This window comes from Fictibacillus sp. FJAT-27399 (assembly GCF_001510655.1).
GTDB lineage: Bacteria > Bacillota > Bacilli > Bacillales > Fictibacillaceae > Fictibacillus_C > Fictibacillus_C marinisediminis.
Map to the genome: position 1 here is coordinate 1 of NZ_LMVC01000007.1, position 57,671 is coordinate 57,671.

Below are 57,671 nucleotides of genomic sequence, written 5' to 3' on the forward strand. Positions count from 1 at the left end.
GCTCGACTTGCATGTATTAGGCACGCCGCCAGCGTTCATCCTGAGCCAGGATCAAACTCTCCAATAAAGTGTTTGATATAGCTCTTAAAGTTTAAAAATTGATGGGATTGTAAAATCCCTGACTTACCTGGCTTTTGTTTGGTTTTCAAAGAACTGTTATTCCGTCGCGTCCGATCAGCGACAAGGAATATCTTATCAAGTTTTGCTTGCTAAGTCAACAACTTTTTTCAAACGTTTTTTCGAAGAAAATTATGTATCAAAAGCAGCAACGTTTATTACTATACCAGCGATTCTTAGAGTGGTCAACCTTTTTTAGAATAAAAAAACCAACTTATTTAAACAGCAGAAACCAACCGCTCCTGCAAGAACCCGTAATAAGGTTGAATTCCAATTGGTCCTAGGCTCCCAGGCCGTTTCCAACTCAGTTAAACTGTAGAAATTAAAGCGATGCCGACAAATGAATATCGATTGAACTTTCTTCCCAATTTCCTTCTTCCTTCTATTCTTATGTTCGACTCTCATTGAGCCGGTCTCCCTCAAACACCTCTAAAACAAAAAAGAACCTGGCAGACTTCTATCGCCCAGGTTCTTCGCTCTAATTTTTTGCAGCTTGTTTCAATAGTTCCATTTTGGTGGACCACACTTTTTTGCTCAGATCGACGAAATAGGTTTGCGGATTCAGCTTTCGCATGTGCTGTGGCCAGAACATTTTGATCTGGCTTTTATAATAAGATTTAATCTCTTGTACGGTTGGAAGTTCGTAAATCAGCTCTCCATCTTGGAAGACCGGCTTCAAGAGCTCCTCCGCTTGAAAACGATGGATGGTCTTATCTTTATAGGTCTCCACAGGATCAAACAGGTAGATATCTTTTTCGGGAAGCTTCTCTCCTACCATTGCAATGTAGTCTGCTTCCGCTTTTCCGGTATCTTCGTTCACAATCCGGTAGACGGTTTTAAAGCCCGGAGTTGTTACTTTTTCGACGTTTCCGGAGACTTTAATGGATGGAACGTATTCCCCATTGTTTTCACGGGCAACCAATTTGTATACTCCGCCCAACGCCGGCTGATCGGCAGCTGTAATGAGCTGTGTGCCGACACCCCATGAGGTAATCATGGCTCCTTGTCCTTTTAATTCGGAGATGACATCTTCATCAAGATCATTTGAGGCAACGATCATAGTGTCGTTTAACCCTGCTTCGTCCAGCATCTTTCTCGCCTGTATGGAGAGGTAGGCCAAGTCGCCGCTATCGAGTCTTATTCCTTTTAAGGTTTTTCCTTTATCTTTTAATTCAAGACCGATTTTTATCGCGTTCGGTAGACCGCTTTTCAGTGAATCGTATGTATCTACGAGAAGTGTGCTCTGATCCGGAAGGGCCTCGGCAAATTTTCTGAACGCATCCTCTTCACTCGCAAAGCTTTGGACCCAGGAATGGGCATGTGTCCCTTTTGTAGGAATGCCGAAGTATTTACCGGCAAGAAGGTTGGATGTTGCATCAAATCCTGCGATATAAGCCGCTCTTGCTCCCCAGATTGCAGCGTCTGCTTCCTGCGCTCTGCGCGTTCCGAATTCCATGAGATAGTCTTCAGGCGCCACTTGCTTGACGCGGGCGGCTTTTGTTGCGATTAATGTCTGGTAGTTCATGAAATTCAAAAGAGCTGTTTCAATTAAATGGGCTTCGAAAATTCTGGCTTCCACCCTGATTAAAGGTTCTTTCGGAAAAATAATCGTTCCTTCTTTAACAGAAGCAAGATTGCCTGTGAACCTGAAATTCCTGAGTTCCTCCAAGAAACCTTCTTCATATTGCTCTTCCTGCTCTCTGAGGTAATTGATGTCCTCTTCTGAAAACTTCAGATTTTGCAGATAATATGCGATTCGTTCAAGCCCGGCAAATACAGCATAGCCATTGCCAAACGGGTTTTTGCGATAAAATGCTTCACACACGCATTTTTTGTTCTGTGTTCCGTTTTTCCAATGAGCATACATCATATTAATCTGGTACTTGTCCGTATGTAATGTTAGATCTTCATGCCGCATCATCATTCTTCACACCTTTCTCACCTTATTTTCCCTTAACTCACAATTCCTACTCTACTTCTTCTGCCCAAATAAAGAAAGCCCGGAGAAACGGTTTCTCTGGGCTTTTGATTAATATTCTATACCAGATTTGGTATGTGTTTTCTTGAATTCGGATGGGGCGGGATCAAAGTATTTCATCGTGAAGTTTCTGATGAACTCATTGTTCTGCAGATACCCTGAACCCCACGTCGGATCCATCGTCAGCCAGCGTCCATCCACTCTCGTCTCTATCCATGCATGATCCTGGCCTGCATACCCTGTAGCGATTCGTGCTTCCATCCCTCCTGCGCGTAAAAGCGCGATTCCGAGATAGGAAAAATCCTGGCAGACGCCTTTTTTCTCATGCAGTGTTTTGATCGCACTGTCATCGAAGGCGAATGACCGCTGATTCAGCTTTTGTACATCATAGCGGACATTCTTTGCTACATACTTATATACGGCCAGCGCTTTTTCTTTATCGTTTGCCTTGCCCTTCATCAGCTTTTCAAAAAGACGCCTGATCTCAGAATCATCAGACTGAATGCCTCTTGACGGAAGACGATAGCGCCCATCATTCGGATTCGTGTTCTCTACATTAAAATGAGCCACTCCTGTAAAATGCTGAACATTCGTGTTAGCCGACGTAATTTCTGGAGCGAAAACATTTACCTCATATCTTCCTGGCCCAAAACGAAGATAAAACTTTCCGTTAAATTTGTAATTCACTACAGGAATGGCATACATCGCTTCCAAACTTCCCTTTTTCGTCTGGACAAAGACGGTATCCGTATCCTTGGCATACTGGGCGTTAGGCTTGATCCTACCCTTGACCTCATAATCAAGATCTGTTTTTCCCCCGCTTACTGTCGGGGATTCCAGTGTATAGCCGCGTTCGCTGTATTCTTTAGAAAATTCGATCGGCTGAGATGTATGGCCTGACGTGTTATCCACCTGCAGTTCAGCGGCCTGGTTGTAATAATTGGCCATGTTCTCTGCCGGCGTCATGATCTTAAGTGTATGAACCCCTTTTCCAAAATACAGCGGAAGACTGCTTTTGAACCTGCCGTTTTCAAGTGGAACCATGACCTTGGTCACCTGGGGTCCTTTTGACACTTCAATCATGAGGTCTTTCGCTTTTTTATCACCGATCGATCCGCTCAAATCAACCTTTCCGTCCCTTTTCATATAGCCTTCTACTGTGGAATCCAATTTTAGGTCCTGCTTGTAAGCGTTTTGTGTATAGAGAACGTCTCTCTTCACTGCCGGATTGACATTGGTTACTTCCATTTCAGTAAGATCGTAATAATAATCCTTGCTCTCATCACTCGGCAGGCTGACCTTCACCTTGTAGGTTCCTTTTCCGTCGAAGAGCTGGACCTTTTGCTTGTATTTGCCTCCCTTGATCGGAGACAGATATTTAAAATCGGGGCTGCCGCCTTTTTCACTATGCACCGTGATCAGTGCATAATTCGATTTTAAGTGTATTGTATTTTTTATATTCCCTGAAACAATAAAGGCAGAGTTCACACTGAATTTTTTATACTTCGGGCTGGTAAGGGTTGCTCCAACCTTTCTGCTGTACCCGCTAAGCTGCACATGTTCCAAGTCTGTTTTCTCATTATTCTTCTCCGCCGCTGCCGAATACCGGTTCCCTGTTACACCCTCATCCAGCTTTGGATCAGCTGTGTTTAACAGGCTGCAGCCCGGCACAGTTATCAGCAAAAACGGAAGAATTAAAATGAGGAGTATTTCCCTCATCGTGTTCACTCCTTAATTACGCTCTTATTTTGCGATATTTTTATTTTACGCCATTCAACCAGCTATCCAAAGCGATTTTCCTTATCGGACTGCACAATTTTAAAAAAAGACAATCTTTCCTACTACTTTATCGCTGTAGTTCCTTGGATATGACACTATCATGATTGCCATCCGTTTCCAAAACTAATTCATGCCTTTACGTGAAACCCTCCAATGTACTATGACGTATACTTAGGAAAATACTATAATGGTTATATTAACCACTGATGAATTTGGGAGTGAGCATGATAGAAACACGGGATTATCTTACAAAAGAACTTACGATGGTTGAGAAGTGGGAAAAGGATCAAAAGGATCTCTGGTTCTGGGAGAAACTCGGGCGTATTCCGTTCATGCTCCTGGATAAGATCACACCGAAATTTCTGCAGGATAAAATGCTGCAGATTGTGGACGAGATCGGCAGCTATGTTCACAACGGAGGCAAATATTTAGTCAGTGAGAAGTCGATTCTGAAAAAAATGAAAGAATACGAGGAACTGCAAGAAGATTTTACAGCTGCAGAGATCGGCAAGCTGCCTCTTGCGTCAATGGACAAGACAGCTTCTTATTTTAAAAGCTCCCGCACCAGGATGGCGACCGTCCAAGGCGCAACAACTGGTATCGGCGGGCTGTTCACACTTGGAATTGACATCCCTCTTGTCCTTGGTTTGTCACTGAAAACTCTGCAGGAAATTGCCATCTCCTATGGGTATGATCCTAACGAAAAAGAAGAGCGGATCTTCATCATTAAATGCCTGCAGTTCGCCTCTTCTGACTATGTAGGGAAACGTGCCATTCTTGAAGAACTCTCTATGACCGATGCGGAGCGTGACCGCCAGGCGATCTCTCAGCTGCAAGGCTGGCGTGAAGTGATCGCTACTTACCGCGACAATTTCGGATGGAAGAAACTTTTTCAAATGGTGCCTGTTGCGGGAATTATCTTTGGGGCCTTCATCAATAAGTCCACCATAGATGAGGTTGCGGAAACTGGAATGATGCTTTATCGGAAGCGGAGGATTTTAGAGCGGCTTCACCTGCTGGATGAGGAACCCTTAAATGAGTAAGGGGGAGCTTTTATCGATTATCCCCTGCCACCGCAGACATGAACGCAGCTTAAAAATAAAAGGAAAACCGATGGCACTTTGCGCAAGGTGCACCGCAATCTATGGTTCCTATCTGCTGCTTCCTTTTCTTTACTTTGTTCCGCAAGTACATAATCTTTTATTCGCTCTGCTTCTTCAGCTTCCGATGCTGATTGACGGCTTCACCCAAAAATGGAAATGGCGCGAGAGCAACAATACGTTAAGAGTTATTACAGGTTTATTGAGCGGCATCGGCCAGTGCATGATGATTTGGTTTGCTGCGGATTTAATTATTAAGTTGTTGAGTTAGTATTCATAGATAAGCGCTTTTATTAAAATGATGTTATTGAAATACTTGTATGAAATAGGGAGCGATACATATGTTTATAGCGTTAACAATGTCTATTTTCAGCCAACTTATTGCAAGCTTTAATCTTTTAGCTGCAGGCAACCTAGTTGCAGGGACAACGCTGCTAGGGTCAAGTACAGCTTTTAGTGCAGGGACTGTGTACCTTTATCAGAAAAAAAATAAGAATAAAAAAGAATCACAGGGAAGTGGAAGTTCACGTATAAAAGATGATCTTTGCTTTCAACCCGATTGTGACTGTTGTTAAGGAAAACCAGCCATGAAAATCATGGCTGGTTATTTATTAATAGTCTTTTCACTGGTATCAGGGACTTTTTGTTTCCCTTTACTTTTTACAAATTCTACCCATGCTTGATTACAAGATGAACTTACATGAGGTATTACTTTACTTTCTAAGACCTCGATTACTACATCATCAGGTATCATATTGTATGTGGGTATATACGAATATTTTTTATTTTTTTGTTGTATGACCACTTCTTGAAAAACCATCCCCGTAAATCTTTTGTGATGCCATCCAAAGAAAATTTCTTCTATATCAGTAAACGGAATTACTTTTCCTTTCCTATCGATAATAGCTTCAGATTTTATTTCAAATAATATAGGGTTTTTGGATATTGTTAGGAAAAAAATTTTAATTAAACATCCTCCAAAAAACAAAATACCAATTATGGATGCCGCATATCCAAAAGCCATACTTAAGCCACTATCATTTGAAGTCAGCCACAACGCCAGAAAAGAACCTGCAAACATGATGATACCAGGAATAATTAAACAGCCTGCACTCATATTAGTAAATCTAACTTGAGTTCCTTGATCTGTCTCAGTTAAAAATTTCATTTAAGTTTCTCCTATTCGTTTCGCGAATATTCTTTAGACAGTTTCTTTAAAAATCTCTAGGCGTTCTTTAAAATAACTTTCTAACAACTTCTTATTACATTCACTAACGATGTATACATCCTCAGATTTATTAATAAACCAAGTTTTTTCAATTCCTGGAACAAAAAATAGGATGTGTTCTAATTGGGGCTCCTTTTTTTCATTAAATGCTAACAGCATGATACTGTTCATTTTACCTTTAGTTGCAATTAAATCTCTGGTGAAATCTTCAGTTAATGTAGGGTTGTATGCAAATTGTCTGAGGAATGACTGAAGTTGCATTGGGTTTTCTTCAGCGTAAGTTAACATATTTTCAAAAGCCGTTTGCTGTAAACTAATTTTAAGTTCAGATGTTTCATCTTGTTTCTTATCTTTTATATTCATGTAATCTGCAGCCACATTAGTAAGTTCTGAACCGCTTATCTCAGTTATTTGATGCACTTGTCCTTCATATAACATGTTGTGTTGATATACACCATTTTCAGAGATATGCAATGATATGGAATCTTGCTTTCCGTTTTCAATAAATTTTGAGATTTTAAGTGAATGATTAGAGTAATTTAAAGACTTAATAATTAAACTAATGTCAGATGTTAAAACATATCTATGGTTTTCCAATTTATAATTCAAGAAATTTTTGGCTAATAGTGACCTGCATGATGCCTGAAGGATTAATTCAAATTGTTCATCATCCATATCTGGAAAATAAGTCTGTTTAAGTCCCATTCCTTGTTCAAATAATCCTTCGCTATAAAAACAATAAATTAATTCTTCAATACTTAACGAAATTGATTTCATTTTTTCCTCCTACTTCTATTCACCATGAGAATGATAGTTTGCCAGACAAAAAGTCTTTCCCGCTTTTTAATAATGAGCCTGCTGTTTCTTCCACCTTATTTAACCCGCTGCCTGCTGCTTTTAATGCATCCCCGGCTGTGTTTATCACTGAATTAATGGGTTTTTTAAATGCTAAAGCTGCATCTTCTGCTATTCCCGCTGTAAAAGGAGCAATCTTTTCTCCTACTTTGGAACCTATATATCCACCTATCGCAGCCCCTGCAACAGTTCCAACAGGGCCAAATACACTTCCTACAGCCCCGCCTGCTATTCCTCCAAGAGCAGATGCACCGCCAACTACAATCGTATTATTTACTGCATTTCCTACCGCTTTTGCATTCTCACGTTCCAGAACTGCTTGATTATTACCGTATTTTTTATAATTATCCACTATATTAAAACCAAGCCCCACTGCCTCAGACCCCGCTGTTACAAGAACCGCTGTTACAGCATTAGCCTTTGCAAAACCTTTGCTGGCATGCAGTAAGTCTCCTGCACCATTCTTCACGGCACCCCATGCACCTTTTAAATCTTCAGCGCCAGCTACAGTATCTTTCATCTTTTTCACACCGTTAGTGAAATCGGTAATATCATCCGGGAAAAATTTCGTATACTTCTTATACAATAATTCTTTAAGGGATTTATCTTTATATTTCCATAAAGCATTTGGTTTGGTTAAAAGCATTCTCGCAGCATTTCTAAATTTTGAACGATCTAATGAATCCAGTAAATCTGCGACGAGAGGATTATATCTAACCACCCATTTTCCACCTTCTTTAACAAAACTGGTCAATCCTGCCAAATGAAAAAGAGCGGCATAAGCAGGACTTATTCTTGCTTGAGCTAAACCAGTCAATGTCGCGTGCCACGAGAACAGCTTGTTGAAAAGACTATCTTCCTCTTCAAACTTCTCAGCCGTATTTCTTGAATAGATTTCCGCTTCAGATATCTCATCTTTCAATTGTCCCACCAGATACTTGGACTGGGCATGATGCATGAATGCCCCCTGCATGGCAGTGTAGTACTCGGGTGAATAATGAGGTCCTTGAGACAAGGAATTTACCACATCAGACATTTTCTTATTCAAATCGTTCATGATCTTTTCCAGATTCATAATCTCTTTAACCATATCATCTGACATCTTATAGAGTTTGTCCGGCTGTATGGATATTTTCGTCATCTTGGGCCCCCTTTCTGAAGTTCCAGCAGTTTAAGCTGCTGTAAGCGTTCCTTTTCCAATAGATCATGCAGAATCTGTTCACAGCGCAGAGCCGCTTTGTTCAACTCGCTGCTCGTTTCCATAAATTCTGTGACCACCGAATTAAAAGCCTTGGTTGCATCCTGATACTTGCTGTTAAATTTTTCTTTTCGGTTTCCCGTCCACGTTCCCCCATTGAATTCCAGGGTTCCTTTCAATCTGGATTCACATTCTCTTACTAATCCTGCTGCCTGGCTATAGGCTTGAGCCATCTCACGAATTTTTCCAGAATCCATATATACTTCACCCGCCATTTCTTTTTATTCTAAAATCAGCAGGCAACTGCGCTGCCTGCTGATTAGGTTTTATACTTGTTCAGATGTCTCTGGCTCTCTTGTTTCTGTTTGAGGAGCTTCGGTTTGTGGTGTTTCAGCTTTCGGTGCTTCTTTTTGAACCTCATGATCCTCGGCTTGTGGCTTCGTTCCTTCTTTTTGAGGCTCAGTGTGCTTCTGCTGCTTTTCTTGTGGAGCGTCGTCTCGTTTAACTGCCGGAGCTGAATTCTTTTTCAGTTCATTGATGGCGTCTCTCGCTTCATCACGCGTGCCTTTGCTGACATGCTTAGTCACAAGCAACGTTTGGTAGTATCTGACTGCTATTTTAAGATCATCTTCATTACCATTAGCCTTCAAGTCATTGGCATGGTTTAGCAGGAGCTGGGCTTGGTATTGAAGTTCTGGATTAACTTTGTCAGACATCCATTCACTATCAGCAGCTTTATCAAGGTAATATACAGTTTTCTCACGGTCGCCATCTGCTTTTTCACGCATGCCTTTTTGGAAGTTATCGATCGCTTCCTGTCTTTCAATCGCCATAGCTGCTTCATTTTTCGGCATACCGGAAGCACTTGCAATCATTCGGTAGACTTTTAATAGATCATTATAGCGATCGTAATAATCTCCAGAAGTATGTTGGGCAAATAGAGCTCTTGCGGCGTCGCGGAGTGTATCCTCGTTTTGTCCTTTATTGTACATCTGGTTGGATTCACTCGCATAGAAGATCGCGTCATTGTAGTTTTTGCCTGATAGCAGGTCTGCCGCTTTTCTTGAATACGCAAAGGCTTTCTTTCGGTTGAAAGCCGTTGCTTTGTCGGCTTCATTCACTCTAGGCGTTGTGCTCAGCAATTCATAAACGCTTTCTTCTTTTTTCATATCTGCTAATTTATATTTTTCAGCAGAAGAAAGGAGTTGGCCGGCAATCTCGTTCAGTTTTCCGGTAGAAGCACTGTTTTCCCAGCTCTGAACAGATTCAGAAGCAAGGATGACTGCTTCATTTAAATCGTTAGTAGCCGCTTTAATCGCCTGGTGCATTAAGAAATAAGCGTCTAAATGGGCTGCTGCCTTCTGATCGACATCATCAGAAACCCCTGTTTCTTCGGTCAGGATCTGATAGTTGTTGATGATCTCTTGTTTGTTTGCTGTATAAGCATCCTGTGCACTTGCAAGTTCGTCTGTTTCTTTTAATAGCGCCTCGCTGGCTTTATCTACAACCAGCTTAAAGCCGCCGAGCGGGAGGTCTGTACCGACATAATCCCCGCCCTGTTCAACAACTTGAGCGTATTTTTTCTTATCCAATAGTTGTTTAAGAGCCTCAAGTTCATGGCCTGCTGGCAGCGGTTCATACTGCCCTGGCTCTCTTGTTCCAGCTTCTGCTCTTTCCTGCTCTACTTTGCTTGCTACAATTCCAGCTTTTAAGTCTTTAGCGCTTTGGCTGTATGTCGGAGAGTACTGAGCGAGCATCTGGTATTTATTTAGAGCCGCTGCGATGTTGGTCGCTTGCTCCTGATGTGCAGCTTCCATTAATACTTTGTCTGCTTCGCTGTATTCGTTCGGATTCAAATCTTCTTTCGGATGCTGATCATTGTATTTTCCAATGTAATAGATAACTTGCTGTGCCTTTTCGGCATCAAGCGTTTGAGGCTGATCTCCATTACCATCACCATGGTTTTCAGGATCAGCCGGCTTGCTGAGGTAAATAGCAATCTCCTGCTCTGCAAACTTGGAATAAAGATCGGCTCTGATTTCGTCCTGAAGTTTTTTCAGATCTTTATTTTCAAAACCAAGTGATGTGATCATCTGAAGGTTGGACAAGCTGTCAGACGTCATCATTTGCTCTTGATATGCTTTTGTTTTTGCATCTGTTGCAGCTTCCACAACCATCTTGATCAAGTCATCATATTTTTCACTGTCGGGTTTAATTTCTTTTTGCCCGTAGTACATGACATTGTAAAAATCATCGTTGCCGCTGTAGCTGTCTAAACGCTCGTATAAAGATTCCGGAACGACAAGCGCTACATCCGGGAACTGGCTGCCAGGGTCTTCTCCGCCCGGATCACCAGGGTTGTCTGGATCCCCTGGATTTCCTGGATCAGTACCTCCACCAGGGTTATCTGTTCCCGGGTCTGTTCCCGGGTCTGTCCCCGGGTCTGTACCTGGGTCCGTGCCTGGATCTGTACCTGGATCTGTGCCTGGATCATCCGTTCCAGGATCAATGACCGGTGGAAGAGTTCCATCATCAACCGGCGGGGTGATTACCGGATCGGTTGGAATTGCAGGCGGTATAGGTGTTTCAATGACCACTTTATCCGAGTCTACAATTAATTGAGCAATTGGATTTTTAGGATCAGATGCGTCTACGAGATACACTGGATTCTCGGTGTCGTCACTGAGTACAAAGCCATCACTGTTATTGCTGTTAGGAGACAGATCTTCGCCTTTACTATCTGGTTTGTTGTTCCGGTCATCTTTGACTTGGTTATCGTCCGTGTTTAGACGGATATCTTTACTTGCCTTGCTTGTATTACCTGGTTTTTTAGCTATTTCTGAACTTGCTGTCTCAGAAGTTTGGTCCGCTTGCCAATAATACGTTCCTGTACCGGCAAGTGCCACAAGCAATGCCGCAGATGATGTCAGCATTACCTTTTTGGCTTTGGGGCTGAAAAAACTTTCATTTTCCTTTTCTGCCATGGTTGTCCCTCCCTAAATCAAAACCTTTTTCACTTTCATTTCTTTAATACGTTCTTTTGCAAGATTCACATCAGTGGGGTCTTCATTGATCTGGATGACCTTTTTAAGCAGCGGTAAAGCCTTCTTGTAATTTTTTTCTTTAATCTGGAACATTCCATAAACGAAGTAGGCATGTCCGTAGACCGGGTTCTGCTTAATCACTTTTTTATACGTTGCTTCAGCTTTTGCCTTATCTCCAACTTTTTCATATAAAATCCCTGTATTCAGTATCGTGTTTCTCTCTTGAATTCCTAAATCAGTTACTTGATTGTAAGCATTTAATGCTTCTTTATATAAATTTTGGCTTTTCGCCTTTTGCTTTTTATCTTCAGCAAACAATCCATATTCATAGTAAAGCTGGCCGCTCAGATTTAAATAATCGATATTCGTGTAATCTTCACGCAGCAGACTGTTCGCTAACGATATGGCGTTCTCGTAAGTTTTGGTCTTTGTTGAGTCGTCGGTTTGATTGGTTTTATTGTTGTTGATATACGCCTCAATCAGTTTCTTAATATATTTTTTATTGGCTGGGTCAAGATCAACCGACTCCTCAAACGAATCAACAGCTTCCGTACCCTTACCTTGCCTCTTGTAAAGGTCCCCTTTTAAGTAGGCGACAAAGGCTTTCGATTTGTTATCCTTGCCTTGCAGCTGCTCTACCAGTGTATTGGCCTTTTTTAACTGGTTGATGGAAGCATAGCTGATGACAAGATCCCTGATTGCGTCCTGATGATACTTATTCTTTTTGTCTTTGTAGGCCGCTTCATAATAAGGAATGGCCTCATTGTAATTCGTCTCTATAAAATAAGCCCGGCCCATAAGATAATTGGCTTCTGTATTTTTGGGTGAAAGCTCTTTTTTCAATTTCAAATCACTGAGATACTGAATGGCCTGCTGATTTTGTCCCTGGCTGATATAAATCGTCGCCATCTTCGTATAAAGATCCTCGGTTGGCTTCTTATCGATCGCTTTTTGGATATACTGCTCGGCCTCGCTGTACCTTCTCTGTGAAAAAGCTTCGGTTCCTAGCTTTATGTAATCGTGCCACTTTTTCTCTTGAGAAGCCTGGTACATATAATAAAGTCCGATTCCGAGGCAAACGGCTGTTACCGTCCCCGCCATCCATTTCCAATTATTGAAAAAGAACTGCTGAACATTGAATTTCGGGCGCTCCGCCTGTCGCGTCTCAAGCGGCTCGGCAAGGGCTGCGGCTGTCGCCTTTTCTTGTTCTTCCGCGATCTGCTTCAGCTTTTCTGCTGTTGATTGCTGTTCCGCTTCCGCCCTGATCTGATTTTGAAGCTCCTCGATTATGATGGACAGCTCTTCTTTGGTTGTAAAATCCACCGAAGGAAGCTGGCTACATCGGGTATAAAAGATAAGTGCGGTATTCCAATCCTGGAGCTTTTCAAAATGCTGGGCAGCTTCGAGATAATGTGCGGGAATCAGCTCGGGACGACCGTTTTCTTCGTCCTCATTCAGCAGCATCTGCAGCTCTTCCACAACAGCCTTCTGTTCCGGAAACTGATTCATGATGAATTGATACTCACTGTGCGCGGCTCTTTTGTTGCCAAGCCCTTCGAAAGCCGCGGCAATCCGAAGCAGTGTATCAAGGCTCATCGTCCCAAGCGGAACAGATGGTTTCTTTGAGGCCATATACTTCTCATGGCTTATGATGACAAAGTTCCTGACATGTTCAGGGAAAAGTTCAAACCACTCAGAAAACGTCGGGCAGTCTTCAAGGCTGTTGCTTTTCCATGCCTGTTTAAATAGCTTGGCCGCTTGTTCACCAAGCGTTTCCTGAAGAGCATCAAGCAATTTTTTGTACCGTTCCGTTTCCTTCTGCATCTCATCGGTATCAAAATAACTGAAGTCATCCGCCTTAAGACTGCAAACTTCTTCCTGATGCCAGGACGCCATTTCTGCCAGGAGCACAGCTCCTGCAAAACGGTCCGCATCCTTTGACCAGACCCCGTCTTTTACATAGTTTGCTGCATAGCCTGGTGACCCGCCCGGCAGCGCTTTCGGTTCGCTCAGTTCCGGTGCGTAAAGCTCTTCTATATCGATCAGTTCAATGGCGGCAAAGTTAGGCCTTGCATTCTCTTGCAGAAATGGAAGGATGACATTGCTCGAAGATAGATCACAGTGGGCGATGCCCGCTTCTTCCAGCTCTTTCAGAAGGAATGCCAGCATACAGGAGATGCGGAGACAGGTTTCTTTTGAAAGTGTCTGCTCTCCCATCAAGATGTCCGCCCATGTAGGACCATCGATCCATGGCATGATCAGGGAATACTCCAGATCATCATACTGCCCTATGAGTCTCGCATGCTCACCTTCCTCAATGACAGAGCGCAGACAGGCAGACAGCCCATAAAACGAAGAATAGTTCTTCAACTGTTCGGAAAGATTGACCTGATTTTTGTTCTTGAACCTTTCCCTGAATACCTTCAGTGCGGCTTTATTTCTCGTGTTGTCCTCTTTAATCTGATAGACAGTCCCCTGCCGTCCCTCCTGCCCGTAAGGAATATCTATCCCCTGTACGGCAGGGTGCTTAGGAAACGTATATCTCCTTTTAAACAGGCGTATGCTTTCTCTGACTTCTGGCTGAAAACTCATAATGCTAAAACCCCTATCCATGCAACCATTAGGCTAAATAATTGCCAATATAATACATTCTCTTTTTTCGACAATATTAAACCATAAATCTAGTACTATATGTATTATTTTACAAAAAACGTTTACAAAAATATACAATACTTTCTTAACTTACTAGCTGGTTCTGCACAATGCAAATCCTAACAAAAGGAAAAAACAAAAGCTGTAATTAGCATAGCAAACCTTGCAAGCAAGCCGTTCCACTTATACACAAAAAATCGCAATAAACAATGATCGTAAAAACATTCTCGGCAGAGCTTTCAAACAATCGTTTAATTCCTGAGAAACTGAAGATAAAGAGTACGTTATATACCGAATTGGAAGCGAGTATAAGCACTAAAAAAAATAAAAGTCCAAACACATGACCATCTGCTGCCTGCCAAATTGGAATCACCCAAAACAAAAGACCAGCCAAAGGAATTGACTAGTCTTTCTTGTTTGCTTGAAATCAATAGATTCCTTATTGTGCGTCGACTGTGCGGAAACGAGTTGCGATTTGACGAAGCTCTTGGTCGATGTTGTCAAGTAACTGCACATAAGCCTCCATGTGGCGGCGGGATTGTTCGAATTGGTCGAAGAAGCGTTTTTTCGTTGCTCCATCCCATTTACCTTCAAGTGATTGAAGTGCTTGGTAAAGCTGTTGTGTTTGAGTGCGGCTGTTTTCAGATCCAGTTCTAAATTTCGATGCAATTCCTTCTAGTTCTTCTGGTGTTACGAGAATTCTTACTGACATTCATTTCATCTCCCTTTTTTCCATTATGAGGCAAATATACAATACATTTACCCAGTTAGATACATCTTAAATCCATTTTCATCCTTTTTTCCTAGCATAATTGGTAACAATTTACCTATATATAGTAAGCTACGCTTCAAAAACATGGTTCTTTTCACGGACTAAAGTCTCCCATTCATTTCGTTCTTCAAGCGTAATAAAAGGAAGAGCGGCTTTAATCTTCGTATGTTTTCCTTTGATGATGTAGCCGTCCCCTGCTGGAAGCTCTTTATCTGTTTCCGTATGAGGCAGGCGCATATTAAAGAAATAAAGATCATTGCTCAATGTAGAACCCAGCAGGAATCCGGCAAACTTTTTCTTGATGTTCATGAACCAGCCATCATGCATATAGCTGTTCATGCTTGTAATCGAACCTGCCAGCATAAAGTGGATGTTCTTCTGGCGTGCCTCTCTCGTCAGCTTCTCAAGCTGGTCTTTGATCTCAAAATCCATATTCATCTGCTGCATAAAGTTTTCCGCATCATCGATCATGATGACAACAGGAGGATAGGAATTTTCTTCTTGCCCGTTCCCCCATCCGAAGGAGAGGCTGTCGCTTTTTCTTTCCTCCATCTTGGCAGAAATCTCGCTGAACAGCTCTTTTGCCTGCATGAAATCTGCTGCATAGCCCTTCACATGAGGAAAGGCCGCCATGCTCATGATGCCTTTCGTCTGCGGCTCCATCTCGATTAAATAGAGATCAAGCTGATCGGCAGGGTTTTGGTACATCAGCGATAAGGCCAGCGTTTGGAGAAGCGACGTTTTCCCGGATTCCACACGGCCCGTGACAAACACATGGTCTGCATCATCCAGATCGAGCGACTGGATGTCCAAATCCTCTACATCAATACCATACGGCAGCAGTTTCGAAATTGCCGTCGGAAACTCGTCCAGCAGCTGGTTTAAGGAAATTTCGCGAGGAAGCATCTGAATTGGTTTTGCCCGTTCTCCTTTCGCCTCGTCCGCCATCTTTCCGGAAATCTCCCGGATAAAGGATACCTTTTCAAGCTCACTCCCTCCGTTATAAGGAAGCATCCCCTGAAAGATATGGGGCGGATTGTGTCCCTTCACAAACCCGCGGCCTTCCGGCAAGTTGGCCGCAGCAAAATTCGGCCGTCCAACAGCATAGTAGTAATCGGTATGGTCAGCCAGTTCAAAAGAGACCATGGAGGCGAAGTTGCTTCTATAGCGCTCGTACATGTCGTTCGTCTGGTTTGCCGTAGCGAACGTAAGGATGCCGTAAGTCGCCCCCTCACGAAGGATCGTTTCCAGCTTCTCATTCTCAAATTCAAACGTTGACCGGAACCGGTGATATCCGTCAATCACGAGCAGCAGGACAGGCAGGGATTTTTTTGTGATGCTGCGGTACGTTTCGAGCGAGCTTACCCCTTCATTGGAGAATAGCTCTTTCCGCTTCGCCAGTTCTTTCAGGAAATAACGGAACAGCCGCTGCAATTTTTCCGTATCTTCTTCATGTACGACCCCGCCAACTTGCGGAAAACGGGCAAAGTCTTTCAACTGCCGGCTAAAGTCCACGATGTACGTATGCAGATCGCGTGGACCATGCTGATAGAACAAGGAAAGAAGTGTGGACTGCAGGAACGTCGTTTTCCCGGATCCAGGCATCCCGAATGCCATCAGGTGTCCTTCCTTCAGATCCAGCTCCAATGGATACTGAGCTTGATTGCCCACATCATCAATGATGCCGACTTTCGGCTCCATCCACTTTTCCCTCGATTCCCAAGCACCGGAAGTCCAATTCTCGGTTTCTATCAAATCGGAGATCGGAAGACTTTCAGGCAGCGGCTGCAGCCAAGGACCCGGCAGCGGATGAACATTGTTCTTCTCCGCTTCTTCCTTCATATGCCGGATTAGCACTTGAATCTGCTTTTCTGCGGTCTTGCCTTCTGTCTTGATTCTTTTTTGCACTTCATCAGTTCCATCGAGCTTCACTTCGGAAATGGTGGCAATATTGGCCTCTTCCTCGTTCTCAGGATGATACCCTGCCCCGCTCCAAGCGGATTGGAAGTATTCCAGTACTTCGTTGTTGCCGACCTGGAAATAGGCCCGTCCAGGAACGTTGATGCTCGCAGCGTTTGGAATCTTGATCATTTCGCGGCTGTCGTTATCATCCTGTACCCGCAGACAGATGCGGAAACGGGAGTTACTCCAGATCTTCTCATCCACTACTCCGGCTGGTTTCTGTGTAGCGAGCAGAAGATGGACGCCAAGCGTACGCCCGATCGCGGCGATCGAAATCAGCTCATCCATGAATTCTGGCTGATCTTTTTTCAGCTGGGCAAACTCATCAATGATGATGAACAAGTGAGGCAGCGGTTCTTTTGTCTTCCACTCGGATCGGAAGTATTCATCAATATGCTGAATGTTGCCCGCCCGGTTAAACAGCTTCTGGCGCCTCTCCAGCTCAGCTCGCAGCGAGACCTTCGCCCGGTTGATCAGGTTAGGATCCTCCAAGTTTGTAATGGTTGCCACGACATGCGGCAGTCCTTGGAACGTATTGGACATTCCGCCGCCTTTATAATCGATGAGCATGAACGCCATATCATGCGGGTGGTAAGTGGCCGCAAGAGAAAGAATCATCGACTGGATGACTTCACTTTTTCCTGAACCGGTCGTGCCTGCCATCAGACCATGCGGACCATGGCCTTTCTTTTCAATCTTATCGTGGATGTTCAAATAGACCGGTTTGCGGCCTTCTCTTACTCCAATCGCGACAGGAAGCGTAGTCGGATAGCGGTTTTGGCTCCACTTGGACACAACATCCAGTTCTTCTACTTTTTTCACGCCGTACATATCCAAAAACGGCAGAACCTTGGGGATTACTCCTGCAGAGGACTGCTTCACCCTTAGCGGTGCAATCATACGTGACATCGTTTTTGCCTCGGTCAGCGTAAAGTGGTCGATCGCTATTTTTTCAGAGCCAGTAAAGTAAACCACTTCATCCTGGTCATTGGAGAACGTTTCATACAATTGAGCCACACCGTCTCTCACTTCAACGATCAGTTCGCACTCCATCGGCAGTGCTTCTTTCGTCGGAGCAAGCAGAATGGCGGATGCGCCGATCGAATCTCCCTGTTTTAAAATGAGCGGCAAGAGGGAATCATCCTCCAGCAGAGAAAGGCTTGGCAGGAAAAAGACATATTCAGGAATATGAACAACGTCATCATCTTTTCCATCATTTTCAAGCTTTCTGATGTTGAGGCTGCTGTACAGCCTTTCAAACAGTTTCTGTGTCATCAGCTTTCCTTCAGCTACATACCGCCTTTCCCGGTCCTCATCCCAAACGTGAGGCAGCCATTTCATCCAGCTCCACTGTTCGCTTTCGATTTCAGGATAGGCACTGACAAGCTTCACTTCTTCCGGAGATTGGTGGGTGACAAGCTGAAGAGCCAGTACGCGGGCCATCTCCAGGATATCCGCACGCTCCCCGACCAGTCCGACCACACGCTTTTCCTGAAGCGGGATCGAAACCGGGACATTCTGCAGCTCACGGTATTCGGTCTGCAATTTTTGCGCTTCCGCAATGAGCGGATTCACATCATAACCATCCTGTGCCGGTACTTCAATCTCCATTTTAAACGGACGAGAACCGAGGCCGAGGCGCAAGTCCATAAAGTCTTCAGAATTATAGGCTCGTTCCCATAACGAACTCTTTCGGTCTGCAATCCGGCGTACACAGTCCTGAGGATTCGGATCTTTTTCCCGAAGAAAACGGGACTGCCTGTTCTTCAGGTCTTCAATTTCTCCATGATGCTTCTTAATCTGTTCGTAATACTCATTGTGCAGCTGCTCCACTTCAAGCTTGTATGCTTTCTTCTTTTTGAAAAAAAGAATGATCGTCGCAATATAGGAGCCGAGCATCGGAATACTCATCGCCATCATAAAAATGGCATAGCTCGCACTGTTGTACATCGTTTTTGAAATATAGTACATGATTCCTACGGTTGCGAGCGTCAGAAAGATTGGAATGATCATGGACTCGAATGAAAATTTCGGCTCTGCCGGTTCACCTTTTGGACGGTGAACGACCATCCTTCCTGAAGGCATCACGAGCTTTAACCGCGGAGATCGTTTAAAATACGGCGACTTCCTCATCTCGTTCCCTCCTTAATCGATAATTTTCCATGCATAATCCATACTGGTCTGTTCCTCGGGCTGATCGTCTTCCGTGTAATCATCACTGGCCATAAAGTCATCTTCTTTTGGGAGTGATGACTGCGGCTCTTTGCTGAACCGTAAAAAAGAACCGTCCCAAACCCCAGCATCAGCCAGCGATTTCTTTTTCTCCAAACGGAACCAGTTTTTTTGATTAAAGGAATATTCAAGGTCATAGGGCTCTTCTCCCCATCCCATCGCATGCCCTGCCCATTCGTGAAGCGCTTCGGCAATTTTTTTGCTTTCGAGATGGTTGGGCAGGCGCAAATCTTTTTCACTGTCATTATGTATAAAGGAAACAATAATCTCTTCCATTGATTCTCTTCCTTTCTACCAGGCGATGTCTAAAAAAGACAAGTCATCACTTAGCGGAGATTGGAGCGATTTTTTCACAAGGATTTGCAGCTGATCCGTTGATGGCAGCTGCTTCAAGCCGTCAATCGCTGAAAACCCATCAGAATAAACCGCGATCCGGCGTACTTCGCCGAATGCTTGCCCCGTTACGGTATGAATGTCTCCGCCGATAAGCCCGTCCTTTGTTGACCATCGTTTTTTTGTTTCGGGTTGTATTTTGCCATCAGACGTTACTTCCCCTGAGGAGTTCCAGACTCTTAATCGTATATCTCCTGAAGACGCAAGAAACATGCCGGCTTGGCTGGTCATCTCATCTGCCATGTCGATCCGGCCGCAGATGAACATCGTTTCGCTGCCTTTTGTCCGTTTTTCCTCGAGCACTTCTCTTAAAATAGGCGGCATGAAATTCGGCAGACGATGTTTTCTGATCGTCTCTGTCCCTTCCACTGTCAGCTCTGTCAGATATGAGGCGAGTTTCTCTTTAACGCCGGCTTCATCCCTATACTCATCAGCTGGAAGCTCCCCTAGCCACTGAATAAGCTTTTCAGATAAAAAGCGAGCGGCAAGATCCCCGCAAAAGGACAGACTTACCCCATCGCAGACTGCAAAAACGAGGCTTCGATCTTTCACTTCAAACGCTAAAAAATCCTGTCCTGAATCATCAGCTTCCTGTGTCTCACTGGACCTTGCATAACCGTAACGGATAGAAAAAGGATCCCGGTAAACAGACGATACCGGAGTTTCTTTCTTTTGATCACTATAATACGTATACATGGATTCACCTCAGGGTTTATGGAAATTTTAAATGTATATTAACGGACCGGTGTGGAGGCAGACATCTGAAATCCGAGAGAAACCAGGTCAGCATTCGTGCCCGGCAGCATCATCAGCGCTCCGGGTTCAATTTTATAGCCAGTTTCAATCATCATTTCCCGATAGCTCTCCGGCAAAGGACTGGAAAGGCGTTTCAGCTTGTTGCCATAGTCTTCATCGAGCACCGTTTCATACATGATACCCGGCCACTTTTTGGAGTTCTCAATGGGCTTGGATAAAATTTCGTCGGAGATAAAAATATTCTCGACGAGCACTTTTCCGTCTGGCACTGATAGGTTCATGATTCTTTGGACGATTGGCTCAGGATCTTCCCCCGTATAAGCTCCGTCAGTCATGTGGCATATTAATGGAGCAGGACAGTCCTGCATCTTTTCCAATTCCTGCAGGAGAATTTTTTCTGCAGCAGCAAAAGCCTTGGCTGTGTTGGTCAGCCGCTGGGTTTGGATATTATCAAGCGGCTTCATTCTGGCAAGCTCATCAATGCCTTTTATTCCGCCCAATACATCAAAGACATTGTCACTGTAGGCTAAAATTGAAACCTTATAGCGCGGGCTAAGCCTGCTGCCTTTAGTTGAACGGAACACCATCTGCCGGATCGCGGAGTTCAGTGCGCTCGTTACCACATCGATCCTTCTTTTTTCCTGTCCGTTCCCGGCGTCCATCATCTGGTTCATGGACGCGCTGATATCGAGCAGGTACATGATGTACGCTGGTGTTTGCTGTGTTGCTTGAAGACGATAATCCATGTTTTATTCGACCCCTATAGTTTAATAGTTTCAATTAATTACCCTTATTGTAAGGAAAAATAATGGAAAAGTGTAGATAAGTTCGTGATTCTGTCATACTACGAGACTATTTCCCTATTTTTTACGTTTTTATACTATATATCCCAGATGATTTTTGAACAAGGGTCTTCAGTTCTGTTTAATCGAACATTTACTTGCGGATTTGCCGCTTTTACTTGCGGTTCGACACGCTTTACTTGCGAAAACGAATCAGTTACTTGCGATTCGACACGATTTACTTGCAGAAACAGGATCTTTACTTGCAAAACACATCATTTTCACACAAAAAAAAAAAACGCCCAGACAGGTACACTGTCTGAGCGCCTCGTTTATATTTCCTACTCCACCAAGAAAGCAAAGTAACAGATAAAGATCAAGAACAATACATACATGATCGGATGAATTTCTTTTCCTCGTCCTTTAACAAGCATCGTTACAGGATACATAACGAATCCTAGCGCGATCCCTGTGGCAATGCTGTACGTAAGCGGCATTGCGATAATCGTTAAGAATGCTGGAACCGCGATTTCAAGCTTGCTCCATTCAATCTTGCCAAGAACCCCAACCATGAGGACACCGACAACGATCAATGCCGGAGCGGTTACTGCAGGTGTTACAACCACCAATAACGGTGAGAAGAATAATGCCAGCAATAAGAACAAACCTGTAACAACCGATGTAAATCCTGTACGTCCGCCAGCAGCAACACCGGATGCTGATTCAATATATGCAGTTGTTGAAGATGTACCCAGAGTCGCACCGACAACAATCGCAGAAGAATCTGCCAATAAAGCTCGTCCTGCACGTGGAAGCTTGTTGTCTTTCATAATTCCAGCCTGGCTTGCAACCGCCATGATCGTACCGGCTGTATCAAAGAAATCAACGAAGAAGAACGTTAATACAACTACAATTAAATGCGGTGTAAATATTTTATCGAAATTAGTGAAAGCTTCGCCGAATGTTGGAGCAAGGCTTGGCACCTTACCAACGATTTGATGAGGGGCATCGATCAATCCAAAGATCATACCGACAACAGCGGTAATGACCATACCATAGAAGATTCCGCCTTTTACTCCGCGGACGACCATTAGAATGGTTACGATAAATCCGAAGATGGCAAGCAATGTATCAGGCTTCGTCAAGTGTCCCAATCCTACGAATGTTGCTTCATTGGCAACAACGATTCCTGCACTTTTTAATCCGATAAAGGCAATGAACAAACCGATTCCGCAGGCTGTTGCGTATTTCAGTTCTACCGGGATCGCGTTAATGATGGTTTCACGAATTTTAAAAACAGTAATCGCAATAAAGATAAGTCCAGATAACAAAACACCAGAAAGCGCCGTCTGCCAAGGAATTCCCATGCCAAGCACGACCGAGAATGTAAAGAACGCATTCAATCCCATCCCGGGTGCAAGAGCGATCGGGTATTTGGCTACAAGGCCCATAAACAGTGTACCATAAGCCGCTGCGAGCGCTGTTGCCGTAAACACGGCTCCTTTATCCATCCCCGTCTGACCAAGGATCGAAGGGTTAACGAAGAGGATGTAAGCCATGGCCAGGAACGTGGTCAGTCCGGCAATAAATTCTTTTCGGTAGGTTGTACCATGTTCATCAAAGTTAAAGTAGTTCTTCATCATAATCCCCCTGATTATCTAGTATGGAAAAACAAAAAAGCTCAAGGTCTCTCTACCTTGAGCTAACATACAAAGGGTATAGAAATCACATGACGGAATCAGTGTATAAACCTGAATTCATATGATATTCCATGTACCTTCGTAGTCAGGCCATTTACGGCAGCCTGGTAGAAACTTTCGGGCCATATCCCCGAATTTATACGAAAAGACGATTGTCTCAGCGCTAAAAGCAATACTGCTTTTAAAATCTGTGACTTTTATACTGTTTACATGGAAATTATACAAATTGCTACAGATTTCGTCAATCTATTTCCGAATATTTTTATTGGAAATTTATAAAACGTTCGTTTATTACTCCCATTCAATCGTTGCAGGCGGCTTGGACGTAATGTCATACACTACACGATTGATATGGTTGACTTCGTTTACAATGCGCGTAGATATTTTCTCCAGCACTTCATACGGAATCCGCGCCCAGTCGGATGTCATTCCGTCGATGGATGTAACCGCACGGATACCGATTGTGTAATCGTACGTTCTCATGTCTCCCATTACCCCTACACTGCGGATATCAGGAAGGACCGTGAAGTATTGCCATACATCCCGTTCAAGTCCTGCTTTACTGATTTCGTCCCGCAGGATGAAGTCAGATTCACGGACAATCTCAAGCTTCTCGTCTGTAATCTCGCCAAGGACACGGATTCCTAGTCCAGGACCCGGGAACGGCTGGCGCCAAACAATCGCATCAGGAATACCAAGCTCTGTACCAACCTTACGAACCTCATCTTTAAAGAGTGTGTTCAAAGGCTCAATCAAGGTAAACTTCATGTCTTCAGGAAGTCCGCCTACATTATGATGGGACTTGATCGTTTGAGCTGTAGCTGTTCCGCTTTCTACGATGTCCGTGTAAAGCGTACCTTGTGCAAGGTAATCCACGCCTTCAAGCTTGCTCGCTTCTTCGTCAAACACGTAGATGAATTCGTTGCCGATAATTTTACGTTTCATTTCAGGGTCAGAAACTCCCTTAAGCTTGCCAAGGAAACGGTCTTTCGCGTCCACTTTAATCACGTTCATGTGGAACCCTTCACTGAAGGTTTTCATAACACTGTCCGCTTCACCTTTGCGAAGAAGTCCATGGTCTACAAAAATACAAGTCAGCTGGTCGCCGATCGCTTTATGGATCAATACCGCAACAACGGAAGAATCGACGCCGCCTGATAGAGCACAAAGCACTCTTTTATCTCCGACTTGCTGGCGGATTTTCTCCAGTTCGTCCTCGATCCAGTTTTCCATCGTCCAGCTGCCTTCACATTCACAGATGGCAAAAATAAAATTCTTTAGCATCTCATTTCCATATTCGCTGTGGCGGACCTCAGGATGGAACTGAACGCCGTACAAGTGGCGGGAGATGTCGCTCATTCCCGCTACCGGACAGGAAATGCTCGTCACGTCGGTTACAAATCCTTGTGGAGGAGCAACAACAAGATCACTATGGCTCATCCATGTCACCTGATGTTTTGGAAGATCTTGATACAGCTTGCTTTCATTTGCAATCGTAATTTCTGCTTTCCCGTATTCACGGTGGTTGGCGCGCTCTACTTTTCCACCGAAGTGATGAGTCATGAGCTGCATACCGTAGCAGATTCCCAGTACAGGGATGCCAAGGTCAAAAATCGCTTCATCCGCTGAAGGCGAATTCGGTGCGTATACGCTGTTCGGTCCTCCAGAGAAGATGATTCCTTTTGGATTCAACTTCTTGATTTCTTCTGCAGTCGTTGTGTGCGGAAGCAGTTCACTGTATACCCCAAGATCACGAATACGCCTTGCGATCAGCTGGTTGTATTGGCCCCCAAAGTCTAGAACGACGATCATTTCACTGGCTAAATTCATTCTGTCACCCCATCTATTGATCTTTCCGTAGTATTTGCCAAATTTACCCTAACATATCCTTTTCATTAACAAAAAACCGGAATCCCAGCTCTGTTTTTTCAGCAAAAAAAACAAAGGCAGAATTCCGGTTGTGCATAAAGAACCCTGCCTTCATAGTCAGGCCATTTACGGCGGCCCGGTAGAGACTCTCGATCCTTATTATCGAGGATATACGAAGGAGAATAATATTGACGGCATTGTATCTTAAGCACATTCTAACAATGGCTTGTCAGACGGTCAACCCCGCAGCTTTTTAATTAAATTTTCCCACAATTTCTTGTTGGTATCTGTCCATTGATCAGCAGTCTTCCTATTGCCGTATTGCAGAGATTCATAAGCAGAAGTCAGCATTCTCATATCCCGAGTATCAAGTGAACGGTCAACATAGACCGCATATTCCCTGAGTGTATAGGAAGGATCCTTTTTCAACCCGTAAAGCTGGGCCAGCCAGAGCAAGCGGTCATACGCATCTGCAAATGTTCCTGTCCCTTTTCGCCTGCGGAATCTCCAGATGTAATACTGACGGAGCCATTTTTTCCGGAACACAAGAGCAAGGAGTGCTGCTGCAAAGATAAGCGGAATCGCGTACAGCAAGGATTTGCCCAGGATGGCTAAACTTCCATCTCCATTTTGTCCCTTGCTCGCCGATTGGTCCTTCTCGTCAGGCTGCACTTCCTGTTTGTTTTTCTTCTTTACAGGAGAAGCAACTGACGCCGCCGCGCTCTTCACTTCCTCTTCAATCTGGCTTGGGTTGGAAAACCCTCTTGTTGGTTCAAAAGGCACCCAGCCGACTCCTGAAAAATAAACCTCCGGCCAGGAGTGGGCATTGGCATTCGTAACTTTATACGTCTTATTCATGTTTTTCGTTTCCTGATACTCTCCGTATGTAAAGCCCTTCACCCAGCGGGCAGGAATGCCGACTGATCGAAGCAGCACGATCATGGATGTTGAAAAGTTATCGCAGTACCCCTTCTTCGCATCAAACAAAAACTTATCCACGTAATCTTCGTTTTTCTTTGGTGCTCTCACATCGACGGTATCGTATCCAAAGTTATTCAGCGAAAAGAAATTCTCTACCGCCTTGGCTTTATCATACGGATTTTCAGCATTCTTTACGATAGATGCCGCCAGTTTTTTGACTCGTAAAGGGAGCTCTTTTGGAAGCTGCAGATAGTATTCGGTCACATACTGCGGATAGGACTGGCTGCTTTCCCGCAATTTTTTCTCATCGTATTGCGGAAGCTCATATTCCATTTGGTATTTCTTTAGTCTCGTTGGATCGCCCCCGCTCATCGTATCAATCTTTCCGGTCAGCGGATCAAGCATAAAATCAACATTTTTTTTGGCTTGAATGGAAGTAATGACGCCTGGTGAAAGGACGAACGGATAGGTTTTCGCCATTTTGATGGTGGCTTTCTCTTTCATCATCTGAGCTCCCCCCGGTTCAATGAGACTGGAGATTGGAGCAGTATACTCCACCGATTGCGGGTTTAGCGCATGAAATTCCGGGGAGAAAGAGTTTTCCCACCCTTTTCCGGTATAGGCGTCCTTCGTTTCGACCCGCCAGTAATGCTTTTCTTTTACGGTCGCGGTAAAAACCTCTTTGTAATCAAATTCGAACGGCCCTCCAAGATGGCTGTCATTCGTGCCATAGCCGATTCGGGCAAACTTGCTGTTGATGCCTGAACCTTCTTCACCTTTATCCGACATGGACGCGATAAAAGGAACCGGGTCCGGCCATTGCGGAGATGCTTTAGGCGCAAGCAAGCCGAGCGTGGAAGACAGGGCGATGACCACGGTGATCGGCACCATCCACATGATGGGAAACCGTCCTTTCATGAGCGAAAACCCTTCGGTCTCCACGATTTTCATAATTCTTAAGATGCCGACAAGAACCAGCCCGATAAACACAGTGCGCACGATCGCCATCTTCGCATCATACGGGGTAAACGTATCAAGGACCGTGATATATAGAACGGTTATAAATAAGAACAAAAAAATTCGTTTCGCCTGAATGAGCCAGTAATGCATGAGATAGCTCACGAGCCAGAGCAGTACAAAGAACAAAAGAGATCTGCTCAGCGAAGACATTTCCGTCCATTCCTGATTCCAGATGAACATCAGATTACTTTCCAGGTCACCGATCAGGTGAGGAACCCATTGGAATGATAGAAAAACATCCGGATAATACAGGGCATGTACGGCATACAGCAGGGCGATTAACTTGATCGGGAATGAGAGCCACACCGGCAGTTTGAAGTACGTAATAATAAACAAAAACGCAGTAAACACAACAAAGACCTGCGTATCCTCAGTGGACGTAATCTGGGTCAGCGGCCTGAGCCACTCCCACAGGAGCATAAACCCGAGAGCATAAAGAACAAGAGAGTAAATTGGGGATGGCCGGTTATCTTTAAATGCTTGCACGGTTTGCACCTGCCTTTAATGCGTCACTGAACCTCGGCCCGTAAATGGAAACCGCAGGAATTAAACTATTGTTTAAACGATGGATGGACGTGAGTTCTTGAGAGTGGAGCCTGTCATTGGCCGACATATAAAAATACACTGCGTTAGCCTGCCGGGCTGTAACCATTTCCAGTGTCCTGATCATTACATCATCCAGCAGCGGCGAGATGATGACAACAGTTCTTCCCTCCAGCCTGCCATCGATAAATTCCTGTTTCAGCCATTCATAAAAAGGCTTTTTTATATCCGGCTGAACGCTCGCAAGTTCATGAAAGATCCGCCATTCGTGGTCGGTTCCGCTGTTCATCAAAAGCTGCCCTTTATTCCGGGAACTGTATAGACCTATTGAGGCCCCTTTTTGCACGGAGTAATGCGTGATGGTGGCCGCAAAGGAAACGGCCTTTTCAAAAAGCCAGTCTTGATTGCCGTAGCTTTCTGCGGATTGATCCAGTACGATGACATAATCGTCATTCCGCTGATGCTCAAAAACTTTTGTCAGCAGTTTGTTGGAACGCGCGCTTGCCTTCCAATGCAGCCAGGATAGCTTATCGCCGGGGGCATAATCCCTCACGCTTACCGTCGACGTATAGTCAGTCAGCGATTTTCTTCCGGCCCGCTGAATCCCGCTCTGAAGATGCTTGTCCATCTCCCAGCGCTCGATCTCCTGATACCTTGGATAGATGAAGACCTTATCAGACAGGTTTATTTTTATCTCTTTTTGCACGAAACCGAACACATCTCCTGTTTTCAGCGCGATGCTCTTCAGCTCATAAACGCCGCGCGGCACAGGCTTGATGCGGTATGTGTAGACAAGATTCTTTTTAAACAACGGAAAAAACAACACCCGGGAATGAATCTGATCTTCTTCCCCCCCGTGCAGCGCTTCTTTATATAAGGGAGCGGGAATCTCATCATGGATGACAAGATAAAAGAGAGGAAAAGGTGTTTTTCGTTTAAGGCGGATGGTCACGGTCAGTTCCTCACCGGCCATGAGTAGATCCTTGCTCAGTTCCCTCGTCATCTGTATTCTATGAAGCGGATAAAAGACCATCGTCACCGTATAGACGGTAAAAGGAAAAACGCTGTAAAACAAAAACCAGCTCACAAACCCACCCTGAAACATGGCGTACGAAAAGGTCAGTCCGAGAAGGAGTACGATGCCGGCAAGGCCAAGCGGGGTTTTATATTTGCTGTTCAGCTTCCACTTTAGCCGTTTCATCTGGCATGCTGCCCTTTCTGGATTGGAACAGGCACACGGTTCAGTAGATCACGGATGACGGTATCCGGCGTCTCTCCTTCAAATCTGGCTTCAGGTTTTAAAAGGATGCGGTGAGTAAGGACGTATGGCGCGAGATATTTTACATCGTCCGGCACCACAAAATCCCTGTCCATCATAAAAGCGTGTGCCTGGGCGGCCTTCATAAGCGCCAGCGATCCCCTCGGACTGGCTCCAAGATAGATGGAACGGTGATTGCGTGTGCGGTTTACAAGGTCAATGATGTATTTTTTTACGGTTTCATCGACATACACGGCTTTCACTTGCTCTTTCATTCCGTTCAGTTCCTCTGTGGTAACGACAGGCTTCAGGTTATCGATCGGATGGTCTTGCACGATCAAGCTTAAGATCGATAATTCTTCATCAGGCGTCGGATAGCCCATATTTAATTTCAGGAGAAAACGGTCAAGCTGAGCTTCAGGCAGGGGATAGGTTCCTTCGTATTCAATCGGATTTTGTGTGGCCATGACAAAGAAGGGATTCGGCAGGATGTGGGTGTGGCCGTCAACGGTGATACTTTTCTCTTCCATGGATTCCAAGAGGGCTGATTGTGTTTTCGGGGAGGTTCGGTTGATTTCATCGGCGAGTATAACATTTCCCATAAGCGGTCCAGCTCGAAATTCAAAGTTCATTTCCTTCTGATTAAAAATGGAAACCCCGGTTATGTCAGAAGGCAAAAGATCGGGAGTAAACTGGATCCGGTTGAACTGGAGTCCCAGCGACTTGGCGATGGCACGAACCATCATGGTCTTCCCGACCCCCGGAACGTCTTCAAGCAAAACATGCCCTCCGGCAAGCAGAGCCACAATGCTTAACTCTGAAACCTGCTTCTTTCCTACCATGACATGTTCTATATTTTTAATAACAGCTTCCAGTTCCGAACGGTAGCTGTCAAACTTAACTTTGTTTATACTCATGCGGTCATCCCCCTTTATAATAGGCGATTCGATGCAACATCTAAGAAAGATATTCCCCCGAATTATGCCAGATAACCCTAATCCCCCAAAAGCAGTCTAGGTTCTATTTCCTATTTTAATTACATTCGCAATCAGCGGCCTTAACTCCTTGTTTTCGACAGAAAATTAAAAAGCCGCCTAGATACGGCGGCCTCGCTTACTTCTATACTCATTACTTGTTGCCGGATGATTCTATGAAATACTTAACCCCCGCTACGGTTCCGATGCCGAGCAGCGCGTATTTCAGTCCCACTAACGTGCTATGCGGAGTGGCTCCTCCTGCTTCCCAGAATGAATACAGCACTCCCAGCACAATGGCCACAATTGGAATATACCGGTTCGAAACCTTCGACGTTTGGCGGATTGCATACAGAACGACAGCAAGCCCCACATATGGCGCAAAGTTATTGATCAAGTCCATCCTTCACCCTCCTTTGATTGAGAAGATTTTATTATATTAATTTATTGCATTTTTCTTTTGAAAAGAACAAAAAAATTCATATCCAGTAAGGAAAGAATACAATTTAAAAAGCCTACCTCCGAAGAGATAGACTTAACTTCCATTCAGATTTTAGAGCATTAGCTGTGACGACGCTTTTTCTTTTTTACTTTTTTGCATTTAAATACAAACTTTGATGATGAACTTGATGATGAACGTTTGCATTTTTGTTTACTTGATCGGTGAGATGAACGTTTACAGTGCTTGCTAAAAGATGACATGTGAGTCACCTCCTATTAAACGATCTGAGAGAAAGAGTAAATCTCTTAATCTCTCAATATACTATGTAAAAATATGGCGAATCGTGAAAGATTAACCGTAAAATGTGCGTTAATCTTGAATGGCTGTTTTAAACCTGCAAATAGCTTATGGGAGACAACTTGTCTAACTTTTTGCAAATGAGCTTGAATTCTATTAAAAAAAAGACAGCTTAAAAATAAGCTGTCTTACCATACATCTATTCTAATCCTGGTGCAGGACCGAGTTTTTTTACCCACTTATTATGATTCATTTTCCCCCAGCAAGGATCACATTCTATCCTCTTCTTGCAGCATTTAGAAGATGAGGATTCTTTTTTATTCTTATGTTGAGAAGAACTTTTTTTACTCTTTTGGTGTGAAGAACTTGAAGATTCTTTTTTACTCTTATGATGTGAAGAACTTGAGGGGTCTTTACTCTCATGATGAGAAGAGCTTGATGATTCTTTCTTGCACTCATGATGAGAAGAGCTCGATGATTCTTTTATGCACTGAGAGGAGCTTGAGGACTCTTTCTTGCACTCATGATGAGAGGAGCTTGAGGATTCACTCATAAACTCATGATGAAAAGAGCTTGAGGACTCTTTTTCGCAGCATGAAGAAGCTTTTTTTAGTATTAATTTTTTACACTTCAAGTGGACAAAGGAACGGGATTTTTTTTTGCAATCATGTGAAGATGTTGAAGACTCCTCACAATTCTTAAAAAACATAAACATAAAACTCCTTAAAGTTAATTTTTTTATTATATATTCTATTTTATGCTTGTATAAAGACATTGCTTGGACTTATTAAATAAAGAACTAAAACATGCTGTTATTGAATTCAATTATCTTTTGAATATTGTATAAATATATTTAGAGCAACAAACTGGGTACTTCAAAGGGTACAGGTAAAGAAGCCCACCTCACGTGTCCATTCAAACTTGATCTTTCCCCAATTTGGTGATAAAAATATTACCCTTTTCTCTGAAGAAGGCAAAGCCACCTTTCCAACCTTAAGATTAAGCATATTTTATTTAAGGTCCAGTGATTTGCAACATCTTCCGATTCCTGTTATGATAGATATAGAATTATTTTTGTTCGGTGTAAACGATAGTTAATCATCACTTTGGGCAGGGATAGTAATATATTGTGTGGTAACGCACTAGGAGGCAACAAATATGGAACATGGTACAGTTAAATGGTTTAATGCAGAAAAAGGTTTTGGATTTATCGAACGTGAAAATGGTGATGATGTATTCGTACATTTCTCTGCCATTCAATCTGATGGCTTCAAGTCTTTAGATGAAGGTCAAAAAGTATCATTTGACGTTGAGCAAGGTGCTCGTGGAGCTCAAGCTGCTAACGTTCAAAAAGCATAAACTTAAATTAGCATATACAAACAGGCTCTATATATAGAGCCTGTTTTTTATTGTTTATATTTATTACTCCATAAAAAAACCCCACTCAACATTCGAGCAGGGACGTGGTACAAGGTATTTGAAAAATGGTTTATCGCTACACAGGTTAATTAACAGTATAACATACTGTTTGAAAATATAAGAATGTATTTGTTGTTTCTTAAAATACAACTTCATACTATTCTTTACCTTCCCCCTTATTATCCAACTAACCCTCCAATTCAGATAACAAGAAAGCATTGCAGTTTACTCACAATAGCTGACAGTCAGAAGTGAAATCACTTAAGTTCAAATTACTTTTCTGCTTATAAATCTCTTTCTCCAATCAGCATGTGGCGAACGTGCAGATTCGTCCCTTGCCGCCAAAGAATTGTTCAGCGCAAACCCATTACAACTCTTTATCGCGGTAACCAGGCAACAGCAGGTAAAATTGTTTGGCAAGGAAGAGCGGCGTATACGGCATGTCGTTTCGAAGCCAGCCTGTCAAGGAAGCCTGAGAAACGCAGATGAACAAGACTACTCCCCCTTTGTATGAAGGATAAAGTTCCGCTTCAGCATCAGTTAGGTCCTTCCATCATCGGAAATCCTGACACAGTTAAGGAGAAGCTGCAGAAATTTTTAGACATGAGCCAAGCCGATGAATCATGGCGATCGCTCAAGTTTATGATCATCAAAAACGCCTGCGTTCCTATGAAATTTTGTCTGATATTACAAAATAACAGCCACAAAAACCCGGAATTCCTTAATTGGGACTCCGGGTTTTTCCATATGAGAAAAGCCCTGGGTCAGCTAAAAATAGCCGGCTCTATACAATATTAATTTACCCCGCTGCCAATACCGCGAGAATAATGAGAGCGATAAGAAGTAAAATCACATTACAAAAGCTTTCGGTAGCTTAGTATCGAAAAAAGAAAAATAATGATATAAGTTCCATATAGGTTGGCTTCTAATTTTGTCGATATCTACTTAGAATTTGTAGATATTTCTCGGGAAATTGTTGAAATTTGAAAAATGGTGAATCCGAATGGTGTTTGTTGATACATAAGTTCTTTACCTGTATCGTCTAGGGGCTTGTCCATATCGGGCAGCGCTATAAGCGCTCCGATGTCAGATTGACCAAAGAACATCAATCGCCATCTTTTAAAAACACATATCCATTCCGTTCTAAGATTTGGCCATACTTCCGAATAGTGGGTTTTGGTTCACCACTTCTTCTGTCCATTTCCTTGGGAGAGAATGCTCGTCTGTTCGTAACTTATATCGCCCTGCGATACGAAACAAAAAAAGAGCCGATCAACCTCTTTCTAAAGCAGCTCATTAAGGATGACTCTTATTTTAGATAAGGTTCTCAACCGCCTCAGTTGCATATCGCTTAAACAAATCTCCAATAAATTTCAATTGAGCCCTCGTTTTCTTGTACCACCTTATTTTAGGAATATGGCGAAAAGCCTCTCCCATTTTCCTTTTGGTTTTTGTACAGCTTCTTCTAAACGTTTATTAAAATCATTTTGTGAACGCCATTCTTGTTTCTGTTCATCCCGCATGTTTTGTATTTCTTTTTGTAAGAATTCACTTTTTTGTTTTTCTTGTTGCAGCAGCGTTTCGTAATGGAGATTTTGCTGTTCAGTTAATTTTTGAATTTTAGCGTTCGTTTTTTGTGCTGAATTTCCAATCGTAGAACTGATAATATGATGATCTTGCTGGAGCCGGGAAACGGTTGTTTTAAGCTGTGACATATCGTTTGTCAATTGGACATTCATTTCACGTGTGGCTGCGAGTTCATTAGCCAAAAACATTAAGATCTCTTTCAATTGTTTGGAATCGCGGGGTAAATTGTCATATGTATCGGGTATCGCAATTTCTGTTTCATCTGTTTCATTGGATCCTTCTACTCTTTCTTTTTGTTGATACACAAGGTCTTTAGCTGTATCGTCCAGGGGCTTGTCCGTATCGCGTAACGCTATAAGCGCTTCGATGTCGGATTGAACAAAGATACGCCGATCGCCATCTTTTAAAAACTCATATCCATTTCGCTCTAAGATTTGGCCATACTTTCGAACAGTGGGTGTTGCAATCGCCACTTCTTCTGCCACTTCCTTGGAAGAGAAAGCTCGTTCATTTGGTTGTATATCATTTCGCATATCGGACCTCCTTTTCTCCTAATTATGGGGTTTTTTGATGGATTCGTATATCGCCCAGTGATACAAAACATACAAAAAAGAGCCTATCCGCCCCTTTCTTGAGGAATTCTATTAAAGATGACGCTTGTTTTTGATCGAGGTTCTCAACCGCCTCAACTTCCATTTTATCAAGCATGCATTTTGTTTAAATAAAAAAGATCTTCAATGAATTTCACTTGGGTCTTTTGTTGGCTTTGGTACATCGTCCGATACATTGGATGTAAATGCCCTAACAGAAGTAATATCTAAAAGACCAGGATAGTCTTTTTTTACTTCAGCTCTTTTTGGAGCAATACATAACAATCAGCATTTTCTACTATAGTAAAACTACAGCTAAACGTTGAAGACAAGCAACTGCTTATCAAAAACGAAACAATCCTTTTAGGAGAAATTAAGCGTGCCATTAATGAAAGGGATACACATGTTCTCCCGCTACAAAAGACGAAACGAAAACTTATGTCTATTTAAACGAGGGCAGAGCATTTAACTTGTTATATTAATTTTTAAAGGCGTATTATTGCTTAGGTACGTATGTCAAGGAGGCACAACGATGAAACAACTTTCGCGAACACATACAGTCTTACTGCTTACATTTCTTGTGATTATGTGGGGTGTCAATTGGCCATTATCCAAGATCGCACTTAGCTATACTCCCCCATTATTATTTGCCGGAATTAGAACGATTTTGGGCGGCCTTATTTTACTTATTTTTGCCCTTCCAAGATATAAAAGGCTTCGATTTAAAGAAACATGGCATTTTTACTTTATTTCAGCTTTTTTTAACATCATCCTTTTTTATGGTCTTCAAACGGTAGGTCTTGGTTATGCACCAGCTGGATTGTTTTCTGCAATTGTATTCATCGAGCCGGTGCTGCTCGGGATTTTCTGTTGGATTTGGCTTGGGGAATCGATGTATAGATTAAAAATGATTGGATTACTCCTTGGCTTCACAGGTGTTGCAATTATAAGTGCAAGCGGATTTACAGGTGGTATTTCAGCTGTTGGTATTATCCTGGCTCTTGGCTCTGCAGTAGGCTGGGGATTGGGCACGGTTTATGTTAAAAAAACAGGTGATCGTGTTGATTCGATCTGGATGGTTACCGTACAGCTTATTATGGGTGGGCTCTTCTTATTAAGTGTAGGCTCCAAATTTGAGAGCTGGTCAAATATCCAGTGGGAAATACCATTTATAGCAAACTTATTATTCATCTCTACCTTTGTCATTGCCTTTGGCTGGCTGGCATTCTTTACACTCGTCGGTTCAGGCGAAGCGAGCAAAGTCGGATCATTCACTTTCCTGATCCCGCTCATCGCCATCCTTTGCAGTTCTTTCTTGTTACATGAAAATATTACCCTGAATTTAGTAGTCGGTCTTTTATTTATCGTTATTAGTATATTGTTTGTAAACATGAAGCTCAAATCCAAGACGGTACCCGACTCGAGTGTTTAAAGGTAAAGACATGTAAAAATACACAATCAGTTTAAAAGAGATGATCTCTGGATTTAACAGAGTTCATCTTTTTTTTTGGATTTTTATAATATTCCTTGTCGTCTTGGCTTTTGACTTTGTCGATATCTACTCAGAATTTGTAGATATTTCTCGGGAAATAGCTAATTTGTGAAAATCGTGAATTCTGAATGGTATTTTTTGATACACAAGGTCTCTAGCAAAATCAATCGCAATCTCATGTTATATCGCCCTGCGATATGAAACCTTTCTGCACCTTATTTTCCGAATATGGAGAAAAGCTTACCCCATTTCCCATTACGTTTTTGTATCGCTTCTTCTAAACGTTTATTAAAATCACTTTGTGAACTCCATTCTCTTTTCTGTTCGTCCCGCATGTTTTGTATTTCTTTTTGTAAGAGTTCACTTTTTTGTTTTTCTTGCTGCAGCAATGTTTTGTAATGGTGTTTTTGTTGTTCAGTTAATTTTTCAATTTTAGCATTAGTCTTTTGCGCTGAATTTCCAATACTAGAACTTATAACATGATGATCTTGCTGGAGTCGGGAAACTGTTGTTTTAAGCTGGGACATATCGTTGGTCAGTTGGACATTCATTTCACGGGTGGCTGCGAGTTCCTTGAATAAAATCATTAAGGCTTCTTTTAGTTGATTGGGGTCGTGGGGTAACTCTTCATATGTATCGGATACAGCAATCTCTGTTTCATTGGATTCTTTTAATCTCTCTTTTTGCAGATCTACTAGATCTTTAGCTGTATCATCCAGGGAGTTGGCCGTATCGCGAAGCGCTATAAGCGCTTGGATGTCAGATTTTACAAAGATACGCCGATCACCATCTTTCAAAAACTCATATCCATTTCGCTCTAAAATTTGTCCATACTTTCGAACAGTGGGGGTTGCAATCCCCACTGCCTCCGCGACTTCCTTGGAGGAGAAAGCTCGTTCATTCGGTTGTATATCACGTCGCATATCGGGCCTCCTTTTCTATTTAATAGTTTATTATGCAGGTTACATTCGCAAGTTATATCGCCCAGTGATACGAAAAACTTTAGCATTTTTATTATGATGAGATATACCTATCTAATTATATCATTTCGTTAAATATGAAGATTTTTTGACAAACTTGCATATCGCCCAGCGATACAAGATACATAAAAGAGCCACTTGTCCACTCCTCTGCAGAAAAACCCCATCACCCTTAACTCGCCTAAGTATAAACAATTTATGTTAAAATAAATGCTGCTTCATACTCAAGGTGGAGAGCCCTTTCTACCTTCAAATTTACAAATCAGGGCAACTTAGGAGTGTATTAAACTATGAACAAAAAAGATATCGCACAGCTGCGAAAACAATTTAAAAAAGAAAATGCTTCACTTAACATCTCCACCATCTTTAATGTGTATATAACGAAAGAATCGAGTGACATTTATCATCACCAGAGCCAGCCTTTTGAAATGCTAGATTCTGAACAACAAGAGCTGTTTCTGAACAATTTTAAAAAATTACTTGCCGGCAACCTGGATGAGAAGCTCTTTGAATTAAAGTTTCAACGTAATGCTGAGAACAGCAGCCAGCTCATCCTCCATCAAGGTTTGCTCAGCAGTGATACCGATGACTGGAAAGAGCGAATGCTCCAAATGGTAGGCAAAATGCTGCAGGATCGGCTATATGAGATGGATATCGTGATTACCTTCATTAAAGGAGAATACTTCAAACCGACGAAACGCCGTGGTGCCGATTCTGAGGAAAATGGACACGATGCCGTTTACTCTCATCCCTTTATTCTTTGCAGTATTAACAATACGCAAGACCCTAAAAAGGAACTGCTGTTTGACTATGTGGAAAAAGAGTTCAAATACAACTTTGTGCTTGATCCTATCATCAACCTGAATGCACCAATCGCCGGATTCCTGTTTCCTTGCTTTACTGATAATGCAGCCGATGTCAATCACATCCTGTATTCGACAGGGAAAGTCCATGAGCCTGATTATTCATTCATAGAGCAAGTGTTAAACGCTGAAGAAATGATGACAGCAAAGGATGATAAAGCCGTTTTTGAAGAAATTATTAAAAACGTAACCAGTGATCAATTAAATACATCCACTCTCTCCAATGTTTATGAAGAAATTCACCGAATGATTGAAGAAAATGAAGAGGAAGAACAACCAAAATTGGACACCAAGGACGTGGAACGGGTGCTCAAGATGAGCGGCCTTGAAAACATCAACACGGAAAAGGTAGAGTTAGCCTTCAAAAATGTGATCGATGATGACAAGTACGAGATCAAAGCTAGCAGCGTCGTTCCGAAGTATAATTCAAAATCCATTAAAATCAACACAAAAGTAGCTAACATCTCCATCAGCCCACAGGACCTGCGATACGTCAAACAAGTCCATCTCAGCGGCAAACGCTACCTCATGATTGAAGTGGAAGAAGACACCGTCATCGAAGGCTTTACGATGATTCCAGAGGCTTTTGCGGAGAAAGTGGAAAATTAATAGAAAAAAGCTTCTCCTTTTTAACCTGGGAGAAGCTTTTTATTATGTGTACGTTTCTCGTTTAATCAATCGGCATTGGGGCATCTGGAGACACAAGATTCTGTTCTTTTAACTCCTTCCAGAAGGCAGAAGGAATCTCTTCCTTGGAGGCAGCTACATCCTCTTTCACATGTTCCACCCGAGTAGAGCCGGGAATGACAGCAGCTACTGCGGGATGGGCCATGGAGAATTGAAGTGCGGCAGCTTTAATACTCACCTGATGCTTTTCAGCAATCTGTTTGATCTGGTTCGCTTTTGAAGCAATTTCATTGGGAACATCTCCATAATCGAAATGATTTCCTCCAACCAATACTCCCGAATTGAACGGAGCGCCGACAACAATGTTTACATTTTTCTCCGCAGCTCTTGGCATTAACTTAAGCAACGCATGCTCATGGTTCAATAGCGTATAATGGGTCGCTTGCAGGCTGATGTCCGGGCGTGTTTCTTCCAGTTCAATGGCAAGTTCGATTGGTTCTGTCCGATTGACTCCCAGACCCCATGATTTAATCACTCCTTCGTCACGAAGGCGGGACAGCACACGGAACGCTCCTTTTCGTGCAATATCAAACTGTGTTACCCATTCGTCACCGAGAAAATCGGGCGAAACATCGTGCACATATACAAAGTCCAGACGATCCGTTTTTAACCGCTCCAAGCTTTGCTCGACCGATCGCAGGGTCGCATCTTCACTGTAATCCGTGGTTATTTTATTTTTGCGGCCATGCTCAAACATCCCTTCCTTTTCCTCTGTTTCATCTTCAATCACCCTGCCCACTTTCGTTGATAAGAAATAGTCATCGCGATTGTATTTGGATAAAACTTCCCCCAGACGCAGTTCCGCTAATCCCGCTCCGTAAAACGGGGCCGTATCAAAATAACGGATTCCGAGATCCCAGGCGGTTTCAATCGTTTTCCGCGCTTCTTCCTCCGGAACCTCCCTGAACATATTTCCAAGCGGCGCCGTACCCAGACCCAATTTTCCTTTAATCAAGCTCATAGATATTGCCTCCTATCCGGCGATTAGTCTTTTTTTCACTGTTTATTTCCATTCCTTTTCTCTTTGCACTTAAAACACAGGATTCCGCAAGAAAAAACCGCCAAACAAATAGTTGCGGCTTTGAATCTGTTTTATTATCAAGCTGACACTGGCTAACAAAATGGTGGTATGCTCTGTGGAAAATGAAAGAAATTCTCGGGATCATATTTGGTCTTTACTTTTCGAAGCCTTTCAAAGTTTGAGCCCCAATAGGCTTTCCAAAGTTTCTAATATTTTCGTCTGGAACATTGACATAGGAACCTTCTACATAGGGTTTCATCATCAGACGGACTCTTTCAACAGATGCAAGATTCCTGGCTTCTTCTGATTTATTTACCCAACTAGAAGTCCATTCCGTATAAAACAATGGGCAGCGCCAGTAAAAGGCCGTTTTATGTTTAGGTACTCTGCTTAGCGCACCACCCCAATTGATAAAAAAGAAATTGGCTTCTGTTCCGGTGGCTTCTTCCAAAAACCGTCTCATGATTTTAATCGGTTGATCCGGCCAAAGGTGAAGTCCCCACGCGGACGAGGGATTTAACACTCTGATCGGATCGGCCAGGAATGGGTTCGTCCGGATCCAGGAAATCGATCGCATCTGGATAGTATAATGTTTCTATTACGCTTTGAGTTGGGGTACCTGCATTGGTTAGCGGTTCTAATACCGATAGTTGTTCTCTTCTCCCCTGGCTGAGGAAATATACCCTTCCTGTTTCCAGTAACGCAGTGTGGAATTCGCTACGCCTATTCTCCCGGCAACTTAACGATTTGCCGGAATGACCTCAATCTGGAAAGCAAAAAAGCCACCATCAAGAGAACACCCGCCCGCTCAAGCATTAAAGGCAGCAGCTGTAACAGCTTAACTCCCTCCTTCTGGAAAACCCTAAATATACTATCTTTAGTACTTGTTCATGTTATCAGGCTTAACGGTTATTGCATTTTACTATTTTCTTAAGCGTGAGAGGTGGCTATAATAGATGAATGGGAGATTTCACACCATAACGAATAAAAAAGCTGCTAGGCTGAAATATAAATGAAAGAGGTAATTATGTGAATACAACATCATCATCGATAGCATCCTCAAAAACAAGAGCATTAGTCATCAATGCCCTTTTCATCGGATTAACTTTTGTGGCAACGTACATTAACTTCAAACTTCCGATCATGGGTAACGGAGGATTAATTCATCTGGGTAACGTTCCTCTATTTGTAGCGGCATTTGTTTTCGGCAGAAAAACAGGTGCCATTGCAGGCGCAATCGGAATGGGTTTATTTGACCTCCTCTCCCCGTGGACGGTGTGGGCACCGTTTACCTTCGTTATCGCAGGAGCAATGGGATATGCAGCCGGCCTCATATCCGAAAAAGTACCCGGCAACAAAATGCTGGTTAACACCCTGGCCGTCGTCGCCGCCCTTGTAATCAAGATTATTGGATACTACTTTGCAGAAGTAATCCTTTATCATAACTGGGTTCAGCCTTTTGGGTCTATTCCGGGGAACTTCTTGCAGGTTGTTGTGGCTGGTATTATTGTCGTGCCGCTTGTTGCGCGCATTAAGAAAAGAATTATATAGATTGAGTATCCCGGAAGCTTTCTGGGAAAAAGCAACGAATGAATGAAAAAGCTTCTCATCCCTTTTCAACCGGATGAGAAGCTTTCTTATATTCACGTTTAATCGATTGGCAGAGGGGCATGTGACTTTTCGTGGGGGCTTAACATGGTTTCAGGCTTCATCCTGAAAGTAGAATTACAATTTAAATCCTGCTTTTCCAATCATCATAGAAATCCTTAATGGTTGAATGTATGGCATGTAAAACAACTAAAATTAAGTACAGCATCATAACTGTAGCAATTTCCCCTGTAAAAATTGCAAGAATAGCAATAGCAAATATCCAAAAAAACATAGATTTGTTCATTTAAAATAACCTCTTTCTTCTCCCTCTTTCTTCTCCCTCTTTCACATCCAAATTTTAGCATGAAACTAGAATTAATCCAGTAATTAACAGCATAATGTTATTCTTACCCTCGCTTTTTTCTGAACGGACCGATAGGAATCGGCACACTTCTAACCGCGTTATTGATCGAAATTATTTTAGCAGTCTTCCTCCCCTTTGCTAACCAAATGTATCAGCTAAGAAAGCAGGTTTGCCCAATCTAACTGGTTCTCATTTGGACTTGAAAAAGTAAAAAAAGAGCTGCCAGAAGGTCAATTTATTCTGACTTTCTGGACAGCCTCTTTTAGCATTTGTGTGTGTATCCAGTGGGACTTCAAACCATCACAATATTTCTATATACCCTTCTGTTCCATGCACGCGAATTCGCTGCCCGTCTCTTATCCGTTCGGTAGCATTTTCCACCCCGACAACTGCTGGTAAGCCATATTCACGTGCGATAACGGCTCCATGTGTCATCAGTCCGCCAACCTCGGTAACCAGACCTTTTATAGATACAAACAATGGTGTCCAGCTGGGATCAGTAAAGGAAGTGACCAATATATCTCCATCTTCCAGATCAGCATCTTCCATGTTTAAGATGACACGCGCCCGCCCTTCTATCACTCCAGAAGAAACAGGCAGGCCTGCAATCGCTTCGGCTGGGATATTTTCTCGTTTGTACTCACCCGCAATAATTTCACCATCAGACGTGATCACCCTTGGTGGAGTTAGTTTTTCATATAATTTGTACTCGTCTTTTCGTTTGCTGATGATCTCGTCATCCAGTTTATTTGTGCGGACGGCTTCGCGAAGTTCTTCAAATGTAAGATAGTAGATATCTTCTTTTTCGTGAATCACATTGGCTTGGACGAGTTGTTCGGCTTCTTTCAGCAATGCCTGTTTATAAACAAAGTAGCGGTTGACCATGCCGTATTTGGGATATTCACGATAACCGATGAAGTTCCGGAGGATTCGAATCTTTTGTTTCGTCTCTTCTGCTTTTTGTTGGCCATCCGGCAATTGCATCAACCGATCCAATAACTCTTGCTCCTTTTTTAAAGCTTCCTGCCGCCCTTGCTCAAATCTTTGATGACTGGCATTCGGTTCAAAGTTTTTGATGTTACTGAGAATCAAGGGGACAAGTGTTGTTGGTTTCTCGCTCCAACGGCTTCTCGTAATATCGATCTCTCCGGCACATCTCATTCCGTATTTGTTGAGATAATGATGGATGGCGTCCCGGGTTTGTTGTCCTCCTTCAAACTGGACGAGTTCATCCAAAAAGTGGTCCTCTTTTACCTGCTGCAGATACTCAACGACTTCTGGATAATTACGAATTACATCGGCGACATCCATTAATGCCAAACCCATTTCCGAAGTAATATTGTTTGGTACAGATTGAGATAGCGTGTCGGCTGCGTTCTTTTCACCTAACCACTTGTTCATGTTTTCATTGATCCATGCTGAAGCATCGAAAGCAGCCATAAATACAGCTGAACTTTGTGGATTAAATAAGATCTTCCTTAGTTCCTGGATATCTTCCAAAATAAAATCCATTAAATCCGATCCCGATTTGGCTTGGATGTTATTTTTTAACTCTTCGATCGATGCTTGGCTTTTCTGGATCAACTCCGTAACGATGGTCGGATCGTTTTCGTTTGGTGCTGGAACATCCGCAGGTTCACCATGTTTTCTTTGCCCTCGTGCATTTTCGTCATCTGATACCGATTTTATAAAATTTTCTCGCTCGATGACGGTCATTAGTGCATCCTTCATCAACGGATCGTGCTGGCCCATGGCCTGTAGCAGACCTTTCCGACTGCCAGGTGAAGCCAAGTGTTTTGTCGCATCAACAAATAATCTTCCTCCAGCTCTTCGCATCGGGGCTGGAGTGACTAACAGGAAAAACGACAATCCCAATGGTTTGATGGCATCGGTCATCATTTGCTGGTGGCCGACAGAGATATAGACGTGATTTTCATGATCATCCGCTTCTGGGATAGGGTATAGCGTCGTAATCGGCCGGCTTTGAACGATGTAGAATGTATCATCAACCAAACACCATTCGATATCTTGCGGGCTGCCAAAATAAGCCTCGATCTGTCTTCCCATGCGTTCCAGCTGCAGGATTTGCAGTTCAGTAAGTGTTTGAATCTTTTGCTGATCAGGATCGATCCGCTGAGTCTCCGTTCCGCCTTCTTTTCGTCCATAGATGGCCAATTTTTTGGCTGCTATCCTCTTATCGACGATTTCCCCATCCAGTACCTTATAACAATCGGGAGAGACTAAGCCCGAGACCAGTGCTTCTCCAAGCCCAAAACTGGCATCGATGGAAAGCAGCTTTCGGTTAGAGGTCATCGGATCAGCGGTAAATAGAACCCCTGAAGCTTTAGGGAAAACCATCCTTTGAACGATAACGGATAGATAAACTTGTCTGTGGTCAAATCCATTCTGCATACGGTAGATTACCGCCCGATCTGTAAATAGAGAAGCCCAGCATTTGCTGATATGCTGCAGGATTGCTTCTTTTCCGATGATATTTAAATAGGTGTCTTGTTGGCCAGCAAAAGAGGCATATGGCAGATCTTCGGCGGTCGCACTGGAACGCACGGCATAAGCATGTTCATAGCCAAACTGAGAGAGAGAATCAGCAACGGCATTCACAACATCGGAAGGAATTTCTGCTTCCATAATGATTTGTCGAATCTGTTTGCTGATTTCACCAATTTGATCCCGATCCTCTGCTTTTAGCCTTGTCAGTTCATCCAGCAAAGAATGGAACGTGTTGTTTTGTTCAATGGCTTTTTGGTACCCTTCTGTTGTCACACAAAATCCTTCGGGTACATGTATTCCTTGAATTTTTGATAATTCCCCTAAATTCAAACCTTTTCCGCCAACGAGCGAAAGCGGTGTTTTATCCATTTCCTGAAAACCCAGAACCAAAGGACTCATACTTGATCTCCCCTAACCATTGAATTTGGTTTCTTGGATATACTTATCCCTCTCAACAAAACAAATTAAAATTCTATTGTATTTTAGCAGTAGTAAATAACAATAAATAGTCTATTTTTACCATTTTTTATATGCTATAATTAACTTAGGGAGAGTTAGCAAAAATATTACCCTTCGAACCCTCCGCAGGGATTTTTCATTTCAAGATTTATAAGTCTTGATCATCAAATTTCAAAAAAAGACAGAAGACTACCTCCCTTGTTGTGGAGGACACATCCCTTCCAGTCATGGAACTAACGGATCTGTCTGTAAATCTGTCGGTCGACGGCATCTCCCTTTCAAAAGATGAACAGAAGCAGTTCATTGCCTTTGTTAGAGCAAAGCGGCAATTGGAAAATAAGACAACATAAAAACCACCTCCTTAAATTAGGAAGTGGTTTTTTGCAATTCATATCGTGTTAATTCTTCCTTTCAACTGGAATTATTAAGCCAGTAAGACAGACGAGAGAATATATCATAAAGACAAATGAGTAAGAACTCATACTAATCAATTGACCTGCAGCAGCAGAGCCAACCGATTGTCCAACACCTAACGCTAGAAATGCTAAGCTAACTCCAACATGTGGTACTAATTTAAATATGCGGGTGGCCCAAACAATCAACAGGCCAGTAACAAAGATATAGGAAATACCAAACAAAAAACCAGATGAGTATACACTGTATATCGATGGAATGGTAATACTAATAATGGATATGGACATCACTAAGAGAGCCAACCTGTAAGTTAAGGTTAATCCCGCCCTATTCATTACCCCACCAGATAAACCCCCGATCGCCCCAGTCACACCCATTACTACCCAAAAAATCACACCTGCATAATCACTCATGTTGAATTCAACTTTTAAAAAGCTTCTGGAAAATGTCCAATAGATAGACGAACCAAAACCCGCTATGAACGATGAAAGTAATAAAAACTTAGCTTTATTGAAGGTAGAAATACTTATTAGATTTTCATTTTGTAATTCAGATTTCTGATAGGGAATTCTTAATGAATTCCATACAAGTACAACTAAAGAAATCACTGCAAATAAAATAAAAGCGAATCTCCAATGATCAGTGAAAAGGATCGCTATCGGTCCGGATAGTATAAGACCAAAACTAGTACCCGTATTGATCCACGTATTTCCCCGGTCCTTGTCTTCCTCGTTCAAAGATGTGGATGCGACTTGGCTGTATGCAGGGGATGCCCACCCGCTGCCTAATCCTGCTATAAATGTACTCAGTGAAAGGGAAAAGAAATTCTGGGATAATCCTATTCCTAATAGGCCCATTACTGCACTTAGACCAGAAAGTTGAATGACTTTTAGCTGGCCAAACCTTTTTATAAAGTACGATGATGTTAACAAAGCTAAGGTATAAGCTATATAGGCGGTTGAGCCTACAATACCGGCATTACTTTCTGAAAGATTTATGGATTGCGTGATATTCGGTAAAAATAAGCCAAAGCTAAACCGCGCAAATGCATAAGTTACACCAATCATAGCAATACCAGGCAAGACGATTCTCCACATTTTCCTCTCTCCTTTATTTTGATAGAACGATCATTATATTTTGTTGAGAATAAAATAAGTAAGGAAAGATTAATCTTAGCTTACTCATGAAATAATTTTTCAACTGTATCCATTAAATCCTTAGAAACCTCCCCCGGTTCCAATACTTCAGACAGAGCGGTAGCTCCTTCAAACAGCATGGCTAGACGTGTAGCCTGATTACTATCAAGACCACCGTCCTGAAAAAATGAAATTAAGTTCCTCTTGTGCGCAATAACCGTGTCACTAATTTCTTTATTCATAGAAGCGTATTCTTCCTTCGCCCGCAGCATCATGCATCCATTGGATCCATTCTTGAGGATCCAGTCCATATGAGCTTCGGCTAATGATAACGCTTTGTTGATAGGCTTACTTTCTTTTAAGCTTGGTTCTAAAAAAGAAAAATACCTGTCCTCTCGCCTTTTTAACACTTCAAGTATTAAATCTTCCTTCGAATCAAAATGATTGTACATCGTCATTAAAGCAACCTCTGATTCAGAGATAATTCGTTTCATTCCTATGGCGTGAAAACCATTTTCATAAAACAACCTCTCAGCGTTTTCTAATAAACTCTCTCTTTTTTTGCTCAACTAAAACCACCTCCATAGGTAGAATGGTCATTCTACTTTAACACAAAAAAGAAGCTTCCCACAAGTTTGTTTAACTTATGAGAAACTTCTTTGATCTTTCTCAAAACCTCATATATCAAGGCTTTCAGGGGCGTCTTTACATCATGCCGCGCATAGATTGTGGAGTTATACATCACAACATCATACAATCTAACCCTTAATTAAAGCACATAACGAAACATTGGTTCTCCACTGGAATATCACTGAGCAATATAAAATAATCTCGATATCGGCACCCATTCGGTACCAATCCATTCCTTTGGTATGTTTTAAAATTAGATTGCATATAATTCGCCATTGTAGTGGAATATGTCAATTAGACTTTCTGTTCTAATATCTTTCCAGGCATCACAATACAAAAAAAGAATACTTTTTAAACATTGCATGTCTTCCATGTTCCAGAACATAATTTACGTTGAATCTCCTCGCCACTTGTTCTCTAAGCTAATTTGTGTAATTCCTTTAGAGCCGTTTCCTAGAGCTGTCTAAAGCAAAAAATTTGATTTTGGGTTTAAAGGAAAATAATATAGAGATATTGCAAATTACCAATATCCTTTTGTTCGATTAGTTTATACGGATTCCAAGCAAAATAGATTTTAATAAGATCAGGAAGGGGCGGGCACCGATGAATCGGGAATCAAATATGATAAATGACGAACAGGCAGTTGAAATTTTCAAGGCTCTGTCAAATCAAATAAGAGTAAATATTCTTCAAATGTTGAAAGAACCTGATAATAATTTTTCCCCGCAGACCCATGTCATCAAGGAAAAAGGCTTTGATGGCGGGGTTTGTGTCAGTGATATTCGCAGCAAAGTAGGACTATCACAGTCCACTACCTCCCAGTATTTGTCTATCCTATTGCAAAGCGGTCTGGTTGAAATGAAACGAATCGGACAATGGACTTATTATCGACGCAATGAGGAAACCGTTAAACAGTTTGAAAAGTATATAGGCTTAAAAATATAACCTTTTTGAGGAGGACCAAGAGTGAGTTTTCAAAATCATCGTGCCTATAACAGCATGTACCAGAAAGACAAAATGACACTTGGATTTGTCCTCCCGACTGCCAGGATGTCTAAAAATCCGATTATGGAGAATCAACTGGAGCTTGCCCGTAAAATTGAAGAATATGGCTTTGCTTCATTATGGCTCCGTGATATTACGATGCAGAATTTGAATATTGATGATAACGGCCAAAAGTACGATTTATGGATTTATTTGACGTATCTTGCGGCCTATACGAAGCACATTGCGTTAGTGACAGGAAGTGTAGTTCTCCCTTTGCGCCACCCCGTCAGGGTAGCCAAGGAAGCTGCATCAATCGATCAATTGTTTCCAAGTCGATTGATTATGGGGGTGGCATCAGGGGACAGGGAAAAAGACTTTACAGCTTTAGGGATATCTAAGCAAGAAAGCGGTCCGTTATTTAAAGAAAATTTCGAAATTCTCGACCGGCTGTTAAAAGAGGATCAGCCGACAATCCACAGCCACGCCGGGCTGATCGATGGTACAGATATGAGGTTAATCCCAAAGCCTGTATCTTCGATTCCGACCATGGTGACTGGATTTAGCAATCAGTCTATCAATTGGATAGCCAGGAATGGGGATGGGTGGCTTCAATACCCTAGAAGCATTATTCAACAGGCGAAGCTTATCCAGGATTATCGTGCTTTAACTGAAGGAGATTTTAAACCCTTTTCTCAAAGCTTGTTCATCGATTTATCGGAAAATCCCGATGAAATGCCTGTCCCAATACCCTTAGGCTATTCCGTGGGAAGAAACCGTTTAGTTGATCTGCTTCATCAATTTCAAGCGATTGGGGTCAACCATTTGGCGTTTGTTCTGTATTTTTCCAAGCGCCCTCCAGAGGAAGTAATCCAGGAACTTGGAGAATTTGTTTTACCCTACTTTCCAACCCATAAAGGTACAGGCCAGCTTTAAAAAATTAAATTGTATATAAAGGAGGATGAATTATGACAAAGAAAATAGAACTTTCAGTACTAGATCCCTCCCCAATTGTCGAGGGAGGATCAGCCGAACTTTCCCTTCAAAACACGCTTGATCTAGCAAAGAAAACAGAGCAGTGGGGATATAAACGGTTTTGGCTTGCTGAACATCATAATTGGGCAGGAATGGCGAGTTCAGCATCCCCGATCGTAATTGGACGAGTAGCCTCTGTCACGGAAAAAATGCGTATTGGATCAGGCGCAATGCTGCTTTCCCATTATTCTCCTCTTTCCGTGGCTGAGCAATTTGGTACATTAGAAACCTTCTTCCCTGGCCGGATCGACCTTGGATTGGGGCGGGCACCTGGCACCGACCAATATACAGCAAATGTATTGCGGCAGCGGGTTGCCGGTGAACCTGAATTTGATGCCCGGCTTGAGGAGCTTATCGCATATCTTTATGGTACAGGAACAGCCACTAAGAAGGGTTCATTTAGCTTTCACGCCATTCCCGGCGAAAAAACAAATGTGCCAATTTGGCTGTTAGGTTCAGGGTTATATAGTGCACAATTGGCTGGAATACTTGGGTTACCATTCTCTTTCGCGGGACATTTTGCTCCAGGTAACATGATGGAGGCCGTAAAAATGTACCGGGATTATTTTCGTCCGTCTCAATTTTTGGAGGAGCCTTATGTACTGTTAGCCGTTCAAGTGGTGGCTGCTGATGAGAAACAGGAGGCACAAAGGCTTGCCACTTCGATGTATCAAAAATTTCTTTTGTTAACCCGCGGACAGCCTTCGCCAATTTTGCCTCCTGTTGATAATATGGACGAGCTTTGGAACGATAATGAACGCAGGGCGGTTGAAGAACAGCTTTTCACTTCCATCATCGGGGACCCTGCAGGTGTGAAGCAGCAGCTCCATGAGTTAATAGAAAAGACTGATGCTGATGAAATTATGGCTCATACAGAGATTTTTGATCATAAGGCACGGCTGCGCTCTTATGAAATTTTGGCTCAGCTGCAGTAAATTAAACAGTGCCTAGTCTAATAAAGGATGTATTTTCTGCAGATATTAAATCAGTTAAATTATTGTGATTTAGATTGAAACAGTAAAAGAAGACAAAGAAAAACAACCTGTAAATTCTTTTATAGGTTTGAACCGAAATTTTTAAAGAAAGAAGATGAGCATATGCCTGAAAATGATATAAAACAAATTACGGATATTCCATTCTCGGTCCTGGATCTCTCTCCAATTGCAGATGGAAGTACGCCGGCTGATTCTTTTCGCAATACTTTGGAGCTGGCCCAGCTCGCTGAAAAGCTGGGGTATAACCGATATTGGCTCGCTGAGCATCATAATATGCCATTTATCGCCAGCTCTGCAACATCGGTAGTGATTTCCCATGTTGCAGCAGGTACATCAAAAATCCGGGTAGGTTCAGGCGGCATTATGCTGCCGAATCATGCACCTCTTGTTATTGCTGAGCAATTTGGTACTCTGGAATCATTATATCCAGGACGTATTGATCTTGGCTTAGGCCGTGCACCAGGCACTGATCAGCTTACCGCACATGCATTAAGACGTGACTTGAGAAGTTCAGGAGAAGATTTCCCTGAGCAGCTGGCTGAGCTCCGGAATTATTTTGACCCTTCCCTTGCACAAGGATATAGTCATGTTAAAGCAATTCCGGGTGAGGGATTAAACATACCTGTTTGGCTGTTAGGTTCAAGCGGATACAGTGCCCAGCTGGCAGGAGAGCTTGGACTGCCGTTTGCATTTGCGAGCCATTTCTCGCCGCAAAACACACTCCCGGCTATCCAGCTGTACCGCCGTTCGTTTAAGCCTTCTAAAGTACTGGACAAGCCGCATGCAATGGTAGGGCTAAACATCATTGCGGCCGACACAGATCAAGAAGCTGAGCGGCTCGCTACAACATTGCAGCAGCAGTTCTTGAATTTGATGCGCGGGAAGGAAGTCCCATTGCAGCCGCCAGTGGATAATATTAATGATATAGGGAGCGACTATGAAATAGCTGCCCTTGAGAATCAATTAGGAACTTCGATTGTCGGCAGTCCTCAAATCGTAAAAGAAAAGCTGGAAAAGTTTTTGGATGAAAGTCAAGCCGATGAAATCATGGCAATCGCCCAGGTTTACGATCATAAGGCACGCCTCCATTCCTATGAAATATTGGCAGAAATTACTCAGCTAAAATAGGTCAAAACTGGCCTATCCTTATGGCAAGATATTTTTGATGTGAATGTATTTGGAACTGTCCGCGTAACCAAAGCAGTTATCCCTTTTATGAAAAAAGCCGGATTTGGACGCATCATTAATATTTCATCGGAATCAGGGCTTCAGCCTGATTCGTTTATGCCTCATTATAATGCTTCAAAGGCAGCAATTATCAATTTTTCAAAGAGATTATCAAAGGCGTATGCCGCACATGGAATTCTGGTGAATACTGTGTCACCAGCATTTATCATGACACCAATGCTGGAAAATCTAATAAAAGATAATGCGAAGCAGCTGAATATAACCTATGAAGAAGCTACTCAACAATTTTTAAAGGAAAACCATCCACATGTCGAAGTAAAACGGCCTGGAACAGTTGATGAAGCAGCGTCTGCTGTTGTTTATCTTGCATCCGAACAGGCTTCCTTTATTAATGGTGTAAACCTTCGGGTAGATGGCGGTTCGGTTGCGAGTATATATATTAAGCTAATTCTTAGAAAAAAATTCAAACAAAAAAGGCTATCCTTTATCGATAGCCGCTTTTTTGTTTAGATTACCTGATTCCGCCCGTTTTCTTTAGATATGTATGAAGCTTTATCAGCCCGAGATAGTAAAGACGCTTCGTATCACCCTTTTTATATCCTGTATCACCAAAACTGCATGTGATTTTTTCTTTGAATAGTCCTAGGGATAATTAGTAAACATGCTTGGAGTTTACCGTTATTTATGGTACGGTTCACCGTACATCACTAAAGAACATTGCTTCTTTTGAGCAAAAAGTCTATATTTTTGTTTGAAAAAAATAATGACCACTTCCTTGTTTTTTAAATAATCCTACATAACACTGGATACAAATTCCCTTTTGTCATTCATAGGCTTCCCGCTTTTGGTTGTCACTGAAAGCACGGATGCTTAAATGTTTCTCTTTTCGATTTAAAATGTATGGATAATTTTATTAAGTCTATAGAACATCGAATGCAAAGCTTGTTAAAGAAAACACCTTCTATAAATAAACGACTTACACCACAATCATTACGACACACTCACACATCATTGTTAGCAGAAGCAGGTGTTGAATTACTTAAAATTATGGATCGACTTGGTCATACAGAAGATGAAACTACAACACAGGTTTATTTACACATTACCAAAAGCAGAAAAAAAAGAAGCTTCCCAAAGTTGCTCAACTAATGAGAAGCCTCTAATTTTTTTGTTTGGAAAAGTTCGGGCACCTTTTCAGCACCTAAAATGATGTTTCCACCTTTAAAACCTTGATATATAAAGGTTCTTAAAGTTAAATTACATCATGCCGCCCATCTTTCACTTAAATTCTGCACATTTTCACCAACTTTCATACTTACTATTTTCCAATAAACATTCTAATAGTAAAAAGGATTTATTTTCGTAAATTTTCATCTCTATATGTAATTTTTGTTATTTTTATGTGATTTTTAAAAAATCACATATAGTAGGTGATCTGCTAGAACGCCCACTAACCTCGTTTCAGACATTCAACATTTTTCATCTGCAGTAACATTATTACTCGTACTGCGACTTTAGTTCTCTGCGGATTGCTTTATGAAATCAAATATTGTTTCTCTAATTGAATGATTGAATTTTTCATTTCCTATTGAGGTATCTTAATTGCCTTTACTGAAAAGTAATATTCAATGGTGTTAGCATTCATTACTTTGATATCCGATTGTTGTGTTTTAATCTTCTCAATTCCATACTTATCAAAGTAGGTTCTTTTTCCGTTTAGAGTACCCCCAGCAGAAACTTTGAGTTAAGTATCGTTTGAAAAAAGCACCCTTTAAGAACTTTTAGAAGTAGTAACTCGGTAAAACCAGAGAAGTTACTTTTACTACCGAAATACTCTTTAAAGTTATTAGTAAGGTAAATATTCGAGGCTGCCGTTTAGAAAAACAATCGATGAGTTTAATTTTTCTATCCAGCCCACGATTGATGAGCGAAGAATTCGAGAATTAATGACTCTTTCTTTCTTGAAAGAACATGAAAATCCTATCTTTCTGGGATCGCCTGGCATTGGAAAAACACACTTAGCTGTGTCCATTGGCCTTCAGGCCATTTTTCAAGGGTATAAAACCTATTTTGTATCTGCTCACGACCTAATTATTCAGCTGAGAAAAGCCGATACCGATGGTAAATTGGAATTGAAATTACGTTCTTTTGTAAAACCTAGGCTTTTAATTATCGATGAGATGGGCTATATGAAACTGGATATCGGAGATGCCCACTACCTGTTCCAGGTCATCGCCCGACGTTATGAGAAGGGATCCATTATCTTAACGTCCAATAAATCATTCGGTGAATGGGGAGAAATGGTCGGCAATCCGGTTATCGCAACAGCCATATTAGACCGACTGCTTCACCATTCACGCATCTTTAACCTGAATGGTGAAAGCTATCGGCAGCTCGAAAAATAGAAAACTGGGGATTTTTATACCGGACATTTTGGGGAAGTTATAACCGGCCTTGACATTTGTCGTATTCTTAAAACGTCTATCATCCAAAAAGTCTTGATATGCAAATTTTAATAACACAAAAAACCACTCCCTTATTTTTATAGGAAGTGGTTATTGCTTTTGATATAAGTTATTTCCATGATTACTTCATAGGATGTGCACAAATATTGGTTGAAAAGGGTGGAGAAATAACCTTAGCTATTTCTCCGACGCTTGGCTTAAAAGCCTTACATCACGCCGCCCATACTCTTAGTTAATTAAATACTAAGGAACATAAACTAATAACGTTTATATAATCAGTGTTTAAACCTTGCCAGTTTACCTTGAGGTTAAATAAGATATCACTATTTATGAACATATACAGTCAGAATCCAGTCACAATATCTCTTTAAAGAACCCCTCTCTAGTATTTAGGAGGCTATAACAAGTGGGACCTAATAAAATCTATCTACCTAATGGGGTCGTTCTTTTTATTGTGATATTGCCAGTTTTTATTGCATTTTGGGTTACAAAATCTATGTTTGCTGTTTCTTGGTTCGAATTCACTACCGCAAAAATCACAGGGCTTAAACCGTTTTTCTATTTGCTTCATCGAAGATTCCAAATTTAGTCCCTGTCCCTCATAAAGTTCCCGAATAGTAATAATGCTGCCATTTCCTTTTGAATTATTATCCCAGGCAGATATTAACCTAAGATTAGATGGATGAGAAAGTATTGGAGCAGGTACCCCATTATCGTACCCATCACGTACAGAATATTTGTGGTCATACTGCATACGTTCAGGGCGCTTTTTACCATAGTGCTTATCAACGATTCTTTGGCAAACTTTTTTGTACTCTTGATAATCTCTTAAATGAGCTGTATCATATCTCAATTGAGTTTCTTCTGTTCTCTTTTCTCTTAATTCCTTTAACCATTTTGATTGCTGTTTATAGCGATCAGGATCGGAAAAGAACACCTTGCTGGTCCTCCTATTATGCTCATCCATCCTCTTTTGATGGTTTTCAAGTTCAGACACTTTGATTCCTGCTTTTTTTAGCTTCTTTGTGATGGCTTTCCTGTTTACTCCATAAAAATCAGCTACTTCATAAATAAACATGCCTTCGTTAATTTTCTCTATGATCATTTCAGCCGTTAGGGGGAACCCTAATTGTAGGTCGAGCCGATGCCCCAAGGACTCCGCTCTTGAACGAATAGGAATATGGTTTTCGTGCAATCGGTTTTTAATGGTACCAGGAGAGCAGTTGTATATATTTCCAATTTTAGTGAAACTCAATTTTTGATTAACGTATAAATCATACAAGTCTTCTTTTGGAATTACAACCTTTGCCAATTCAATTCCCTCCTATAATAATTTTATAGCATATTTGTTTGGGTTTTAATAGAAGACAATCGTACTTTTACCTCTGAATTAGATCGGTTAGCTGACTTTCTTCCGGAAGGATTCGAATTGGTAAGGCCGGAAGTATCCATGGGCTACCACTAGTTGCGAATTAACAATTTTTTATACGGGGGAATTATCACTTATCAAGCGTAAATGTACCGGCACGTTTTTGTAGAAGACAGGATCAACTGGAAATACAGTTTCCTCTTTTCCTTTGGGAAAATACCTCGTCTTATTCCTGTTCCTAATATGGTAATAATGATTCCGTAGTCACGATAAGCGACCTAATTCTTGTCCCGTTGCTATATTCCCTGTAAAAGTTCAATATTTGACGTATCTGCTCATCACTAAAGACCTCAAACTTCACATCATCTTCTTAACCTTCAGGATTAGTCTTAATAATCTCACATTCAACTAGGAATTTAAAAATGCCCTAATCCCAATAGCTTGGTGTTAATGGTTACCGCTTTATCCCAGATATTAGTTGTTGTAGTATTCTTAAAACGTCTGTCATCCAAAAAATCATGAAACGCAAATTTTAACAGCACAAAAAAACCACTCCCTTATTTTTATAGGAAGTGGTTATTGCTTTTGATATAAGTTTTTTCCATGACTACTTCATAAGAAGCATGCAAATATGAGTAGAAAAGGGCGGAGAAATAGCCTAAGCTATCTCTCCGATGTTTGGCTCAAAAGCCTTACATCATGCCGCCCATTCATCAGGGCGTACAATCCAGTGAAATAGTTATTATTATAGTCTTGGTATATAGGCCTTTTCCCATTTACGAATAAATATTCAACAATGGAATTTAAAATAACTATGAGCAATATTATGAGCATTTCCAATAAAATTTCTAAAATAATTATTTTAGAAATAACTAATAAAACTTGTTCTAATAAATAGCATTGTATTACTTATTGCTCTAATTGGATTATTAGTGTTGATTTCCGATTCTCAAAACGTTCTTCTCTGATTGCTGGAAAAAAATGAACCACTGTTAGCTATGCTGCCTCAGTCTCTATTATGCTTAATTTTGCGAAAACATCAAGTCAATTTCCACATTTCACGGCCTAAAAATAGCCTTAAAACGAGGTTTCTTAACTTACTAACTATTCCTTAAATCACATATTTACAACCTATACTCTAGAACTTTTTTAAGTCACCTTGTCTTTCATCTAAGATATCATATGAATAGTGATTACCTTTTAATTGATATAATAACCACCATTCATGATAATATTTATCCGATACTTTTTCTATATACGTGTTCCAAAATAAGGTTAAACTATTTGATTCTAAGAACTCATTAAGTTTACCTTTGTTAAAAAGTAAACAACTTTCAAACCCAAATATTGAGGCATCGAAAGCAACAATATCACCAGCAGAATTTATCCATACACCTTCTTGACTCTGGATCAAATTAAAGTAATTAATAAGTATAGGATCTGGCATTAAATAGCTTAAGGAACTTCCTTCATCAGTAGAATAGTCATAATTCCCTTCCCACGAATAATCCCAAACTGCTTGAGAAATGTATTGGTCTTGTTCATCATCAAAATATTCATCATCTTTAACCGATGGATGCCAACAAAATTCAAATGCAAATGTCTCATACGACTGCCTCCAATTGACTCCATTTCCTCCACCTTTCTTAATTTCCCTTTGAGTGTATTCTTTAATAGAATCATTTTTTACAAAAACCGCTTTCGTTTTTATACATATTTCATCACGGTTATAATAATGTGGTCCATTTTCAAGTTTATTCACATACAACTGCCCAAGCGAGAAATATTCTTGTGATTCATATATTATTTCAAAGATACTTTTTGCATTATTTAATTCATAATTGGATAATACCCATTGTTTTTTATTAGTTTCTGGTAAAGGAAAAGTGATTAACTCCCCCACACTCTCCTCTTTTTTACTTACTAACACTGTACAGTCTATATCTCTTACGAAAAGTTCCCAGGGGCCTTTGTACGGCTTTTCTATTCGTTTTATTTCTTTAATATAATCATCTGGGTTTATATGTTCTACTTCTATTTCAGACCAATCCAAATCCTCAATTATAGTAGAGACACTATTACCCTCTCCTGACTGACTAATAATAAACTTTAAAAATTCATTATCTTTTTCTTTTAAAATATTATAATACTCTGCTGCGTACTCTTTTTCTTCTTGATAAACAGGAAAATTATCAGTCAACCTAGCTATTAATTCATGGAAAGCAATCCATTGATATTTTTTTCCTATTCTTTCTAATATATTACCATGCCTATCATAATACTTGCCGTTCATCAAATCATATTCTCCATGTGTTTCAACATCATATCCTAGATCGAAAATATTTTTTGTTGCGATATTGCTTAAATCTTGGATATCGAATTGATTTGACCAGTCACTTAATGTACTTTGAAATGTGTATCTTCCAAAATCTCCATATTCGCCTGTACCTCTCCCATACTCTGTTGTCATGGAATTAATAATTGCTTTAACACTATACGCCTTTTTACCGTATTTTTCTGGGGAATATAATGTTGTATATTGATCGATTTCTTCTAATTTTGGGATATGATCATACCATTTACTATTATATGGCGGATTAATTTGCTCTACATTTTTATGATCAAAGATACCAATATGCTTTGTATATAAAATTATACCCCTAGCATAATCCCTTAATAACACATGAGGGTAAATCTCAGTTTTATTAAATACTTCATCAAGAATATATTCACTTATTTTAGTTAGATATGTAGTCTGATTTGTTCTTAAACAAGCACCATAAATACCAGCAAACAATCGTTCATACACATATGGATCATTAACATCCTTAAATCTAGTTAGAAGCGGCAATACGAGTTTCATATTGTTTTTCAAAAGATTCACTAATGCATGCGTGGATTTATCTCTGAGAACTTTGTGACTACTCGTAAATAACCAAGTAATTGTAGTCGCTAGCAAAAATGATGTATTTTCAGATAAATGTATTTGGCCATTTTTAAATAAAGGTAAATCTGTTACCCTATTTAATATTTCTTTATTTTCATTTATGAAAATCGTCCAAGTACTATCCCGCTTAGCCAAAGTCATTTCTTTTAAATGATTGTGTAAATAATTTGCATTTAATAAGTTATTCTCATTTATACAAGTTTGAATTAATTGAGCATAGTATAAGTTCCTTACGCTATTATCTTTCTCCATTATAGCTTCCATAAAAGTAATTACTTTAGGTTTTATTGACGAAGCTTTCCTCCATGTTAATCCCCTAATCATTGATTCAGCTATTTCAACTGAATCCTGGTTTATTACTTCATATAATTCCAACCCCATTCTTTCAGGTAATACAATTGATAATGCTTCATAGATATTCGAATAATCTCTATATCCTTCATTAAATTGTTTAAAACAATCCTCTTTGTTCTGCATTTTATCTATTATTGCATAGGCAGTAAATATATCCCCAAAACGTTCATAACTAAAATATGCTCTGTCATTACCTTCATAGTCCGCACTTATCGTAATAAGATTTTCTTCTAATAAACCATATAAAAATATTTGATTACCTTGTGTTGCATCTTTTGTTACTTCAATGATTATTTCTTGAACTTCTTTTAACTGCAATAACCATTCTTTTTTTTCATACATCCTAAAAGCGATAGCTTTTAAACAGTTATTTACTAAATTAAGTTGCTCTATATATTGAAACCGTTCGTCACGTGCTAACTTACTATTCATTTTTCGCACATAATTTGATAGAACTTCAGTAATACTCCAACTGGAGAAATGTTCTATTGAATCAGGAGATGCAACTTCACAATACATTCTTAAATATAATGGATTTCTACACTCTACTGGTAGATAGGGAACAATTAATGGATTAATCTTATAATATTTTAAAAACGGCTCAAGCATATCAATAGAAAAATTAGTAAATCCTATATGTTTATAAAGCGTTATTGGAAGTAGTTTAAAAAAGTCATCGGGAAATATACTTTTCATATGGTTTATTCGATTTGACATCACGA

General features: G+C 41.5%; 42 protein-coding genes, 1 rRNA gene, 2 pseudogenes and 2 riboswitches (1 of these 47 running past the window's edge). Of the genes and pseudogenes, 14 read left to right on the plus strand and 31 right to left on the minus strand.

What is annotated here, in order from left to right:
• The 3 genes from AR335_RS21135 to AR335_RS21150 all read right to left on the minus strand — a co-directional run.
• Positions 1-67 (minus strand): 16S ribosomal RNA (locus AR335_RS21135); the annotation flags it as partial.
• Between the two features lie 528 nt (positions 68-595).
• The gene (locus AR335_RS21145; RefSeq protein WP_062240006.1) at positions 596-2,035 is read right to left on the minus strand and encodes a nicotinate phosphoribosyltransferase; all 1,440 of its coding nucleotides are present in this window, start codon (positions 2,033-2,035) and stop codon (positions 596-598) included.
• A 111-nt stretch (positions 2,036-2,146) separates the two neighbouring features.
• Positions 2,147-3,814, minus strand: a complete 1,668-nt coding sequence (locus tag AR335_RS21150) for a transglutaminase domain-containing protein (protein WP_062239836.1) — start codon at positions 3,812-3,814, stop codon at positions 2,147-2,149.
• A 284-nt stretch (positions 3,815-4,098) separates the two neighbouring features.
• Here AR335_RS21150 and AR335_RS21155 point away from each other — a divergent pair, with 284 nt between their 5' ends.
• The 3 genes from AR335_RS21155 (at position 4,099) to AR335_RS21165 (ending at position 5,549) form a co-directional block, all read left to right on the plus strand.
• Positions 4,099-4,917, plus strand: a complete 819-nt coding sequence (locus AR335_RS21155) for an EcsC family protein (protein WP_062239839.1) — start codon at positions 4,099-4,101, stop codon at positions 4,915-4,917.
• Entirely contained in the window at positions 4,910-5,245 is a 336-nt protein-coding gene (locus AR335_RS21160) for a DUF2085 domain-containing protein (RefSeq protein WP_062239843.1), read from the plus strand. Before AR335_RS21155 ends, AR335_RS21160 begins: the two co-directional genes overlap by 8 nt.
• Before the next feature lie 70 nt (positions 5,246-5,315).
• Positions 5,316-5,549 carry a hypothetical protein gene (locus AR335_RS21165; RefSeq protein WP_053356023.1) on the plus strand — a complete coding sequence of 78 codons (234 nt, stop codon included), beginning with the start codon at positions 5,316-5,318 and terminating at the stop codon, positions 5,547-5,549.
• A gap of 29 nt (positions 5,550-5,578) precedes the next feature.
• Here AR335_RS21165 and AR335_RS21170 read toward each other — a convergent pair whose 3' ends face one another.
• The 17 genes from AR335_RS21170 to AR335_RS21250 form a co-directional block, all read right to left on the minus strand.
• The gene (locus AR335_RS21170) at positions 5,579-6,142 is read right to left on the minus strand and encodes a DUF5381 family protein (RefSeq protein WP_062239846.1); all 564 of its coding nucleotides are present in this window, start codon (positions 6,140-6,142) and stop codon (positions 5,579-5,581) included.
• A 33-nt stretch (positions 6,143-6,175) separates the two neighbouring features.
• The gene (locus tag AR335_RS21175) at positions 6,176-6,979 is read right to left on the minus strand and encodes a hypothetical protein (protein ID WP_062239849.1); all 804 of its coding nucleotides are present in this window, start codon (positions 6,977-6,979) and stop codon (positions 6,176-6,178) included.
• Between the two features lie 19 nt (positions 6,980-6,998).
• A complete protein-coding gene (locus AR335_RS21180) occupies positions 6,999-8,198 on the minus strand; it encodes a hypothetical protein (RefSeq protein ID WP_062239852.1) in 1,200 nt (399 codons plus the stop codon).
• On the minus strand, positions 8,195-8,512 hold the full coding sequence (locus AR335_RS21185; RefSeq protein ID WP_062239855.1) for a WXG100 family type VII secretion target: 318 nt from the start codon (positions 8,510-8,512) through the stop codon (positions 8,195-8,197). The genes AR335_RS21180 and AR335_RS21185 overlap by 4 nt, the downstream gene beginning before the upstream one ends.
• A gap of 69 nt (positions 8,513-8,581) precedes the next feature.
• On the minus strand, positions 8,582-11,239 hold the full coding sequence (locus tag AR335_RS24565; RefSeq protein WP_062239858.1) for a hypothetical protein: 2,658 nt from the start codon (positions 11,237-11,239) through the stop codon (positions 8,582-8,584).
• A gap of 12 nt (positions 11,240-11,251) precedes the next feature.
• Entirely contained in the window at positions 11,252-13,891 is a 2,640-nt protein-coding gene (locus AR335_RS21195) for a tetratricopeptide repeat protein (protein ID WP_062239861.1), read from the minus strand.
• Between the two features lie 499 nt (positions 13,892-14,390).
• Positions 14,391-14,663, minus strand: coding sequence for a WXG100 family type VII secretion target (locus AR335_RS21200; RefSeq protein ID WP_053356030.1), 273 nt, complete (start codon positions 14,661-14,663; stop codon positions 14,391-14,393).
• A gap of 129 nt (positions 14,664-14,792) precedes the next feature.
• The gene (gene essC, locus AR335_RS21205; RefSeq protein ID WP_062239865.1) at positions 14,793-18,818 is read right to left on the minus strand and encodes a type VII secretion protein EssC; all 4,026 of its coding nucleotides are present in this window, start codon (positions 18,816-18,818) and stop codon (positions 14,793-14,795) included.
• A gap of 12 nt (positions 18,819-18,830) precedes the next feature.
• Positions 18,831-19,193: an EsaB/YukD family protein gene (locus AR335_RS21210; protein WP_062239868.1), complete on the minus strand. Its 363-nt coding sequence runs from the start codon at positions 19,191-19,193 to the stop codon at positions 18,831-18,833.
• Positions 19,194-19,208: 15 nt separating this feature from the next.
• Positions 19,209-20,006 carry a PP2C family serine/threonine-protein phosphatase gene (locus AR335_RS21215; protein ID WP_062239871.1) on the minus strand — a complete coding sequence of 266 codons (798 nt, stop codon included), beginning with the start codon at positions 20,004-20,006 and terminating at the stop codon, positions 19,209-19,211.
• Between the two features lie 38 nt (positions 20,007-20,044).
• Positions 20,045-20,812: a vWA domain-containing protein gene (locus tag AR335_RS21220; RefSeq protein WP_062239875.1), complete on the minus strand. Its 768-nt coding sequence runs from the start codon at positions 20,810-20,812 to the stop codon at positions 20,045-20,047.
• A 377-nt stretch (positions 20,813-21,189) separates the two neighbouring features.
• Positions 21,190-22,488, minus strand: coding sequence for an NCS2 family permease (locus AR335_RS21225; RefSeq protein ID WP_062239879.1), 1,299 nt, complete (start codon positions 22,486-22,488; stop codon positions 21,190-21,192).
• Positions 22,489-22,610: 122 nt separating this feature from the next.
• A riboswitch (purine riboswitch) is annotated at positions 22,611-22,712 on the minus strand.
• 127 nt (positions 22,713-22,839) lie between these two features.
• A complete protein-coding gene (gene guaA, locus AR335_RS21230) occupies positions 22,840-24,378 on the minus strand; it encodes a glutamine-hydrolyzing GMP synthase (protein ID WP_053356036.1) in 1,539 nt (512 codons plus the stop codon).
• Positions 24,379-24,511: 133 nt separating this feature from the next.
• A riboswitch (purine riboswitch) is annotated at positions 24,512-24,613 on the minus strand.
• A gap of 41 nt (positions 24,614-24,654) precedes the next feature.
• Positions 24,655-26,844 (minus strand): DUF4129 domain-containing transglutaminase family protein, encoded by a 2,190-nt coding sequence (locus tag AR335_RS21235; protein ID WP_062239883.1) that lies wholly within the window; start codon positions 26,842-26,844, stop codon positions 24,655-24,657.
• Positions 26,831-28,102: a DUF58 domain-containing protein gene (locus AR335_RS21240; RefSeq protein ID WP_062239887.1), complete on the minus strand. Its 1,272-nt coding sequence runs from the start codon at positions 28,100-28,102 to the stop codon at positions 26,831-26,833. Before AR335_RS21240 ends, AR335_RS21235 begins: the two co-directional genes overlap by 14 nt.
• Complete coding sequence (locus AR335_RS21245) at positions 28,099-29,076, minus strand: AAA family ATPase (protein ID WP_062239891.1); 978 nt, start codon at positions 29,074-29,076, stop codon at positions 28,099-28,101. Before AR335_RS21245 ends, AR335_RS21240 begins: the two co-directional genes overlap by 4 nt.
• A 211-nt stretch (positions 29,077-29,287) precedes the next feature.
• Entirely contained in the window at positions 29,288-29,536 is a 249-nt protein-coding gene (locus tag AR335_RS21250) for a phage holin family protein (protein ID WP_062239894.1), read from the minus strand.
• Positions 29,537-31,030: 1,494 nt separating this feature from the next.
• Between AR335_RS21250 and cspC the strand changes: the two genes are divergently transcribed.
• Complete coding sequence (gene cspC / locus AR335_RS21255) at positions 31,031-31,231, plus strand: cold shock protein CspC (protein ID WP_053356043.1); 201 nt, start codon at positions 31,031-31,033, stop codon at positions 31,229-31,231.
• A 427-nt stretch (positions 31,232-31,658) separates the two neighbouring features.
• On the opposite strand, the gene AR335_RS25320 is transcribed toward cspC, so the two are convergent.
• Together AR335_RS25320 and AR335_RS21265 are read right to left on the minus strand one after the other, a co-directional pair.
• The gene (locus AR335_RS25320; RefSeq protein ID WP_255357620.1) at positions 31,659-31,784 is read right to left on the minus strand and encodes a hypothetical protein; all 126 of its coding nucleotides are present in this window, start codon (positions 31,782-31,784) and stop codon (positions 31,659-31,661) included.
• 910 nt (positions 31,785-32,694) lie between these two features.
• Positions 32,695-33,411 carry a hypothetical protein gene (locus AR335_RS21265; protein WP_062239900.1) on the minus strand — a complete coding sequence of 239 codons (717 nt, stop codon included), beginning with the start codon at positions 33,409-33,411 and terminating at the stop codon, positions 32,695-32,697.
• Between the two features lie 589 nt (positions 33,412-34,000).
• Between AR335_RS21265 and AR335_RS21270 the strand changes: the two genes are divergently transcribed.
• The gene (locus AR335_RS21270) at positions 34,001-34,900 is read left to right on the plus strand and encodes a DMT family transporter (protein ID WP_062239903.1); all 900 of its coding nucleotides are present in this window, start codon (positions 34,001-34,003) and stop codon (positions 34,898-34,900) included.
• A gap of 275 nt (positions 34,901-35,175) precedes the next feature.
• On the opposite strand, the gene AR335_RS21275 is transcribed toward AR335_RS21270, so the two are convergent.
• Entirely contained in the window at positions 35,176-35,883 is a 708-nt protein-coding gene (locus AR335_RS21275; protein WP_062239906.1) for a hypothetical protein, read from the minus strand.
• Between the two features lie 347 nt (positions 35,884-36,230).
• Here AR335_RS21275 and AR335_RS21280 point away from each other — a divergent pair, with 347 nt between their 5' ends.
• Positions 36,231-37,412, plus strand: a complete 1,182-nt coding sequence (locus AR335_RS21280; RefSeq protein ID WP_062239910.1) for a DUF4317 domain-containing protein — start codon at positions 36,231-36,233, stop codon at positions 37,410-37,412.
• Between the two features lie 61 nt (positions 37,413-37,473).
• Here AR335_RS21280 and AR335_RS21285 read toward each other — a convergent pair whose 3' ends face one another.
• From AR335_RS21285 to AR335_RS25590, 3 genes and pseudogenes are all read right to left on the minus strand, one after another.
• Positions 37,474-38,451, minus strand: a complete 978-nt coding sequence (locus AR335_RS21285) for an aldo/keto reductase (RefSeq protein WP_062239918.1) — start codon at positions 38,449-38,451, stop codon at positions 37,474-37,476.
• Positions 38,452-38,603: 152 nt separating this feature from the next.
• Positions 38,604-39,152: pseudogene (locus tag AR335_RS21290) on the minus strand (BBE domain-containing protein); the annotation flags it as partial.
• Positions 39,149-39,238, minus strand: a complete 90-nt coding sequence (locus tag AR335_RS25590) for a MerR family DNA-binding transcriptional regulator (protein ID WP_082316274.1) — start codon at positions 39,236-39,238, stop codon at positions 39,149-39,151. The gene AR335_RS25590 and the pseudogene AR335_RS21290, both read right to left, overlap by 4 nt.
• A 302-nt stretch (positions 39,239-39,540) precedes the next feature.
• On the opposite strand from AR335_RS25590, the gene AR335_RS21295 reads away from it, so the two are divergent.
• Complete coding sequence (locus tag AR335_RS21295; protein WP_062239921.1) at positions 39,541-40,062, plus strand: ECF transporter S component; 522 nt, start codon at positions 39,541-39,543, stop codon at positions 40,060-40,062.
• A gap of 703 nt (positions 40,063-40,765) precedes the next feature.
• Here AR335_RS21295 and ppsA read toward each other — a convergent pair.
• The 3 genes from ppsA to AR335_RS21310 form a co-directional block, all read right to left on the minus strand.
• Positions 40,766-43,372 carry a phosphoenolpyruvate synthase gene (gene ppsA, locus AR335_RS21300; RefSeq protein WP_062239924.1) on the minus strand — a complete coding sequence of 869 codons (2,607 nt, stop codon included), beginning with the start codon at positions 43,370-43,372 and terminating at the stop codon, positions 40,766-40,768.
• 458 nt (positions 43,373-43,830) lie between these two features.
• Positions 43,831-44,943 (minus strand): MFS transporter, encoded by a 1,113-nt coding sequence (locus AR335_RS21305; RefSeq protein WP_062239927.1) that lies wholly within the window; start codon positions 44,941-44,943, stop codon positions 43,831-43,833.
• Positions 44,944-45,023: 80 nt separating this feature from the next.
• Positions 45,024-45,551 carry a TetR/AcrR family transcriptional regulator gene (locus AR335_RS21310; protein WP_062239930.1) on the minus strand — a complete coding sequence of 176 codons (528 nt, stop codon included), beginning with the start codon at positions 45,549-45,551 and terminating at the stop codon, positions 45,024-45,026.
• Positions 45,552-46,233: 682 nt separating this feature from the next.
• On the opposite strand from AR335_RS21310, the gene AR335_RS21315 reads away from it, so the two are divergent.
• The 7 genes and pseudogenes from AR335_RS21315 to istB all read left to right on the plus strand — a co-directional run bounded on the left by AR335_RS21315 (position 46,234) and on the right by istB (position 52,219).
• Entirely contained in the window at positions 46,234-46,557 is a 324-nt protein-coding gene (locus AR335_RS21315; RefSeq protein WP_062240009.1) for an ArsR/SmtB family transcription factor, read from the plus strand.
• A 21-nt stretch (positions 46,558-46,578) separates the two neighbouring features.
• Positions 46,579-47,532 carry a TIGR03571 family LLM class oxidoreductase gene (locus AR335_RS21320; protein ID WP_082683646.1) on the plus strand — a complete coding sequence of 318 codons (954 nt, stop codon included), beginning with the start codon at positions 46,579-46,581 and terminating at the stop codon, positions 47,530-47,532.
• A 32-nt stretch (positions 47,533-47,564) separates the two neighbouring features.
• Positions 47,565-48,566 carry an LLM class flavin-dependent oxidoreductase gene (locus AR335_RS21325; RefSeq protein WP_062239933.1) on the plus strand — a complete coding sequence of 334 codons (1,002 nt, stop codon included), beginning with the start codon at positions 47,565-47,567 and terminating at the stop codon, positions 48,564-48,566.
• A gap of 162 nt (positions 48,567-48,728) precedes the next feature.
• Positions 48,729-49,754: an LLM class flavin-dependent oxidoreductase gene (locus AR335_RS21330; protein WP_062239937.1), complete on the plus strand. Its 1,026-nt coding sequence runs from the start codon at positions 48,729-48,731 to the stop codon at positions 49,752-49,754.
• A gap of 24 nt (positions 49,755-49,778) precedes the next feature.
• A pseudogene (locus AR335_RS21335) lies at positions 49,779-50,324 on the plus strand (SDR family NAD(P)-dependent oxidoreductase); the annotation flags it as partial.
• Positions 50,325-50,747: 423 nt separating this feature from the next.
• Complete coding sequence (locus AR335_RS23355; protein WP_234293380.1) at positions 50,748-50,963, plus strand: tyrosine-type recombinase/integrase; 216 nt, start codon at positions 50,748-50,750, stop codon at positions 50,961-50,963.
• 719 nt (positions 50,964-51,682) lie between these two features.
• Positions 51,683-52,219, plus strand: a complete 537-nt coding sequence (gene istB / locus AR335_RS21340) for an IS21-like element helper ATPase IstB (RefSeq protein WP_082683648.1) — start codon at positions 51,683-51,685, stop codon at positions 52,217-52,219.
• A 487-nt stretch (positions 52,220-52,706) separates the two neighbouring features.
• On the opposite strand, the gene AR335_RS21345 is transcribed toward istB, so the two are convergent.
• Together AR335_RS21345 and AR335_RS21350 are read right to left on the minus strand one after the other, a co-directional pair.
• Positions 52,707-53,591: a hypothetical protein gene (locus AR335_RS21345; RefSeq protein WP_062239944.1), complete on the minus strand. Its 885-nt coding sequence runs from the start codon at positions 53,589-53,591 to the stop codon at positions 52,707-52,709.
• 1,195 nt (positions 53,592-54,786) lie between these two features.
• Positions 54,787-57,671 carry the 3' portion of an NACHT domain-containing protein gene (locus tag AR335_RS21350; RefSeq protein ID WP_062239948.1) on the minus strand. The gene runs 1,354 nt beyond the window's last position, so the window shows 2,885 of its 4,239 coding nt (coding positions 1,355-4,239); the start codon falls outside the window, past its right edge; it ends in the stop codon at positions 54,787-54,789.

Excerpts from the sequence above, each read along its gene's own strand:
- AR335_RS21275 (WP_062239906.1), bottom strand. The coding sequence starts at position 35,883 with ATGCGACGTGATATACAACCGAATGAACGAGCTTTCTCCTCCAAGGAA.
- essC (WP_062239865.1), bottom strand. The coding sequence starts at position 18,818 with ATGAGGAAGTCGCCGTATTTTAAACGATCTCCGCGGTTAAAGCTCGTG.
- guaA (WP_053356036.1), bottom strand. The coding sequence starts at position 24,378 with ATGAATTTAGCCAGTGAAATGATCGTCGTTCTAGACTTTGGGGGCCAA.
- AR335_RS21250 (WP_062239894.1), bottom strand. The coding sequence starts at position 29,536 with ATGGACTTGATCAATAACTTTGCGCCATATGTGGGGCTTGCTGTCGTT.
- AR335_RS21160 (WP_062239843.1), top strand. The coding sequence starts at position 4,910 with ATGAGTAAGGGGGAGCTTTTATCGATTATCCCCTGCCACCGCAGACAT.
- AR335_RS23355 (WP_234293380.1), top strand. The coding sequence starts at position 50,748 with ATGCAAAGCTTGTTAAAGAAAACACCTTCTATAAATAAACGACTTACA.
- cspC (WP_053356043.1), top strand. The coding sequence starts at position 31,031 with ATGGAACATGGTACAGTTAAATGGTTTAATGCAGAAAAAGGTTTTGGA.
- AR335_RS21170 (WP_062239846.1), bottom strand. The coding sequence starts at position 6,142 with ATGAAATTTTTAACTGAGACAGATCAAGGAACTCAAGTTAGATTTACT.
- AR335_RS21150 (WP_062239836.1), bottom strand. The coding sequence starts at position 3,814 with ATGAGGGAAATACTCCTCATTTTAATTCTTCCGTTTTTGCTGATAACT.
- AR335_RS21285 (WP_062239918.1), bottom strand. The coding sequence starts at position 38,451 with ATGAGCTTGATTAAAGGAAAATTGGGTCTGGGTACGGCGCCGCTTGGA.
- AR335_RS21330 (WP_062239937.1), top strand. The coding sequence starts at position 48,729 with ATGCCTGAAAATGATATAAAACAAATTACGGATATTCCATTCTCGGTC.
- AR335_RS21200 (WP_053356030.1), bottom strand. The coding sequence starts at position 14,663 with ATGTCAGTAAGAATTCTCGTAACACCAGAAGAACTAGAAGGAATTGCA.
- AR335_RS21305 (WP_062239927.1), bottom strand. The coding sequence starts at position 44,943 with ATGTGGAGAATCGTCTTGCCTGGTATTGCTATGATTGGTGTAACTTAT.
- AR335_RS21220 (WP_062239875.1), bottom strand. The coding sequence starts at position 20,812 with ATGGATTATCGTCTTCAAGCAACACAGCAAACACCAGCGTACATCATG.
- AR335_RS21155 (WP_062239839.1), top strand. The coding sequence starts at position 4,099 with ATGATAGAAACACGGGATTATCTTACAAAAGAACTTACGATGGTTGAG.
- AR335_RS21165 (WP_053356023.1), top strand. The coding sequence starts at position 5,316 with ATGTTTATAGCGTTAACAATGTCTATTTTCAGCCAACTTATTGCAAGC.
- AR335_RS24565 (WP_062239858.1), bottom strand. The coding sequence starts at position 11,239 with ATGGCAGAAAAGGAAAATGAAAGTTTTTTCAGCCCCAAAGCCAAAAAG.
- AR335_RS21175 (WP_062239849.1), bottom strand. The coding sequence starts at position 6,979 with ATGAAATCAATTTCGTTAAGTATTGAAGAATTAATTTATTGTTTTTAT.
- AR335_RS21210 (WP_062239868.1), bottom strand. The coding sequence starts at position 19,193 with ATGGAAGAGATTATTGTTTCCTTTATACATAATGACAGTGAAAAAGAT.
- AR335_RS21145 (WP_062240006.1), bottom strand. The coding sequence starts at position 2,035 with ATGCGGCATGAAGATCTAACATTACATACGGACAAGTACCAGATTAAT.
- AR335_RS21240 (WP_062239887.1), bottom strand. The coding sequence starts at position 28,102 with ATGAAACGGCTAAAGTGGAAGCTGAACAGCAAATATAAAACCCCGCTT.
- AR335_RS21325 (WP_062239933.1), top strand. The coding sequence starts at position 47,565 with ATGACAAAGAAAATAGAACTTTCAGTACTAGATCCCTCCCCAATTGTC.
- AR335_RS21215 (WP_062239871.1), bottom strand. The coding sequence starts at position 20,006 with ATGTATACGTATTATAGTGATCAAAAGAAAGAAACTCCGGTATCGTCT.
- AR335_RS21195 (WP_062239861.1), bottom strand. The coding sequence starts at position 13,891 with ATGAGTTTTCAGCCAGAAGTCAGAGAAAGCATACGCCTGTTTAAAAGG.
- AR335_RS21185 (WP_062239855.1), bottom strand. The coding sequence starts at position 8,512 with ATGGATTCTGGAAAAATTCGTGAGATGGCTCAAGCCTATAGCCAGGCA.
- ppsA (WP_062239924.1), bottom strand. The coding sequence starts at position 43,372 with ATGAGTCCTTTGGTTCTGGGTTTTCAGGAAATGGATAAAACACCGCTT.
- AR335_RS21225 (WP_062239879.1), bottom strand. The coding sequence starts at position 22,488 with ATGAAGAACTACTTTAACTTTGATGAACATGGTACAACCTACCGAAAA.
- AR335_RS21180 (WP_062239852.1), bottom strand. The coding sequence starts at position 8,198 with ATGACGAAAATATCCATACAGCCGGACAAACTCTATAAGATGTCAGAT.
- AR335_RS21245 (WP_062239891.1), bottom strand. The coding sequence starts at position 29,076 with ATGAGTATAAACAAAGTTAAGTTTGACAGCTACCGTTCGGAACTGGAA.
- AR335_RS21315 (WP_062240009.1), top strand. The coding sequence starts at position 46,234 with ATGATAAATGACGAACAGGCAGTTGAAATTTTCAAGGCTCTGTCAAAT.
- AR335_RS21270 (WP_062239903.1), top strand. The coding sequence starts at position 34,001 with ATGAAACAACTTTCGCGAACACATACAGTCTTACTGCTTACATTTCTT.
- AR335_RS21280 (WP_062239910.1), top strand. The coding sequence starts at position 36,231 with ATGAACAAAAAAGATATCGCACAGCTGCGAAAACAATTTAAAAAAGAA.
- AR335_RS21265 (WP_062239900.1), bottom strand. The coding sequence starts at position 33,411 with ATGCGAAATGATATACAACCAAATGAACGAGCTTTCTCTTCCAAGGAA.